At 46.4% G+C, this 57,671-nt stretch carries 55 protein-coding genes (1 of these 55 running past the window's edge); 47 read left to right on the forward strand and 8 right to left on the reverse strand.

Translation table 11 applies throughout. The features are described 5' to 3' along the window. Positions 1 to 495 precede the first annotated feature (495 nt). The gene (locus BMX84_RS03380; protein WP_091487356.1) at positions 496 to 2,064 is read left to right on the forward strand and encodes a Mur ligase family protein; all 1,569 of its coding nucleotides are present in this window, start codon (positions 496 to 498) and stop codon (positions 2,062 to 2,064) included. A 150-nt stretch (positions 2,065 to 2,214) separates the two neighbouring features. On the opposite strand, the gene BMX84_RS03385 is transcribed toward BMX84_RS03380, so the two are convergent. Beyond that, entirely contained in the window at positions 2,215 to 3,027 is an 813-nt protein-coding gene (locus BMX84_RS03385) for a pyruvate, water dikinase regulatory protein (protein WP_091487230.1), read from the reverse strand. Between the two features lie 143 nt (positions 3,028 to 3,170). Here BMX84_RS03385 and BMX84_RS03390 point away from each other — a divergent pair, with 143 nt between their 5' ends. From BMX84_RS03390 to addA, 24 genes are all read left to right on the forward strand, one after another. Beyond that, positions 3,171 to 3,599 (forward strand): Fur family transcriptional regulator, encoded by a 429-nt coding sequence (locus tag BMX84_RS03390; RefSeq protein ID WP_091487232.1) that lies wholly within the window; start codon positions 3,171 to 3,173, stop codon positions 3,597 to 3,599. Between the two features lie 209 nt (positions 3,600 to 3,808). Beyond that, entirely contained in the window at positions 3,809 to 3,979 is a 171-nt protein-coding gene (rpsU, locus tag BMX84_RS03395) for a 30S ribosomal protein S21 (protein WP_091487234.1), read from the forward strand. 45 nt (positions 3,980 to 4,024) lie between these two features. Next, positions 4,025 to 4,471: a GatB/YqeY domain-containing protein gene (locus BMX84_RS03400; RefSeq protein WP_091487236.1), complete on the forward strand. Its 447-nt coding sequence runs from the start codon at positions 4,025 to 4,027 to the stop codon at positions 4,469 to 4,471. Positions 4,472 to 4,677: 206 nt separating this feature from the next. Continuing rightward, a complete protein-coding gene (locus tag BMX84_RS03405; RefSeq protein WP_246119105.1) occupies positions 4,678 to 5,649 on the forward strand; it encodes a PhoH family protein in 972 nt (323 codons plus the stop codon). Then, positions 5,649 to 6,119 (forward strand): rRNA maturation RNase YbeY, encoded by a 471-nt coding sequence (gene ybeY / locus BMX84_RS03410; RefSeq protein ID WP_091487239.1) that lies wholly within the window; start codon positions 5,649 to 5,651, stop codon positions 6,117 to 6,119. Before BMX84_RS03405 ends, ybeY begins: the two co-directional genes overlap by 1 nt. Further along, on the forward strand, positions 6,103 to 6,498 hold the full coding sequence (locus BMX84_RS03415; protein ID WP_091487241.1) for a diacylglycerol kinase family protein: 396 nt from the start codon (positions 6,103 to 6,105) through the stop codon (positions 6,496 to 6,498). The genes ybeY and BMX84_RS03415 overlap by 17 nt, the downstream gene beginning before the upstream one ends. Before the next feature lie 28 nt (positions 6,499 to 6,526). Beyond that, a complete protein-coding gene (locus tag BMX84_RS12595; RefSeq protein ID WP_091487243.1) occupies positions 6,527 to 6,931 on the forward strand; it encodes a cytidine deaminase in 405 nt (134 codons plus the stop codon). After that, positions 6,928 to 7,839: a GTPase Era gene (gene era / locus BMX84_RS03425; protein WP_091487245.1), complete on the forward strand. Its 912-nt coding sequence runs from the start codon at positions 6,928 to 6,930 to the stop codon at positions 7,837 to 7,839. Before BMX84_RS12595 ends, era begins: the two co-directional genes overlap by 4 nt. A 29-nt stretch (positions 7,840 to 7,868) precedes the next feature. Next, complete coding sequence (recO, locus tag BMX84_RS03430) at positions 7,869 to 8,654, forward strand: DNA repair protein RecO (protein WP_091487246.1); 786 nt, start codon at positions 7,869 to 7,871, stop codon at positions 8,652 to 8,654. Between the two features lie 327 nt (positions 8,655 to 8,981). Further along, a complete protein-coding gene (gene glyQ, locus BMX84_RS03435) occupies positions 8,982 to 9,911 on the forward strand; it encodes a glycine--tRNA ligase subunit alpha (protein WP_091487248.1) in 930 nt (309 codons plus the stop codon). Beyond that, positions 9,911 to 11,995 (forward strand): glycine--tRNA ligase subunit beta, encoded by a 2,085-nt coding sequence (glyS, locus tag BMX84_RS03440; protein ID WP_091487250.1) that lies wholly within the window; start codon positions 9,911 to 9,913, stop codon positions 11,993 to 11,995. The genes glyQ and glyS overlap by 1 nt, the downstream gene beginning before the upstream one ends. A gap of 125 nt (positions 11,996 to 12,120) precedes the next feature. Continuing rightward, positions 12,121 to 13,833 carry an ABC transporter ATP-binding protein gene (locus tag BMX84_RS03445; RefSeq protein ID WP_091487251.1) on the forward strand — a complete coding sequence of 571 codons (1,713 nt, stop codon included), beginning with the start codon at positions 12,121 to 12,123 and terminating at the stop codon, positions 13,831 to 13,833. 24 nt (positions 13,834 to 13,857) lie between these two features. Continuing rightward, positions 13,858 to 14,370: a transcription repressor NadR gene (locus BMX84_RS03450; protein WP_091487253.1), complete on the forward strand. Its 513-nt coding sequence runs from the start codon at positions 13,858 to 13,860 to the stop codon at positions 14,368 to 14,370. Between the two features lie 73 nt (positions 14,371 to 14,443). After that, complete coding sequence (locus tag BMX84_RS03455; RefSeq protein ID WP_091487254.1) at positions 14,444 to 15,016, forward strand: hypothetical protein; 573 nt, start codon at positions 14,444 to 14,446, stop codon at positions 15,014 to 15,016. A 480-nt stretch (positions 15,017 to 15,496) separates the two neighbouring features. Further along, complete coding sequence (dnaG, locus tag BMX84_RS03460) at positions 15,497 to 17,374, forward strand: DNA primase (RefSeq protein ID WP_091487256.1); 1,878 nt, start codon at positions 15,497 to 15,499, stop codon at positions 17,372 to 17,374. Positions 17,375 to 17,399: 25 nt separating this feature from the next. Continuing rightward, complete coding sequence (gene rpoD, locus BMX84_RS03465) at positions 17,400 to 18,533, forward strand: RNA polymerase sigma factor RpoD (RefSeq protein WP_091487258.1); 1,134 nt, start codon at positions 17,400 to 17,402, stop codon at positions 18,531 to 18,533. A 168-nt stretch (positions 18,534 to 18,701) separates the two neighbouring features. Then, positions 18,702 to 19,322 (forward strand): 50S ribosomal protein L25, encoded by a 621-nt coding sequence (locus BMX84_RS03470; protein WP_091487259.1) that lies wholly within the window; start codon positions 18,702 to 18,704, stop codon positions 19,320 to 19,322. Between the two features lie 380 nt (positions 19,323 to 19,702). Beyond that, positions 19,703 to 20,281 carry a general stress protein gene (locus tag BMX84_RS03475; protein WP_091487261.1) on the forward strand — a complete coding sequence of 193 codons (579 nt, stop codon included), beginning with the start codon at positions 19,703 to 19,705 and terminating at the stop codon, positions 20,279 to 20,281. A 196-nt stretch (positions 20,282 to 20,477) separates the two neighbouring features. Then, positions 20,478 to 21,212, forward strand: coding sequence for a general stress protein (locus BMX84_RS03480; protein WP_177165448.1), 735 nt, complete (start codon positions 20,478 to 20,480; stop codon positions 21,210 to 21,212). A gap of 161 nt (positions 21,213 to 21,373) precedes the next feature. Next, positions 21,374 to 22,075: a tRNA (adenine(22)-N(1))-methyltransferase gene (locus tag BMX84_RS03485; RefSeq protein ID WP_091487264.1), complete on the forward strand. Its 702-nt coding sequence runs from the start codon at positions 21,374 to 21,376 to the stop codon at positions 22,073 to 22,075. Then, complete coding sequence (locus tag BMX84_RS03490; RefSeq protein WP_091487266.1) at positions 22,072 to 23,202, forward strand: Nif3-like dinuclear metal center hexameric protein; 1,131 nt, start codon at positions 22,072 to 22,074, stop codon at positions 23,200 to 23,202. Before BMX84_RS03485 ends, BMX84_RS03490 begins: the two co-directional genes overlap by 4 nt. Positions 23,203 to 23,214: 12 nt before the next feature. Further along, a complete protein-coding gene (pepT, locus tag BMX84_RS03495; protein ID WP_091487267.1) occupies positions 23,215 to 24,441 on the forward strand; it encodes a peptidase T in 1,227 nt (408 codons plus the stop codon). 124 nt (positions 24,442 to 24,565) lie between these two features. Further along, complete coding sequence (locus tag BMX84_RS03500; protein WP_091487269.1) at positions 24,566 to 28,210, forward strand: PD-(D/E)XK nuclease family protein; 3,645 nt, start codon at positions 24,566 to 24,568, stop codon at positions 28,208 to 28,210. Then, positions 28,207 to 31,989 carry a helicase-exonuclease AddAB subunit AddA gene (gene addA, locus BMX84_RS03505; RefSeq protein ID WP_091487270.1) on the forward strand — a complete coding sequence of 1,261 codons (3,783 nt, stop codon included), beginning with the start codon at positions 28,207 to 28,209 and terminating at the stop codon, positions 31,987 to 31,989. The genes BMX84_RS03500 and addA overlap by 4 nt, the downstream gene beginning before the upstream one ends. Before the next feature lie 564 nt (positions 31,990 to 32,553). Here the strand turns inward: addA and BMX84_RS03510 are convergent. Genes BMX84_RS03510 through BMX84_RS03520 form a run of 3 tightly spaced genes read right to left on the reverse strand, consistent with a single transcriptional unit; the run spans position 32,554 to position 35,335 of the window. Next, positions 32,554 to 33,786: a putative glycoside hydrolase gene (locus BMX84_RS03510; RefSeq protein ID WP_091487272.1), complete on the reverse strand. Its 1,233-nt coding sequence runs from the start codon at positions 33,784 to 33,786 to the stop codon at positions 32,554 to 32,556. Continuing rightward, positions 33,779 to 34,681 (reverse strand): polysaccharide deacetylase family protein, encoded by a 903-nt coding sequence (locus tag BMX84_RS03515; RefSeq protein WP_091487275.1) that lies wholly within the window; start codon positions 34,679 to 34,681, stop codon positions 33,779 to 33,781. The genes BMX84_RS03510 and BMX84_RS03515 overlap by 8 nt, the downstream gene beginning before the upstream one ends. 12 nt (positions 34,682 to 34,693) lie before the next feature. Then, complete coding sequence (locus BMX84_RS03520) at positions 34,694 to 35,335, reverse strand: YkyA family protein (protein WP_091487276.1); 642 nt, start codon at positions 35,333 to 35,335, stop codon at positions 34,694 to 34,696. 236 nt (positions 35,336 to 35,571) lie between these two features. Between BMX84_RS03520 and lspA the strand changes: the two genes are divergently transcribed. Genes lspA through pyrR form a run of 3 tightly spaced genes read left to right on the forward strand, consistent with a single transcriptional unit; the run spans position 35,572 to position 37,522 of the window. After that, positions 35,572 to 36,048 (forward strand): signal peptidase II, encoded by a 477-nt coding sequence (gene lspA, locus BMX84_RS03525; RefSeq protein WP_091487278.1) that lies wholly within the window; start codon positions 35,572 to 35,574, stop codon positions 36,046 to 36,048. Further along, a complete protein-coding gene (locus BMX84_RS03530; protein WP_091487280.1) occupies positions 36,049 to 36,954 on the forward strand; it encodes an RluA family pseudouridine synthase in 906 nt (301 codons plus the stop codon). It abuts the gene before it with no gap. 22 nt (positions 36,955 to 36,976) lie between these two features. Next, complete coding sequence (gene pyrR, locus BMX84_RS03535; RefSeq protein ID WP_091487281.1) at positions 36,977 to 37,522, forward strand: bifunctional pyr operon transcriptional regulator/uracil phosphoribosyltransferase PyrR; 546 nt, start codon at positions 36,977 to 36,979, stop codon at positions 37,520 to 37,522. Positions 37,523 to 37,581: 59 nt separating this feature from the next. Here pyrR and srtB read toward each other — a convergent pair whose 3' ends face one another. Beyond that, positions 37,582 to 38,349: a class B sortase gene (gene srtB, locus BMX84_RS03540; RefSeq protein WP_091487283.1), complete on the reverse strand. Its 768-nt coding sequence runs from the start codon at positions 38,347 to 38,349 to the stop codon at positions 37,582 to 37,584. A gap of 146 nt (positions 38,350 to 38,495) precedes the next feature. Between srtB and BMX84_RS03545 the strand changes: the two genes are divergently transcribed. Next, the gene (locus tag BMX84_RS03545) at positions 38,496 to 39,149 is read left to right on the forward strand and encodes a fasciclin domain-containing protein (protein ID WP_091487285.1); all 654 of its coding nucleotides are present in this window, start codon (positions 38,496 to 38,498) and stop codon (positions 39,147 to 39,149) included. A 630-nt stretch (positions 39,150 to 39,779) separates the two neighbouring features. Here the strand turns inward: BMX84_RS03545 and BMX84_RS03550 are convergent. Next, a complete protein-coding gene (locus BMX84_RS03550) occupies positions 39,780 to 41,486 on the reverse strand; it encodes an NFACT RNA binding domain-containing protein (protein WP_091487286.1) in 1,707 nt (568 codons plus the stop codon). Between the two features lie 147 nt (positions 41,487 to 41,633). Between BMX84_RS03550 and BMX84_RS03555 the strand changes: the two genes are divergently transcribed. The 14 genes from BMX84_RS03555 (at position 41,634) to BMX84_RS03620 (ending at position 53,345) form a co-directional block, all read left to right on the forward strand. After that, a complete protein-coding gene (locus BMX84_RS03555; RefSeq protein WP_091487288.1) occupies positions 41,634 to 42,068 on the forward strand; it encodes a MarR family winged helix-turn-helix transcriptional regulator in 435 nt (144 codons plus the stop codon). A 43-nt stretch (positions 42,069 to 42,111) separates the two neighbouring features. Then, positions 42,112 to 42,714 (forward strand): ECF transporter S component, encoded by a 603-nt coding sequence (locus tag BMX84_RS03560; RefSeq protein WP_091487289.1) that lies wholly within the window; start codon positions 42,112 to 42,114, stop codon positions 42,712 to 42,714. A 147-nt stretch (positions 42,715 to 42,861) separates the two neighbouring features. Continuing rightward, the gene (locus BMX84_RS03565; RefSeq protein WP_091487291.1) at positions 42,862 to 44,001 is read left to right on the forward strand and encodes a zinc-dependent alcohol dehydrogenase; all 1,140 of its coding nucleotides are present in this window, start codon (positions 42,862 to 42,864) and stop codon (positions 43,999 to 44,001) included. 193 nt (positions 44,002 to 44,194) lie between these two features. Continuing rightward, entirely contained in the window at positions 44,195 to 44,956 is a 762-nt protein-coding gene (locus BMX84_RS03570) for a DUF1510 family protein (protein ID WP_091487293.1), read from the forward strand. A 642-nt stretch (positions 44,957 to 45,598) separates the two neighbouring features. Beyond that, positions 45,599 to 46,882, forward strand: coding sequence for a YcjF family protein (locus BMX84_RS03575; protein ID WP_091487294.1), 1,284 nt, complete (start codon positions 45,599 to 45,601; stop codon positions 46,880 to 46,882). A gap of 162 nt (positions 46,883 to 47,044) precedes the next feature. Then, complete coding sequence (locus BMX84_RS03580) at positions 47,045 to 48,001, forward strand: RluA family pseudouridine synthase (protein ID WP_091487297.1); 957 nt, start codon at positions 47,045 to 47,047, stop codon at positions 47,999 to 48,001. 196 nt (positions 48,002 to 48,197) lie between these two features. Then, entirely contained in the window at positions 48,198 to 48,734 is a 537-nt protein-coding gene (locus tag BMX84_RS03585; RefSeq protein ID WP_091487299.1) for a Na+/H+ antiporter subunit E, read from the forward strand. 24 nt (positions 48,735 to 48,758) lie between these two features. Further along, a complete protein-coding gene (locus BMX84_RS03590) occupies positions 48,759 to 49,019 on the forward strand; it encodes an MrpF/PhaF family protein (RefSeq protein ID WP_091487300.1) in 261 nt (86 codons plus the stop codon). Next, on the forward strand, positions 49,019 to 49,324 hold the full coding sequence (gene mnhG / locus BMX84_RS03595) for a monovalent cation/H(+) antiporter subunit G (protein ID WP_091487358.1): 306 nt from the start codon (positions 49,019 to 49,021) through the stop codon (positions 49,322 to 49,324). Before BMX84_RS03590 ends, mnhG begins: the two co-directional genes overlap by 1 nt. A gap of 5 nt (positions 49,325 to 49,329) precedes the next feature. Then, on the forward strand, positions 49,330 to 49,893 hold the full coding sequence (locus tag BMX84_RS03600) for a Na(+)/H(+) antiporter subunit B (protein WP_091487302.1): 564 nt from the start codon (positions 49,330 to 49,332) through the stop codon (positions 49,891 to 49,893). Next, a complete protein-coding gene (locus BMX84_RS03605) occupies positions 49,877 to 50,575 on the forward strand; it encodes an MnhB domain-containing protein (protein ID WP_246119106.1) in 699 nt (232 codons plus the stop codon). Before BMX84_RS03600 ends, BMX84_RS03605 begins: the two co-directional genes overlap by 17 nt. Positions 50,576 to 50,659: 84 nt before the next feature. Next, entirely contained in the window at positions 50,660 to 51,016 is a 357-nt protein-coding gene (locus BMX84_RS03610) for a sodium:proton antiporter (RefSeq protein ID WP_091487304.1), read from the forward strand. Continuing rightward, positions 51,010 to 52,605 (forward strand): complex I subunit 5 family protein, encoded by a 1,596-nt coding sequence (locus BMX84_RS03615; RefSeq protein WP_091487305.1) that lies wholly within the window; start codon positions 51,010 to 51,012, stop codon positions 52,603 to 52,605. Before BMX84_RS03610 ends, BMX84_RS03615 begins: the two co-directional genes overlap by 7 nt. 146 nt (positions 52,606 to 52,751) lie before the next feature. Continuing rightward, the gene (locus BMX84_RS03620) at positions 52,752 to 53,345 is read left to right on the forward strand and encodes a DUF1349 domain-containing protein (RefSeq protein WP_091487307.1); all 594 of its coding nucleotides are present in this window, start codon (positions 52,752 to 52,754) and stop codon (positions 53,343 to 53,345) included. 582 nt (positions 53,346 to 53,927) lie between these two features. On the opposite strand, the gene ndk is transcribed toward BMX84_RS03620, so the two are convergent. After that, positions 53,928 to 54,344: a nucleoside-diphosphate kinase gene (gene ndk / locus BMX84_RS03625; RefSeq protein WP_091487309.1), complete on the reverse strand. Its 417-nt coding sequence runs from the start codon at positions 54,342 to 54,344 to the stop codon at positions 53,928 to 53,930. A 150-nt stretch (positions 54,345 to 54,494) separates the two neighbouring features. On the opposite strand from ndk, the gene BMX84_RS03630 reads away from it, so the two are divergent. The 4 genes from BMX84_RS03630 (at position 54,495) to BMX84_RS12475 (ending at position 56,997) form a co-directional block, all read left to right on the forward strand. Further along, on the forward strand, positions 54,495 to 54,917 hold the full coding sequence (locus BMX84_RS03630) for a hypothetical protein (RefSeq protein WP_091487310.1): 423 nt from the start codon (positions 54,495 to 54,497) through the stop codon (positions 54,915 to 54,917). Between the two features lie 88 nt (positions 54,918 to 55,005). After that, positions 55,006 to 55,716, forward strand: a complete 711-nt coding sequence (locus tag BMX84_RS03635; RefSeq protein ID WP_091487312.1) for an SDR family NAD(P)-dependent oxidoreductase — start codon at positions 55,006 to 55,008, stop codon at positions 55,714 to 55,716. Positions 55,717 to 55,841: 125 nt separating this feature from the next. Next, positions 55,842 to 56,816, forward strand: a complete 975-nt coding sequence (locus BMX84_RS03640; RefSeq protein WP_091487313.1) for an SWIM zinc finger family protein — start codon at positions 55,842 to 55,844, stop codon at positions 56,814 to 56,816. 16 nt (positions 56,817 to 56,832) lie between these two features. Continuing rightward, on the forward strand, positions 56,833 to 56,997 hold the full coding sequence (locus BMX84_RS12475) for a hypothetical protein (RefSeq protein WP_177165449.1): 165 nt from the start codon (positions 56,833 to 56,835) through the stop codon (positions 56,995 to 56,997). Between the two features lie 667 nt (positions 56,998 to 57,664). Here BMX84_RS12475 and BMX84_RS03645 read toward each other — a convergent pair. After that, positions 57,665 to 57,671, reverse strand: partial view of a hypothetical protein gene (locus tag BMX84_RS03645; protein ID WP_091487315.1) — the end only. The gene runs 557 nt beyond the window's last position; the window shows 7 of its 564 coding nt (coding positions 558-564); the start codon falls outside the window, past its right edge — the gene reads right to left on this strand; its stop codon occupies positions 57,665 to 57,667.

The following is a 57,671-nucleotide window of genomic DNA, read 5'->3' on the forward strand; positions in this document are numbered from 1 at the left end:
CGGAGATGAGTGAACAGTATGCCCGTGAAAGTGTTCACTGACGGGATGATGAGACGCTCAGTGAACATTTCTGTCTCCCGAATGTCGCGCTCGCCAGCCAGCTTGAATATGAGTGAACATCTACTTCTCTAAAATGTCGTACTGCAGACGAGTTTGACCCTGAGTGAACACTTTAGAGATAACAGATCTTATAAACCGATACATAATAAAATGAATGGCCGATTATAGATGCTCGGAGGGTTTAGCTGATAGTCTAATACCTGTGAAAAAAAACGTGCCGGTTACTGTTATCAAGCTAAATGATTTACTTCGATCAATGGTTTGCCATATACTAAAAAGGTACTTTAGAATGATAAGGATACAAAGGATGCTTTAACAGTGCGGATTAAAACATCTGCAGCTTCTTTTTACATCCCTGATAGCGCAGAAGTGATCAGTAGCGAAAACGTCTCACGTCTTAAAGCTATACACAATCAAAAATGGAGGACCTATACCATGAACTTATCAGTACTGCTTCAGTCGATCGATACTGTGTCTGAAAAGAACAGTAAGCACGATATAGAAATCAAAAATCTGGCCTATCATTCGAGTAAGGTCAAACCGGGGACACTGTTCGTGTGTATCCGCGGTTTCAAAACAGATGGCCATAACTATGCTGAAGCGGCAGTTAAAAATGGAGCGGCAGCTCTGATCGTCGAACGCTTCCTCCCTGATATCACGGTCCCGCAGTTTCTAGTCGCTGACGGGCGCAGAGCGCTGGCGTTGGTGTCGGACTGTTTTTATGGCCGACCTTCCCAAAACATGCGCATATTCGGCGTGACCGGAACGAACGGAAAAACGACGATTACATATATGACCGATGCTGTATTCAGAGCCAATGATCTGGCGACCGGACTCATCGGAACGATCCTGGTCAAGTTCAGTGACGTCACGGTGCCAGCCGTACTGACGACCCCGGAATCTCTGGATCTGCAGCGGTACTTGAAAAAGATGGAGGATAAAGGCGTCTCGCATGTCTCAATGGAAGTCTCTTCGTCTGCTTTAGATCTGAAGCGCACGGAGAATTTGGCCTTCGATGTAGCCGCCTTTACAAATATCCACCGTGATCATATCGAACTGCATGGGTCTTTTGAGGCTTATTACAATGCCAAAGCCTCGTTTATTCGTCAGGCGCCAAAATCGAGTGCGGCATTACTGAATATCGACGAATCGCTTTTAGAAAAGCTGAAAGATGAAACGGAAGCACAGGTGATCTCTTTCGGCATAAAGAATGACTCGGGACACTTCCACGTTTCTGATATCGATATGTCAGACGGGATCCCTTCGTTTACTGTCACGCAGAAAAAGCCTGTAAAAAGTTTGACCGGCAGACCGATAAATTTAGAGCCTTTTCGGATCGATCTAGCGGTGCCGGGACTTTATTCTATCTATAATGCGCTGACCGCCATCATCACAGGACTGGTGAATGATATCCCGTTAAACATAGTCAAATCGGGGATAGAAGGCTTTATAGGGGTCGAACGGCGCTTTCAGATCCTTTACGATAAAGAATTTACCGTCATTGACGATCTGCTCCTGAACGAAGACAACATCGAGGCGAGTTTAAAAGCGCTGAAAAACTTGAATTACAAGGCAATCCATTTTGTGCATGCGGTCCGCGGGAGTAGAGGGACTGAAGTCAATCGGGAAAATGCAGCTAAAATGGCCGACTGGTTTCCTTCTTTGAATATCAAAAACGTGACCCTGACAGCCAGTCGCTCACTTGTCGGGGAACTGGACACGGTTAAAAAAGAAGAAACAGCGGCGTTCACGGATGTCATGGAATCCAGAGGCATCGCAGTAGATTTTCATGAAGAACTGCATGATGCGCTCGCAGCCAGCCTCACACAGGTCGAACCGGGCGATATCCTGCTGATCACAGGAGCTCACGGAATGGATCACGGCGCACGGATCATCATGGAGCTGCTGAAAAAGAGACCTGGAACAGACAGGGTAGCAGTCGATGCGATCATGACTAAAAAAATGATCGGCATGGAGACGACTCAAAAATCAGATGTATCCTGACTGATCTCTGGTTCATTTGCTTTTAGAAAGGATATTAAACGCGTTTGATCAAACATGTTCAATAAGCTGAAATGCGCCCAGATCTCGCTCTCTGTTCAGGTCAGAACAGGAGCAGGACCTGGGCGCATCTATTCGTATAAGAAAAGCCGTTTAATGATTATTCAATGAATCAATAATAATGGCAGATGTTTCTTCGATGGACTTGCTGGATACGTTGATGATCTGGCAGTTCAGCTTTTTATACAGTTCTTCAGCGTATTTGATCTCCTTGCGGATACGTTCTTTACTGGAATAAGGTGTTTCAGGATCCATACCGTAAGATATCATGCGTTCGCGCCTGATATTCGACAGCATTTCTTCCTCGTTCGTCAAGCCGACCATTCGATTTGGGTCCACTGACCAGATTTCATCAGGCAGGCGTGATTCAGGCATCAGCGGTAGGTTTGCGACTTTATACCCCTGATTGGCCATATAGATGCTTAAAGGAGTCTTGGATGTGCGGGAAATGCCTAAAATAACGATGTCTGCTTCCAGGAAGCCACGCGGATCTTTCCCGTCATCATACTGGACGGCAAACTCCAGGGCACTGATCCGGTTGAAATATTTATCGTCCAGTTTATGCTTGGCCCCCGGTTTATGCTGGGGCATCGTATTCGTCCGGGCGGTGACTTCACTCAGTAGTGGATTGAGGACGTCGATGCATTTGATGTCATGTTCGGTACAGAAGGTCTCGATCGTCTCGACAAGGATCGGATCGACAAAGGTATGAAGGACGACAGCATTGAATCGTTTCGCTTTCTCAAGGACAACGGTCAGCTGATCTTCTTCCCGGATAAAGGGGAAATTCTTCAATTCATAGTCGACATCCGGAAACTGAGCCAGAGCGGCATGCACGACATTGCTTGCTGTCCCTCCGACCGAATCCGACAGGACCATGATGGTTAAAGATGAATGTTGAGACATAATGAAATCTCCTTTCTCAAATTAAGTGATACCTTTAGTATATAGGAAGTCGTTTAGAATGAGAACAAATTTGAAACTTGAATTTTTCAACTTTTGCGATATACTAGTTTAAGAATAACAAACTATATAAGGGAAGCGATAGTGTGTCTGCTTTTGAACAAGCTGTTAAAACGCTGAAGCGCAATGGGTACAAGACGACTGGTAAAAGACAGCGGATCCTCGAATTACTCTATAACTCTAATAAATATATGTCCGCCAAAGAAGTCCAGGACAAGCTGAAAAAAATGTTTCCGGGTATCAGTCCTGATACGATTTACAGAAATCTGCATACATTTGTCGAATTGAAGGTAGTGGAAGAAACCGAATTGAATGGAGAAAAACTTTTCCGGGCCACCTGTGATGTGCATGGGCATCATCATCACTTTATCTGTACAGTCTGCGGCAAGACGAAAGAGCTGGACTGTCCGCTTGATCTGTTTCAGGATCAGCTGCCCGGGTATGAAGTCGATTCACATCGGTTTGAACTTTTTGGAAAATGCAGTAATTGCCTGCAGCTGCAGTCGACTAATTAAAAAAAGAGAGAGTGTTTATAATTTTGTCAGGATTTATTTGATGATGAGGTTGACGCTCTCTCTTTTATTGTATATAATAAACAGTGAATTGTATTATACTTTACGTATACCCTGCAATTACATCATTTAGTGATAGGGAAGACCAATTGTGACTATTTTATTTCTTGCAAAATGGAACTCCCTGAATGTACGAGGGGAGGGGAAGAACGTTGACTAAAACAGAACTCAAAAAAGGTGAAGATCTTGAGGATGCTCTACGTCGTTTTAAACGTTCCGTTTCTAAATCCGGCACTATGAAAGAAGCCCGTAAACGCGAGTACTACGATAAACCAAGTGTTAAACGTAAAAAGAAATCTATCGAAGCACGTAAACGCAAGTAATTTCTCGCTTTACGATGTGCTTCGACATGATAGAAGGTGGACGAGATGAGTAAACTTGATCAACTGAATCAGGATATGAAAACGGCTATGAAACAGAAAGATAAAGAAACATTATCAACTGTTCGTATGCTGAAATCTGCGCTTCAAACTGAACAAATCAACAAAGGCGAGGAACTTTCCGAGGAAGAAGAATTAACGATCCTTGCTCGTGAGAAGAAACAGCGTCTGGAGTCTTTGAATGAATTTAAGGCCGCCGGTCGTGATGATCTGGTCCTTAAACTGGAAAAAGAGCTCTCCGTTGTCGATAATTATCTTCCGGAACAACTCAGTGAAGATGAGGTTCGTACCATTGTTCAGGAAACGATCGCTCAAACGCAGGCGTCATCCATGCAGGACATGGGTAAAGTGATGGGTGCGTTGATGCCGAAAGTAAAAGGCAAAGCTGATGGATCATTAGTAAGCTCGATCGTAAAAGAAGAACTTAATAAATAAACCTTTGATCATAAAAGAACGCTGTTTAGAACTTTCTAAACAGCGTTCTTTTTATGGACTGGTGAGTCCGAAGAAGGTAAACATGTGATTTTCTGCAACTTTATAGAGTTTTTTAGCTATTTATGCTATTATTTATATACTTAAACGACTATCGAATGAGTGCTGATGATAGCGTCAGTCTTATCAAAGAAGGAGATGTTAACTGCTTGACTGAATCAAATGAGAAGCGACAGATTCACTTAGAAGATTCGCAGCGCGTTTTTGCGCTATTTGGTCCTCAAAACAGTTATTTAAACTTGATCGAAGAAGAAATGGACGTGGTCATCAACAGCCGCGGGACCAATCTTGAGATCGAAGGTGACAGTGAAACTATCGATCTGATCGACTCTCTTTTCCAGCAGCTGTTAGTCCTGGAAGAGAAAGGCATAACAATAAAAAAAGCGGATATCGTGTCTGCTATCCGTATGGCAAAACAGGGCAAGCTCGGAAAATTCGTCCGCATGTACGAAGAAGAGATCACCCGCGATAAAGACGGCAAGATCCTGCGCGCCAGGAACGTGGGCCAGCGCAACTATATCGAGGCGATCAAGAATCACGACATCGTTTTCGGTATCGGTCCTGCGGGTACAGGAAAGACCTTTGTCGCTGTCGCTATGGCAGTTGCAGCGATGCGCAGAGGCGATGTCAAGCGCATCATCTTGACACGTCCTGCCGTTGAAGCCGGCGAGAACCTGGGCTTCTTGCCCGGCGACTTAAAAGAAAAGGTGGATCCGTATCTTCGTCCCTTATATGATGCTTTGTACACGATTTTCGGCACCGAACATACCAATCGGCTGATCGAGCGTGAGACCATCGAGATCGCGCCGCTGGCTTACATGCGCGGACGGACGCTCGATGATGCCTTCATCATTTTAGACGAAGCACAGAATACGACGACCCAGCAGATGAAGATGTTTTTGACGCGTCTCGGCTTCGGCTCAAAGATGGTCATCAACGGGGACATCACCCAGATCGACTTGCCTAAACGCGTGAGCAGCGGACTGATCCATGCCGAACGCGTCTTGAGCAACGTCAATGGTATCGCTCATGTGCACTTCGAGGCGGAGGACGTCGTCAGACATCCGCTCGTGGCCAAAGTGATCGATGCCTATGTCAATGAAACGGGCGGGGATGACTAATGGATATCGCGATATACGATGAAACAAAACAGCTCACACCGGAAAAAACAGCCTGGATGGAAGATTTGCTGCAGTTCGCTGCCGCGAAACTGTCTATCCCGGAAAACGCTGAGATCTCGGTCACTGTGGTCGACGATCAGAAAATCAGAGAGATCAACCGGGAATACCGGAACAAAGATGCCGTCACGGACGTCATCAGTTTCGCCCTGGAAGACGATGAAGACATCTTCATGACGCTGGATATGGAAGAAGGAGAGATCCCGAGAGACCTTGGGGACATTTTTCTCTCCTATGACAAGGCTGTCGAGCAGGCCGAGGAGTATGGTCATTCAGTCGACCGCGAGCTGGGCTTTCTGCTCGTTCACGGCTTCCTGCATTTGAACGGCTACGATCATATGACCGAGACCGATGAGAAGGAAATGTTTTCACTACAAGAGGAGATTTTAAGAGAGTATGGACTCAAAAGATAGGCACGACCTTCCAGGTAAAAACAGAAAATACAGAGAATCCTTCCGCTATGCTTTCTGGGGCGTCAAGACGGCCTTTCAGGAAGAACGAAACATGCGGACCCACGTCATCACAGGGCTCCTTGTTCTGGTCGTGTCGCTGTTCCTTGACCTGACACGCTATGAGTGGCTCTGGCTGATCCTTGTCAGCTACCTGGTGTTCGTTATGGAACTCATCAATACAGTGGTGGAGAACGTCGTTGACCTGGTCACGGAAGAGTTTCATCCGATCGCCAAGAAAGTCAAGGACATGGCAGCGGCTGTTGTTCTCGTTACGGCAGGCTTCGCCGCACTGGTCGGCATCATCATTCTATTACCTAAGTTACTGCAAATTTTTATATAAAAAATACTACTAAAAAGAGGCGATATAAATGGATGAACAAAAGAAAAAAGATTTAGTGCAACAAGCTGACGGCATGCTGAAACGAGCCTATGTCCCTTATTCACATTTTCCAGTTGGAGCTGCTCTGCTGACAAAGGAAGGCAAGACCTATACCGGCTGTAATATTGAAAACGCATCATACAGCCTATCGAACTGTGCAGAGCGTACAGCGATTTTCAAAGCTGTTTCAGAAGGTGAAAAGGACTTTGATTATTTCGTCATCACAGGTGGAACGGACGAACCGATCTCTCCATGTGGCGCCTGCCGCCAGGTCATGGTCGAATTCTTCGAACCGGATATGAAAGTTTTACTGACCAACGAAGATGGCAAAATCAAAGAAACGACCGTAGCAGAATTGCTGCCGGGCGCCTTCCAGGCGGAGGATATGGTTTGAGTAGAGAAACAACAGCTTATAAGTCAGGATTCGTCTCCATCGTCGGCCGGCCCAATGTAGGAAAATCGACCTTGCTCAACCGACTTGTCGGACAGAAGATCGCCATCATGAGCGACAAGGCACAGACGACCCGCAACAAGATCCAGGGTATTTACACGACAGATGATGAACAGATCGTCTTTATCGATACTCCCGGGATCCATAAACCGAAACATCGTCTGGGTGACTTCATGGTCGAAACAGCGCTCAGCACATTCAACGAAGTGGATGTTGTTCTGTTTCTGGTCAATGTGGCCGAAAAACGCGGCGCCGGTGATAACTACATCATTGATAAACTGAAGTATGTGGAGAGCCCGGTGTTTCTCGTCCTGAATAAAATCGATCAGGTCCACCCGGATGAACTGCTTCCGATCATCGAGGACTACAACAAGCAGATGGAATTTGCAGAAATCGTGCCGATCTCAGCCATGGAAGGCAACAATGTCGACCATTTAGTGGATACGATCCGCAATTATCTTCCTGAAGGCCCGCAGTTCTATCCAGAAGACCAGGTGACAGATCACCCCGAGTATTTTATCGTGTCTGAACTGATCCGTGAGAAAGTACTGGAGCGTACCCGTGAAGAAGTGCCCCATTCGATCGCTGTGGTCATCGAGAGCATGCAGCGCAATGCCGATGATAAAGTGGAAGTCAGAGCCGTGATCAATGTGGAGCGTAAATCGCAAAAAGGGATCATTATCGGTAAGCAAGGCAAAACGATCAAAGATATCGGCATCAATGCCCGCCGGGATATCGAAAAACTTTTAGGCGACAAGATCTATCTGGAACTGTTCGTCAAAGTGCAGAGCGACTGGCGCGACAAGCAGACCAATCTGAAGGATTTCGGCTACAATAAAGAAGAATATTAAGGTTAACGGGAAAGTGAGAAGGTGACTGAGTGTCTCAGCTAGAAGAAGTGCATGGCATCGTTTTATCAGTCAGAAAGCACCGCGAGCGGGACTTTCTGGTCAAGCTGTTTACACGGGAATACGGAAAGCTGATGTTTTTTGTCCGCGGAACGAAAAACCCGAACAATAAACTGAAGCCGGCCATCCAGCCGTTTACTCAGGCGACATATATCGCTGATATCCGAGACACGGGTTTGAGTTTCCTCCGGGATTCCAAACTCGTGTCACCTTTTTCTGCCATCCAGCAGGACATCTTCAAGAACGCCTACGGTACCTATGTTCTGCAGCTGGCTGATGCGGCTCTGGAAGACAGACAGATGGATCCGGGATTATTCGCACAGCTCGTTTTGGGGCTGGAAGCGATAGATGAAGGTCTGGATGCTGAAGTGATCATGAATATCTTTGAAATGCGTTTTCTGAGATACTTCGGGGTCATGCCTGAACTGCGCGGCTGTGTGATCTGCGGCGTGACAGAAGGGGCTTTCGACTATTCAAGCCTGCATCATGGGCTGCTGTGCCCGAAACATTACTACGAAGACGAACGGCGTTATCATGCCAGTCCCAAGGCGATCCACTTTATCCGGCTGTTTTCAGTGATCTCCTTTGACAAGATCAATTCGATCTCGGTCAAAGACGAGACGAAGAAAGAGATCCGGGCTGTGATCGATCAGCTTTATGACGAACTGGTCGGCATTCGGCTCAAGAGCCGGAAGTTCATCGACAGCATGAAAGAATGGGAAAATCTGATGAAGCCGCAGGAAGATGCAACGGACTGATAAGGCGACTCAGCTGGTATGAAAGTTTAAGATTGACAAATCATGTCATTCAGTTAAGATAGACTATAGAAGAAAAAGTAAATAAAACAGAAGACACAATGAAGGAAAGAGTAGGAACAGCGGATCGTTTAAGCGACTGTGGGCGAGTGGGAGCCACGGACATCACTGTTTTGAAAGGCATCCGGAGTGTCCATTTAAAAGTGCTGGCTTCATAATCTTAAGCTAGAAGTAGGGTGGAACCGCGAGAAGACTCGTCCCTATACTGAACACGCGTATCAGTATAGAGACGAGTCTTTTTTTGTTGTTTTATTAAAAGGAGAGAGAAAAATGGAAGAAAAGAAAACGTTTCAAGATATCATTTTAACGCTGCAGCAATTCTGGTCCAAACAGGGGTGCATGCTGATGCAGGCCTACGACACAGAAAAAGGGGCCGGAACGATGAGCCCTTATACGTTTTTGCGTGCCATCGGACCTGAGCCATGGAACGCTGCCTACGTTGAACCGAGCCGCCGACCAGCTGACGGACGTTACGGTGAGAACCCGAACCGTCTTTATCAGCACCATCAGTTCCAGGTCGTGATGAAACCTTCACCAAAAAATATCCAGGAGCTGTACATCGAAAGTCTGAAAGCACTGGGAATCGATCCTCTGAAACACGATATCCGCTTTGTTGAAGATAACTGGGAGAATCCGTCTTTAGGCTGTGCCGGTCTGGGCTGGGAAGTTTGGCTGGACGGCATGGAAGTCACCCAGTTCACTTACTTCCAGCAGGTCGGTGGTCTTGAAGTGGATTCCGTGACGAGCGAACTGACATACGGACTGGAACGTCTGGCTTCTTATATCCAGGACGTCAACAGTGTCTATGATATCGAATGGGCACCGGGCGTGAAATACGGTGAGATCTTCAAGCACCCTGAATATGAACACTCAGCGTATTCTTTCGACCACAGCGACACGGCCTTTTTGTTCAGCCAGTTTTCATCTTTTGAAAAGGAAGCGTTGAAGCAGATCGACAACAACCTGGTCCATCCGGCTTATGACTATGTATTGAAATGCAGCCATGCCTTCAATCTGCTGGATGCCAGAGGAGCTGTTTCTGCGACAGATCGTCCGGATTATCTGAAACGCATCCGTCATATGGCGCGTCTAATCGCCAAAGCCTTTTTAGAAGAACGCGCAAAACTTTCCTTCCCGCTGATCAAAGACAGTGAGACAGCCAAATGGGTCGAAAAGTACGGCGTTAAGGAGGAAAAATAATGACACACACATTTTTACTTGAAATCGGACTGGAAGAGATGCCGGCGAAAGTCGTCTCAAGATCTGCCAGTCAGTTAAAAACGATGGTAAGCACACACTTGAAAGAAAATGGCCTGAATTATTCAACGATCGATGTCTACAGTACACCCAGACGTCTGGCCGTCAGTGTCAGTGAACTGGAAGAAAAACAGGAAGACCGCACGGAGACAGTCAAAGGACCGGCCAAGCGTATCGCCGTGGACGATGAAGGCAACTGGTCAAAAGCGGCCATCGGCTTTTCAAAAGGTCAGAAAGCGTCGGTCGACGATATTGTCTTCAAAGAAGTAAAAGGCGAAGAGTATGTCTTTATCGAGAAAGAAATCAAAGGCCAGTCGGCAGAAGAGGTTCTGAAAACCCTCGCCGACCGACTGCCATCCATGACTTTCCCGGTATCGATGAAGTGGGGAAATTCGTCTCACCGTTTCATCCGTCCGGTCCATTGGCTCGTTGCTCTTTTAGACGCAGACGTCGTCGACATGAAGCTCTTTGATGTTGCTTCAGGCAGAGAAACTAGAGGCCACCGATTCTTAGGCAGTTCAGTGACACTGGACCATGCAAAAGACTATGAAGAAGCATTGAAACAGGAATCCGTCCTGGTCGACCGGGATGAACGCAGAAAGGCTATCGTCACGCAGATCAGAGACTTGTGTCAGGAAAACAACTGGCAGGACCCGACTGATAACGTGTCCTTAGTCGATGAAGTGACTGACTTAGTGGAATATCCGACCGTCTTTTCCGGTTCCTTTGACGAAGACTACCTGAAAGTCCCTGAGATTGTACTGGAAACGGCTATGGCCGATCACCAGCGTTACTTCCCTGTCCGTGAGGCAGGCGAAGAAGGTTCGTTCCTTCCGTACTTTATCGCTGTGAGAAACGGGAATGATCAAGGGCTCGACTTTGTACGTAAAGGGAATGAAAAAGTTTTGAGTGCCCGACTGGCTGATGCGGCTTTCTTCTATGAAGAAGACAACAAGCATACCATCGACTATTTCGTTGAAAAACTGAAACATGTTTCTTTCCACGAAAAAATCGGTTCACTATACGAAAAACAGGAACGCATCGAACGGATCGCTGAAAGTCTTGTTCCCTATTTCGATTTGAAAGTGGAAAAAGAAACAGACGTGAAACGCGCCGCACGCATCTGTAAATTTGATCTGGTCACGCAGACCGTTACAGAATTTACATCACTTCAAGGACAGATCGCCGGAATCTTTGCCCGCGAACGCAAGGAATCAGACGCTGTTTCTCAAGCGCTGGCTGAACAGTACCTGCCGGACAGCATGGAAGGCAAACTACCGGAAAGTAAGGTCGGGGCTATCATCTCACTGGCGGACAAGATGGATTCACTGATGTCCTTCTTCGCCATCGGATTGATCCCGACCGGTTCCAATGACCCGTTCGCCTTAAGAAGACAGGCCATGGGGATCGTTCGCATGATCGAAGCCTTCGACCTGCCGCTGTCTATCAGCGAGTGGATCGATGGGATCATTCACGATGTTCAGAACATTGAAACCAAAGCTCTCTATGAACAGAACAAAGGAAATGTCAGCCAGTTCATTCAGGACCGTCTGGATGTGTGGCTCACAAAATATGCCGGTCTGGATAAGGACTATGATGTGAGAGAAGCTGTTCTGAACGCGTCACACGATAACATCGTGGCTTTGATCGATCAGGCTAAAGTCCTGAAAGCAGAGAAGCAGACCGACCAGTTCAAACCGGTGGTCGAGTCGCTGACCCGTGTCGCAAATCTGGCTGAAAAAGCAGATCCGAATGTAGCTGTGGATGCTGAACGGTTTGAATCAGACTCCGAGCGCGCACTTTATGATGCGGTGACGGGTATACAGATGCTGAATGAAAAAGATATCAGTGCCGGTGAGACGTGGAAGCAGTTCGTTCTGCTTCACCCACTGATCGATGCTTTCTTCGAAGAAAACATGGTCATGGCAGACGACGAAGCAGTCAAAGCCAATCGTCTGGCTCTACTGGACCGTATCGATAGACTGGCAAGACCCTTTGCCCAGTTCAGCACACTCGTTATCAAATAAGCAGACAAAGAAGGCAGTTTTTCTGTCTTCTTTCGTTTATAATACAGCCGAGAACCCTCGTGACATAAGTCAAGAGAGGTTCATAATAAAGGTTAAATGGAAATAAAATGAAGGAGCCTCATCTCATGCTAAAAAAATTCTTTTCCTATTACCAGCCTTACAGGAAACTGTTCACACTGGACTTTTCCGCCGCGACCATCGTGGCTGTGCTGGAACTTGCCTTTCCGATCATGGTCCAGCAGGTCGTGGACCGTATCCTGCCGAGTGGTGACTGGCCTCTGATCATTTGGGTATCCATAGGACTGCTCTTGGTGTATATGGTCAATACGACCCTCCATTATGTGGTTACATATTACGGGCATAAGCTGGGGACGAACATCGAAACAGACATGCGTCAGGACTTATACGATCATCTCCAGAAGCAGTCGTTTTCTTATTTTGATGACCGGGAAACAGGGACACTCATTACCCGGCTGACATCCGACTTGTTCGAGATCGCCGAAGTGGCACATCACGGACCGGAAGATGTGTTCATTACGATCTTTACACTACTGGGGGCGTTTGGCCTGATGCTGAATGTGCATGTCCAGCTGGCTTTAATGACCTTCTTCCTGGTGCCTTTTATAGCGGTAGCTTTAGGATTTTTCAACAAGCGCATGACCCAGGTCAATACGCAGATCTATGATGATCTGGCAAACTTCTCGGCCGGCATCGAAGCCTCTGTCGGTGGGATCCGCGTCGTTCAGGCTTTTTCCAATGAAGCATTCGAACAGGGACGTTTCGATCGTTTGAACCAGGCTTACAAGAAGTCGAAATATCTGTTTTATAAAACGATGGCGGTCAGTCATTCCTACAACTACTTTTTCATCCGACTGATCAGTCTGTTCACCCTGTTCTTCGGCGCTTACTTTACTATACAAGGCGAAATCGGCTACGGGGATCTTGTGGCCTTTATCCTCTTTGCGAATGTATTCGTGCGACCGATCGAAAAAGTGAATCACATGATCGAAAGTTATCCGAAAGGGATCGCCGGTTTCCGTCGTCTCCTGGAAGAGATGGGGCGCAGTCCTGAAGTCAAGGATACAGAATACGCTTATGAGGTCAATAAGCTTGACGGGGATATCGAATACAAAGACGTCCAGTTCAGCTATGAAGAAAATCAGGTCGTACTGGAAGATATTAATTTATCTATAAAAGCCGGTGAAACGGTCGCCTTCGTGGGTCCAAGCGGGGCCGGAAAGACGACCATCTGTAACCTGCTGCCGCGTTTCTATGACATCGACAGCGGCAAGATCACTATTGACGGCTATTCGATCAAAGAGATCAAACTGCAGTCCTTAAGAGAACAGATCGGCGTGGTCCAGCAGGATGTCTTCCTGTTCCCGGGAACGATCCGAGAAAATATCCTTTATGGTAAACTGGATGCAACGCAAGCAGAAGTCGCCGAAGCCGTTAAAATGGCTAATTTAGAAGACGTCGTAAACCAGCTGCCGAGAGGACTGGATACGATCATCGGGGAACGGGGAGTGAAGTTGTCAGGTGGTCAGAAGCAGCGCCTGTCGATCGCCCGTATCTTTTTGAAAAACCCGCCGATACTGATTTTAGATGAAGCGACCTCAGCTTTGGATACAGAAACGGAGCAGGCGATCCAGGAAGCCTTAGACAGCTTGTCCAGAGGTAGAACGACACTGATCATTGCCCATAGACTGGCGACGATCAAAAATGCCGACCGCATCGTCGTCGTTGCTGACAAAGGCATCGTAGAACAGGGAAGTCACGATGAACTGATCGCCCATGACGGTGCCTATAAAGCCTTGTACGATGCTCAGTTTTCTTAAGATATTTTGATTAGGAGGATCACTATGGAAGCAGAACAAAGACGCGAAGAGATTCTTGTCCTTTTAAAAAACAGTGCCGATCCGATCGTCGCGCGTGCACTGGCAGAACAGTTCGATGTCAGCCGTCAGGTCATCGTCGGAGATATCGCTCTCATCCGTGCGGCCGGGCAGGACATTTATTCTACACCTAAAGGGTATATGATGAGAAAGGCAGCGGCTCCCGGGGTAACGACGCAGCTGGTCTGCATGCATACCCGTGAAGAAACGAAAGAAGAACTCTATACGATCGTGGATACCGGCTGTGAGGTCCTGGATGTGATCGTGGAGCATCCGCTTTATGGGATGATCCGGGGCGACCTGAATATCTCCAGCCGACTGGAAGCCGATGAGTTCCTCGATAAGCTGGATGAAACGGATACGTCCCTGCTTTCGAAACTGACGCACGGTATCCATACGCATACGATCCGGGCCAAAGACGAAGCGACACGCGATAAACTGATCGGCAAAATGAAAGAAAAAGGCTTTCTCTACGAATAAACTATTGACATCTCCTTGAACCTCCGTATACTAAATAGGTGTAAAGACACCTATATATACATAAAACAAGGAGATGTTTTTTATCAAAAGGACCAATACGTTAAAACTGACGATCACAGCTTTGCTTACGGCCATCGCGATCATGATTCCGATGGTCATGCCGGTAAGGGTCGTCATTCCACCCATGTCATTCACTTTGGCGAGTCATGTCGCGATCTTTTTCGCCATGTTCCTTTCGCCAAAAATCGCTGTGCTGGTCTCGCTGGGATCAGCTGCGGGCTTCTTACTTGCCGGTCTGCCGATCGTCATTACCCTCCGTGCGCTGAGCCACGTGGTTTTTGCGCTCATCGGTGCGTTTTATCTGCAGAACAGAAAGGAAGACGTGCTGTCGTCACCACTGAAGAGTCAAATTTTTTCCTTCTGGATAGGACTGGTCCATGCTCTGGCTGAAGTTTTTGTCGTTTCACTGTTTTTCCTCGGTATCCTTTCAGGCGGCGACTATGACCAAGGCTTTTTCTATGTCGTCTTTCTGCTGGTCGGGGTAGGGACACTCGTTCACAGCATGGTCGATTTCTTTATCGCCCAGATCATCTGGAAGAGTTTAGGTAAGCGCATGAATCAGATCGCAAGGAAAGTCACCGCTTGATAAAATATTTTTGATCGGAAAGGCTGGAAAATTTTCCAGCCTTTTTCCTTTGTTGAGTTTTTGATCGAATGGGGGGACAGGAACACGTTCTTTTATTGTTTGTTCAAGAAGTGGTGCCAAAAAGGAATTAGTGACTAGTTCTATATAAATGTTTTTTGGAAGTAGTCTCAATAAGTGTTTAGTGTCCAGTTCGGTGCCCATTTGTCTAGGAAGTGGTCGCAAAGAATGTTTAGTGACCAGTTCGTCACACATTTTCTGAGGAAGTAGTCTCAAAGACGATTTATCTGATTTCTCAACTGAACTAACTCAGCAATCACGTGTTAAATCAGTTTGATATGGCGCACTCCGATCACCTGCAACCTTCGAGTCGAATGATTTACATAACAAAGATATTTTGGTATACTAAAGATTGATTATTATAGGGTCAGTATGCTATTCTTTGATCCCTATAATGCAACAGGCCACGAAGGGGGATGAAGAATGAGTAGAATACCTGATGAAACAATTAATTCTATTCGAGAACAGACAGACATTGTTCAAGTCATTTCTCAATATCTTCAGTTAAGAAAGTCAGGACAGAATCACTTTGCATCCTGTCCTTTCCATGATGATAAGACACCATCCTTTTCAGTCAGTGAAAAGAAACAGATCTACCATTGCTTCAGCTGCGGCAGAGGCGGGAACGTCTTCAGTTTCCTTCAGGAAATCGAAGGGATTTCCTTTGTCGAAGCGGTCGGAAAAACTGCCGACCTGGCGGATATTCCTGTCGACCAGACACTGTTCGATCAGGCCGCACAGAACCGGCCGAATGCGGATTCGACCAGAGGGAAACTGCTTTCGGTCTATGAAAAAGCGGAACACTTCTATCATCATGTTCTTGTGAATACAAAAGCCGGAGAAGCGGCTTACCAGTATCTGCTGGACCGAGGCATGACTGAAGAAAGTATTGACACGTTCAAGATCGGATTTTCTCCCCCTCAGAGAGAATCTTTAAAGATGTATCTGGAAAACGAAGACTTAAGTGAAACAGAGATCCTGAAGAAATCAGGCCTGTTTTCAGATAGAGACGATGATAAATTTTATGATCGTTTCACTAACCGTATCCTTTTCCCGATCAAAGATGCCAAAGGACATACCGTTGCCTTTTCGGGACGTGCCTTTATGGATAATGAAGACGGACAGATGCGGACGGCCAAGTATATGAACAGTCCGGAAACGGAATTGTTCAACAAGCGCCGCGTCCTGTTCAACTATGACAAAGCTCGGCCGGTCATCCGTCGTGAAGGGGAAGTCCTCCTTTTTGAAGGATTTATGGATGTCATTTCAGCCTGGCAGGCAGGTGTGAGGAACGGTCTGGCAACGATGGGGACGAGCCTGACAGAAGAACAGGTCCGCACGCTCGATAAAGTAACGGATCATGTCGTGATCGCCTATGACGGTGATTCGGCAGGGCTTGAAGCAATCAAACGAGCGACTGATTTCATCGCCAATGAAACGCATTTCTCTATCGAGATCGCAGCTTTCCCGGAAAAAATGGATCCTGATGATTTTATCCAGAAAAGAGGAGCAGAAGCCTTCAAGGATTTCCTGGCACATGGCCGGGATACACTGATGAGCTTTCTGATGAAATACCACAAAAAAGAAGTCAACTTAAATAATGAAAGTGACCGGTTGAAATATATCGATACGGTTTTAAATGAACTGACTCGGGTCACATCGGCTGTTGAACGGGAAATGTATCTCAATCAGCTGGCCGAAACCTTCGAATTGTCCACTGACTCTTTGAAAGAGCAGATGCACGGACATATCGTCGAAAACCAGAAAGAGCGGCGCAAACAGCAGAAAAAACGCAGTGAGAGGCAACAGACAAAGACACCTGTTCCTGAGCATCCGACTGTTGTGCTCCGTCAGAACAAACCGAAGCAGACAGCAGTCATGAAAGCTGAGAACGCCTTGCTGCATCGCTTGTTCACCAATAATGACGTCTGGCCGAAACTGAATGCTCTGGATAAAGAACTCGCATTCTCGATCGAATCAAATCAGCTCTTATTTATTCTCTACGAGGAATTTTATCATTCGCATGACCATCCGAATGTGCAGTCTTTTATCGACTTTCTGCCGGATGAAAAACTGAAGAGCAGGGCGTCTGAAATCATGTGGCTGTCTTTATCTGAAGACATCGCGCCGGGTGAGATCGAAGATTACCTGAATCTGATCTGTAACCGTCAGCCACTTGAAGACCGCATCAAAAACAAGCGGGAAGAACTGGTCGATGCCCAGCGTAGTGGAGACAAGCAAAGACAGCAATCCTTAAGTATCGAGATCATCAACTTATACCGTCAATTAAAAAATAAATAGACTAAATCAGGAGGCATGTCATTTTATGGCAAAAACAACGAAGAACAACAAGAAAAAGCCTGAAGAGAAATACGAACTTGCGGTCGTCCGTTTCATCAAAGACCTGAAGAAGAAGAAAGAGCAGACCGTTTCCTACGTCAAGATCACAGATGAACTAGCAGAACCTTTTGGACTGGAAAAAGAAAAGATGGATGATTTGGTTCAGAAACTGGAAGATGAAGGTATCGGTGTTGTGGACGAAGAGGGAAATCCGTTAACCAAACAACTCGAGAAACAAGCAAAAGAAGCTGAAAAGGCGAAAAAAGAAGAAATGATCGCTCCTCCTGGTGTGAAAATCAATGACCCTGTCCGCATGTATTTGAAAGAAATCGGGCGCGTCGATCTGTTGTCAGCGGACGAAGAAGTCTCTCTGGCTAAGCGTATCGAAGCAGGCGACACCTTGGCGAAACAGGAACTGGCAGAAGCCAACTTGCGTCTGGTCGTATCTATTGCCAAACGTTATGTCGGTCGTGGAATGAGCTTTCTGGACCTGATCCAGGAAGGTAACATGGGACTGATGAAGGCCGTTGAGAAATTCGACTATGAGAAAGGTTTCAAGTTCTCCACTTATGCGACATGGTGGATCAGACAGGCCATTACCCGTGCGATCGCCGACCAGGCCCGTACGATCCGTATCCCTGTGCATATGGTCGAAACGATCAACAAGCTTGTCCGTATCCAGCGACAACTGCTTCAGGACTTGGGCCGTGAACCAACACCTGAAGAAATCGGTGCAGAAATGGACCTGCCGACTGAAAAAGTCAGAGATATCCTGAAGATCTCTCAGGAACCTGTCTCACTTGAAACGCCGATCGGTGAAGAAGATGATTCGCACTTGGGCGACTTCATTGAAGACGATGGCGCCACAAGTCCGGCAGACAATGCGGCCTACGAACTCTTGAAGAATGAACTGGAAGACGTTCTGGACACCTTGACTGACCGTGAAGAAAATGTCCTGCGCCTGAGATTCGGTCTGGACGACGGCCGTCAGCGTACACTGGAAGATGTGGGCAAGGTCTTTGGCGTTACTCGTGAGCGTATCCGTCAGATCGAAGCGAAAGCTCTGAGAAAACTGCGTCACCCAAGTCGTTCTAAACAATTGAAAGACTTTTTAGAGTAGAAATATGTCGACAGAGAAGCAGGAAAAGCGGGAAATCGACTGTAAAGTAAAAGTTCTTGTCGCTTTTCTTTGCAATCTGTTCACAATTTTGGTATACTAATTTCTGGCTTGTTCAGTTAATGAAATATGCTATTTACTTAAAATAAAATCGTGGAAGGTGAAAATTTTATGAAATTAACAGCGACAAAACGTACTGAAACAGGAACATCTGCTTCAAGAAGAGCAAGAGAAGAAGGTAAGATCCCAGCAGCGATCTACGGAAGAGAAGTAGACACTGTATCTGTTTTATTAGACAGAAAAGACTTTGAAATGACTCTACGTGAAGTAGGATCAAACGGTGTATTCGACGTTGAAGTAGACGGAGACACATACCACGTGTTCGTTAAAGAAAAAACCAACGCTGCGTTGAAACCTGAAATCTATCACGTTGACTTATTAGCCTTTACTAAAGGTCAGAAAGTCAACATGACGATCCCAGTTTATATTACTGGTGAAGAAGCCATTTCCGAAGGTATCGTATCACAATCTATCTCTGAATTAGAAGTAAGCGTTGCTCCTGCTGAAGCTCCTTCAGAATTTACTGTTGACGTTTCAGAAATGGAAATCGGCGACACGAAACACGTTTCTGATATCGAAATCGACGACAGCATCGAATTGCTTTCAGACACAGACTCAACAGTGGTATCTGTTTCAGCTCCTCAAATCGAAGAAGAGCCTGAACCAACTGCTGACGACGAAATGCCTGAACCAGAAGTTATCGGTGAAGACGAAGACGATTCAGAAGAATAAGATTCTTTCGATCAGTATTTAATTAAATACGTTAAAAGAGACCGAGTGATTTATGTATCCTACATAGATCATTCGGTCTTTTTATTATGTTGAAACGGGACGTCCGGCCCGTTTCGTCAGCCTTGTAGAGACCAGATATGACCATACGCGCCTAAAAGCGCGTATGTCCCTCCGTAAAGCTTGAAGCGAAGATGCATGATCAGGCGGAGCGCCTGATCACCTCCTAAGACAACTTCAAACAGAAAGGACGGACCTCAGCGACTTATTATGACTAAATTTCCGGCAGGGTAAAGGCGTATAACTGTTAATTTATGTATAAACTTCCTATAATGAGTATAGAGACATAAGTCACAATCTAAATTTCACAGGAGGTCATATTGATGGTAAACTCGAACAAAACAGTGGTAGGCACCTATCCTACTCAGGATGAAGCGCTGGAAGTTGTCAGTAAACTGAAAAATGAAGGCTATCCGAAAAACGATATCATCCTGTATTCGAATGAAGAACAGTCTAATGCCCTGGCGCATTATGAAGCCCACGATGTCGTGGTCGATCCGGATAACACTGCAAAAACGAAGAAGTATAAAGATACAAAAGACCAGTCAACATGGGACAAAATCAAAGATGCGTTTGTGACAGATACCTACGACCATGAAACTGAGAAAAAACGCGACGCCTATAACCAGGATAACGATTTTCTTTATCCGTACAGAAATGACATCGCCAATGGACATTTTGTTGTGGCGGTCGAAAACTATCGTGGTCAACCGACGGAAAGGGCTGCTGATGCTGGTAACACAGCTGCCATGCCGTCTGACACAGGCGTTATCGATGATCCAGGCAATACGTCAGCCATGCCTTCCGACACAGGGCGGTCAACCGATCTGAACAAAGATATGACAACAGAGAACAGAGAATTCAATCGCGCTGATGAAACCAGAGACCGCTACAAAAGATAAATATTAGATCCCCCTTGTCTATTACCTGCTGTTTAGATCAGCAGGTAATAGACTTTTTTTGCTCTATATTAACGGGTCAGCCTTTTTAAACGTTGTTATGAGTGCTATTTCTAGAATTATAATTAGTCGTGATTTATAATGAAGTCAAGTGGGAAAAGAGATGGCCTCACTTAAATTCACAATAGGAGGAATCGTTATGCAAGAGAAAAATAAAACAGTTGTCGGAACATATGATACACGTGACGAGGCTTTGGATGTTGTCTACAAGCTGAAAGATGCAGGTTATCAGAAAGAAAATATTATTCTTTATGCAAATGAAGACGTGACCCAAACCCAGAGTGATTATGAGGCAGTTAACATCGAAGCAGATACGACCCCAACAAGGGAAACCAGAGAAACGAATAAAGATGATCAGTCCTTATGGGAACAGATCAAAGATGCGTTTTCATCAGACACTTATGATCACGATGTACGGAAAAGAAATGAAGCCTATAATCAGGAAGACGATCTGCTTTATCCATACAGAGATGATATCAAGAATGGCAAAGTCGTCATTGTGCTGGATGGCTACAACGGTGAGGACTTGAACAGATACAACGCTGCCAGAAATGTCGGAGACAGCGATAAAGAGTTTGACCCTGGAACACCTGAAACCACACCTGTGACGACTACTGAAGATTCAGTGAGAGACAATGATCTTGATAACGAGACCACTAATATGAACACGAGTGACACGACTAAAAAGAAAAATAATCTGGATAATTACAAAGGTGTCAGAGACTCAGAGCCTGACACGAAAGTCAATCCAAGTGGCGGTAAACGTGATGTGACTAAAACAGATCACAATACGAGTGGAGACATCAATGATCCGCTGACCGATGGACGTGACTTCTCACGAGAAGATGACGATATGGATGCCTACAAAAAATAATAGCCGTTAACTAGTCTAGTGTTTGGAGTCTATTGCCTGATGAGAGAAACAGGCAATAGACTTTTTTACTTAAACAACTTTACTGTAAAAAGATACGTCTCTCTTTTCAATTCTATAGAAAAACTGGTAAAATAAAGAGAGTAGAATATAAGAGGTGACCTATGAATTCAGTAAATTTATCCAAACGGCTCCAAATCGTAGCCGACTACGTTGAAAAAGGGGCAAGACTTGCCGATATCGGTTCCGATCACGCCTACTTGCCGTGTTATCTGGCACAGAACAAACAGATCGACTGTGCTGTTGCAGGTGAAGTCGTCGAAGGACCTTTTTTGAATGCCGTAAATGAAGTGTCCAGTTTGAACCTGGAAGAAACCGTGAGTGTACGTTTAGGCGATGGGCTCCAAGTCTTAAATGACTTTGACAATATCACCACCATCACGATCGCAGGTGTCGGTGGACCATTGATCGTGCGTATCCTTGAAGAAGGCAAGCAGCTGCGCAAACGAACGGGACAGGAAACGCTGATCCTTCAGCCGAATGTGAACGAACAAACAGTCCGCGAGTATCTGATGAGAGAGTCTTATGCCATCACAGCTGAAACGATTTTAGAAGAAAACGGTAAGCGCTATGAGATCATTAAAGCGAAACCGGCAGATGAAAAAACGGCTTATAACGAGAAAGACTTGTTGTTCGGACCATTCCTTCGTCAGGAAAAATCGTCCGTCTTTATAGCTAAATGGGAAAGTGAAGCTGAAAAAACGGCTTATGTCATTGGGCAGATGGAAAAAGCTGAACAAAAAGATGAAGAAAAACTAAAAGAACTGAATAAAAAGCTGAATTTAATCGAGGTGATGATCAAGTGAGTAACGTGAGTGTTTCAGATGTCATCGCGGAAATCGATCGCTTAGCACCACCTGACTTGGCTGAAAGCTGGGACCCCATCGGTTTATCCTTTGGGAGCACAAAGCAGAGCGTCAAACGTGTGCTCATCGCTCTGGACGTGGATAATGATACGATCAAAGAGGCGAAGCAGAAACAGGCTGATCTGATCGTGACCCATCATCCGGCTATTTTCACTTCCCAGAAAACTCTGAATCAGGAAGATGAACGAAGAAAACAATACATCGACTTGATCAAATCCGATATTGCCGTCTATTCTGCCCATACGAATCTGGATGCGGCAGCCGGTGGGATGAACGACTGGCTGGCGGACAGCTTAGGAATCAGAGAATCGGGCCGTCACGTCATGTCGGTGAGTGTGCAGCGCGGTTTCAAGAAGCTGGCCGTGTATGTTCCGGATTACGCTGCAGATAAGGTCCGCAAAGCTCTCCATGCAGTTGGAGCCGGCGAAATCGGCGCGTACACGGACGTTTCCTATACGCTGAGTGGTTATGGCCGGTTTACGCCGCAGGAAGGCGCAGACCCGACAGAAGGCGAGATCGGGAAAGAAGAACGTATCCATGAAGAGCGCATCGAAATGATGGTCAGGGATGCTGATGTGATGAACAGTATCGCGGCATTGAAAGCCGCTCATCCATACGAAGAACCGGTGTACGATATATTTACGCTCGAGTATCAGTCGGAGCCCTTTGGCTTTGGACGGGTGGGTGATCTGAATGAACCTCTTTCCGCATCGGACCTTGCTGAGAAAGTGAACGAGCAGTTTGACGTTGACGGCGTGAGATACGGATCGGTGGATGCAGACAGAAAACACACCCAAATAGCGGTCCTTGGAGGATCCGGTGAAAAATACTATAAAGAAGCGCTCAACAAAGGGGCGACACTTTATGTAACGGGAGATATTTCCTATCATGGTGCACAGGATATGCTGCGGGACGGTCTGGACTTTATCGATGCCGGCCATTACATGGAAGCCATCGCTGTACCGAAACTGTTTGAGTACCTGAATCAGTGCAAAAAGGAAAACCAGTGGGACATAGAAATACTGAAAGCAGAAACACAGAAAGACGTATTTACTTATATCAAATAGAGGCGGGATAATATGTACAAGAACTTAGTCGATCGTTTTTTAGAATATGTCAAAATCGAAACACAGTCAGACAGCTCATCAACAACGGTTCCCTCAACTCAGTCACAGGTCGAATTTGCCAAGAAACTGATGAAAGATTTACAAGAGATCGGTATGGAAGAAGTCGAGTACAATGATAAAAACGGGTTTGTAACAGCCACACTGCCGTCAAACACGGACAATGATGTCCCGGTCATCGGCTACATCGCCCATATGGATACGGCCGACTTCAATGCTGAGAACGTGAATCCTCAGATCCATGAGAACTACGACGGCGGAGAGGTCGTCCTGAATAAGAAAATGGGCGTGAAACTGTCACCGAAGGACTTTCCGAATATGAACAACTATATTGGTCAGACACTAATCACCACGGATGGAACGACGCTGCTTGGATCCGACGACAAGTCAGGTATCGTCGAGATCTTTGCCGCCATGGAACATCTGATCAATAACCCGGACATCAAGCACGGCAAGATCCGTATCGCCTTTGGGCCGGACGAAGAGATCGGTGTCGGCGCAGACAAATTTGACGTGGATCACTTTGCCGCAGATTTTGCTTATACGATCGACGGCGGACCGGTCGGCGAGCTGGAGTACGAAAGCTTCAATGCCGCTGGTGCCAATGTCCTGATCCAAGGGAAGAACGTTCACCCCGGTACAGCTAAAGGAAAAATGGTCAACGCACTGAAACTGGCTATTGCTTTCGACGAAGCATTGCCTAGTCAGGATGTCCCTGAAGAAACAGAAGACAGAGAAGGCTTTTTCCATCTCCTGGGAATGACAGGAACAGTGGAAGGAGCATCAATGAACTATATCATCCGTGATCACGACAGAGAATTGTTTATCAAACGCAAACAGCTGATGCGTGATATCGCGATCCGCTTGAATGCACCGTTTGAAGAAGAACGTGTCAAAGTGATCATGAAAGATTCTTACTACAATATGCGCGAAGTCATCGAAAAAGACATGCGACCCGTAGAACTGGCTGATAAAGCCATGAGGAATTTGGATATCGAACCGGACGTCAAACCGATCAGAGGCGGGACGGACGGCTCGAAGATCTCATTTATGGGTCTGCCGACACCGAACATATTTGCCGGTGGAGAAAACTTCCATGGCCGTTACGAATTTGTGGCTGTTGAAAGTATGGAAAGAGCGACAGATGTCCTTGTTGAAATCGCACGTCTGGCAGCTGAATAAGCTTAATAACGGATCGAAAGGATCGAAAGCCGAGATGCTTTCTTTCCTTTCTTCTTTTATGCTTTTATGAATCGGACGATCTGCCATTAAAAAGACCCATCAGGATAGAGAAAGGCGTGTTGATATGAGTTTGCAGTTTATTTTGGGACGGTTACATACAAACAAGAAAGCACACATTTACAGTCAGCTTGTGGAATGGTCCCGTGAAGACAGTGATAACCAGGTCTTTTATCTCGTCCCGGATCACATCAAATTTGAGTCTGAGATGAATATCCTGGAATACATCAAAACCACTCAGTCAGACAAGGAGAGGAATGAACAGTATGCCGGGATGATCAATCTGCAGGTATTCAGTTTCAGTCGACTGGCCTGGTATTATCTTCAGGACACGGCCATATTCAGCCATTCGCAGTTAACAGAGACTGGACTGTCCATGCTTATACGCAAGATACTGAAAGAAAATGAAGAAGACCTGACCATATTCAGAGGTGAAAGCCATCAGCAGGGATTCGTGGATAAAACCACGACCTTATTTATGGAAATGAGAAATGGACGTGTCCATCCTGAAGACCTGGAAGAGCTCTTCATACATGAATGGTCAAATGAAGCAGGGAACAGCGACCTGAGATTGAAACTGACAGATATAAAGAGATTATACGAAGCGTTCATGGATCAGCTCATCGGGAAATATATCGAGAAAGAAGATGTCCTTGAGGCATTGATCCAGGAAGTGAAACAGAGAGATATGTCTCAAACGCGTATCATCATCGAACATTTCAACAGTTTCTCCGCACAGGAACAGGCCCTGATCCTTGAACTCGTCGAGCAGGCACAGGATGTCAAAGTGTCACTGATCCTGGATAAAAAACATGCGGTCGAACCGCCTGAACTGACTGACTTCTTTTATGAAACGGGGATGACCTATTATCGTTTGTACCAGCAGGCACGTGAACGGCGTCTTCAGATCCAGCATGATGTCGTACTGAACGAAGCCAGCGGTGAGCACTGCAGTGAACTGAATGTACTGGAAGAGTATTGGGTCGACAGTTTTGACCTGTCGCCTGATAAGACGTTACTTAAAGATGTCCTCATGGATGGGTGCATTGAAATAAGGGCGGCAGAGAACAAACAAGCCGAAGTGTTGCATGCGGCAACTACGATAAAACAACTGGTTGCTAAAGACAACTACCGATACAAAGACATCCTGGTGGTGTCCCGTGTGCTGGACGATTACAAGCGGATGCTGGAAGCGACCTTTGCTGAAAATGAGATCGAATTGTTCGTGGATCAAGCCGATCATATGGCAGGCCATGCCCTAGTCGAGGGGATACAAAGTCTGTTCCTGATTCACAAACGCTACTGGCGCTATGATGATATCATGCGGTTCTTAAAAACTGAGCTCTTTATCCCTTTGAACGAAAACGAACAGCTGCCGAAAGACAATGTGGAAAAACTGGCTTTCTGGAACAGTAAAGCAGAAGACTGGCGGACGCGACTGGATATTTTAGAGAACGTCATGCTGGCCTATGGCTATGAAGGACGCGAATGGATGGAAGACAAAGAGTGGATCTATGCTCGTTTCCATCTGGAAGAAATGGATGAACAATTGGATGCGGACAAACAGATGCAGCGTCAGGCCAACGAAGCTAAAGATCAGGTCCGTGATATCCTGCTGCCATTTTATCAACGGCTGTCTAAGGTAGAAACAAACCGCGAGGCAGCCCGCCTATTGTATCAGTTTCTTGATGAGCAGGGATTCAATGATCAGCTGCTGTACTGGCGTGATCAGGCGATCGAGCAGGGGGAACTGGAGAATGCCAGAAAACACGAACAAGTCTGGCAGACATTTATCCAGCTCCTCGACGAGTTCGTCGATGTATTAGGCGATGAACCATGGGATATGGATTCTTTCCTGTCTATTCTGGAAACTGGCTTCGAACAGGCGACTTACAGCATCGTGCCACCGAGCATCGACCAGGTCATGTTCACTAACTTTGATAAATCAAGGATCAACACGAAAAAAGTCGTGCTCATTCTTGGCATGACCGATACCCAGCTGCCGATGAGTCAGGAAAATGACTCGATCTTGACCGATGAAGACAGAGAAGCCTTGTCCGTCTACTTGCCGGACGACAAGTATTTGGCTCCGACAACGAGCGGGCGCCTGGCGAGTGAACCTTTTGCGGCATACACAGCTTTCATGAATGCCTCCGAGCGACTGATTTTCAGTTACCCAGTCAAGAATGACGGGTCCGGAGACAATCAGCTGAGTCCATACATCGAACGGATCAGCCGTCATCTTAATGTTCCAGTAAAACAGATAAAAGCAGAACCCGGGAGCCTGACACAAGAATCTTACGAGACCCTCCTTTCCTTTGTCGGTTCACGCAGGGAGACGATGGGACATCTGGTGAATGTCCTTAGGGAAGGGATAGATAAAGAAGACCAGCCGTCACTTTTCTGGATAAAACTTTATCAGTCACTCTTTAAAGATGCCGATCCGATCGAACGGAAAATATTGAGCAGTCTGGAGTATTCTAATGTTCCTAAACGACTCGACCGCGAACTGGCGGAGGAACTATACGGAAAGGATCTGTACCTTTCTGTGTCACAGCTTGAGAGTTTTTACCTTGATCCTTACAGTCATTTCCTGCGTTATGGACTGAAACTGAAAGAACGGACCGTTCAGGAACTGACTCCGGCAGAAACTGGGACCTTTTTCCATGATGCTCTGGACAGTATATTCAAAACCATCGTGAACCGAAACGTGAACATGAGCGACCTTAATGACAAGACACTCAATGAGCTGACCGACGAAGTACTCCAGGAGCTGTATGAGAAAAATAAATTCCGACTGCTTTCCATGTCGAACCGGATGAAGTTTATCCGCAGGCAGTTGAGTGACACCATCAGACAGATGATGTGGGCGATCGCCAATCAGTCACGCCGGTCACGCATGGCGCCGCAGCAATCGGAAGTGCTTTTCGGACGTATCGCAACCAAACAGGGTGTCCCAGGACTGACTTTTCCTTTAAATAACGGAGGAAAACTCCATGTCCGTGGAAAAATCGACCGTCTGGATGCGATGGAGATCGATGATCAGCTCTATATCAGTGTGGTCGATTATAAATCCGGCGACAAAAAGCTCGAATTTGATGAGATCTATCATGGTCTGATGATGCAGCTGCTGACTTATCTGGATACAGCAGTCGAACATTCTGAAGAATTATTCGGCAGAAAAGCCAAACCGGCGGGAGCCTTTTACGCCCAAGTTAAAAACCCGCTGCTTGACGGACGTTCAGTGAAAAATAAGGACTGGCTTGAAGAAATGCTGAAGCAGTTCAAAATGAAAGGCATTCTTCTTAATGAGGATGATCTGCTTTCAAGTATAGATAAGACACTGGATAACGGGGTATCATCGCTGGTCTATCCGTTGAAGAAACTGGTGAAAGGTCAGCTTCGAGGCTCGTTTATTACTCTGGATGACCTAGAGCTGCTCTTGAAGCACCACCGGACCAAAATAAGAGAAGCTGGTAACCTGATCCTGTCCGGTGAAAATCAGCTGGCACCTTTTTACGAGAAGAAAGGACGCACACCTACGACTGTCGGAGGGGAATATCATCCGATATCCCAGTTTGATGTGCTGCTTCCGGGCAACCAGAACTACTACCGTAATCTGCCTAAGATCAAAGACCAGAGTGAGCTGATCGATAAGCTCAAATTGAAGTACCAGATTATCGAACCAGCAAAGGGGGTTGATGAAGGATGAAAACCATACCTGAAAAACCGGAAAACACGCAATTTACTGATCACCAGTGGCAGGCGATCCATGATGAAGGTAAGAACCTTTTAGTCTCTGCTTCGGCCGGATCGGGAAAAACGACCGTCCTCGTCCAGCGGGTGATCGAAAAGATAAAAAGTAGGACAGATATCAATGAGTTACTGGTCGTCACGTATACTAATGCAGCGGCGAGAGAGATGAAGCAGCGTATCCAGTCAGCGATCCAGAAAGAAATAAACGAGTCTAGGGATGCCGACCAGAAGCATCATCTGATCCGTCAGATCCCCATGCTGGGACATGCAGACATTTCTACCCTCCATTCATTCTGTCTGAAAGTGATCCGGCGCTATTATTACCTGATCGACTTTGACCCCGTCTTCCGTCTATTGACGGACGATACGGAGATCGCTTTGATGAAAGAAGACGTCTGGGACGAACTGCGTGAAGAGTTATATGGCCATGATAATGAGTTGTTCGAAGAACTTGCAGCGGCTTATTCCAGTGATAAAAACGATGACGGCATGACTGATCTAATTCTGTCACTGTATGAATTCTCACGGGCCAATCCTGATCCGCTGGAATGGCTCTCGGGACTGAGTCAGATGTATGCCGTTGAAGGCAATGATTTGGGTCAGAGTTTCGTTTTTCAGAAACTCATCAAAGCTCAGATTTTAAGCACGTTATTCAACATCAAGGAACTGTTGGATGATGCAATCATGATGGCTAACGGCGAAGAGGAACTCGGTAAAACGCTCGGTATATTGGAAGATGATCTCACTCATATCAACGCTTTGGAGTCACTTGTAACTGACAACAAACTACAGGAAGCTTATGCTCTGAGTGAAACTTTCAGTCACAGCAGATGGTATGCGCCAAATAAAAAAGACACCCCAGAAGCGGTGAAAGAAGCCGGTAGAGAGATGAAACCTTTCAGAGACAAGGCGAAAGATATGTATACAGACATGGTCAACGATGTGTTCTCGTTTTCTCCGGAAGAACAGCTGGAGAACATGTCGAAAGTCGGCAAGTTAGTGGAAGAAATGGCTCGTGTCGCGACTCTTTTTTATGAACGCTATCAGGCTCACAAAGCTGACCGGAAAGTGCTGGACTTCAACGACCTCGAACATCTGACGCTCCGGATATTGTCAGAGCAGACAGCGGAAGGTAAAGTCGCTTCTGAAGCAGCCAAGCATTACCGCCATCAGTTCAAAGAAGTCATGATCGACGAATACCAGGATATCAATCAGATCCAGGAAGAAATACTGAAATGGGTCACAAAACCGGATCCTAAAAACGGGAATCAATTCATGGTCGGGGACGTCAAGCAGTCCATTTATTCTTTTCGTCTGGCAGACCCGAGCCTCTTTATCGATAAGTATGAACGCTATGCCACGAAAGAGGCAGGAGAACGGATCATCCTCGCTGAGAATTTCCGTTCGCGCAAAGATGTCCTGTCCTTTACCAACTTCGTCTTCGACCAGCTGATGGATAAAGAAGTCGGGGATCTGACTTACGATGACTCGGCAAAACTGATCAATGGCTTTACCGCCTTTCCAGATTCTGATGATTTTCAGACGGAGATCCTGATATATGAATCGAAAGAAGAAGAGTTTGAGGAAGAGGACGAACCGGAAGCCTTGTCGACGTCTTTCAATATCGATACGAAAACCAAGGGTGAACTCTTTATGGTCGCCAGCAAGATACTCGAAATGCTGGCTGAAGGGTATGAAGTATACGATAAGAAAGCCCAGATCATGCGGCCTTTGGAGCTGAAAGACATCGTACTGTTGACACCTACAAAGAAAAACAATCTGGACATCCAGGATATCTTCAAGCAGTTGGGCATACCAACAGCGGTGAAAGATACCCAGAATTACTTCCAGACCACTGAAATAACGATCATGATGTCGATACTCAAGATCATCGATAACCCACAGCAGGATATTCCGCTTGTGGCGGTCCTGCGATCACCGATCGTTGGCTTGGATGAAGTGGAGCTGACCCGTATCCGGATCATCAACAAACAGTCGTCTTATTTCGACGCGCTGACACAGTTTGCCGACAAAGACGACTGGCAGGACATCAAAAACATAGAACTGCAGGCTAAAGTACAGAAGTTCTTAGCCATGCTTGAGAACTGGCGCAAACAATCACGCCGGCAGTCGCTGATCGACTTGATCTGGATGATCTTTGAAGACACCGGCTTCCTGCATTATGTCGGCGGCATGAGTTCCGGCAGACAGCGCAAAGCCAATCTGCATGCTTTGTATGAACGGGCAGCTGCTTATGAGAAAACTTCTTTCAAAGGTTTGTTTCAGTTTATCCGCTTCATTGAAAAAATGCAGAAGAAAGATAAGGACTTGGCCGAACCTCAAGCGATCTCCGACAGCGAGAATGCTGTCCGCGTCATGACGATCCATGCCAGTAAAGGGCTGGAATTCCCGATCGTGTTCGTGCTGGATATGACGAAACAGTTCAATGTCAGAGATGCGCAGGGGGCGACGGTTTTTGACGAAGAATACGGCGTAGGGGCAGAGTACCGTGATCTGAAAAAACGGGAGAAGAAAACGACACTGCCTGAAAAAGCGCTGAAATACAAAAAGAAAACCAAGCTGCTGTCTGAACAGATGCGTGTGCTTTATGTTGCACTGACACGTGCGGAACAGAAACTCCTGCTGGTTGGCTCATACAAGAATGAAGAGGCGGCTCTTGAACGGTGGGGACTGGTCGGCGGTCATCCCAAACGCGTCCTGCCTTCTGATATGCGTCTGGGTGCCCGCGGTTTCATGGACTGGATCGGTTTCAGTATCATCCGGCATGAACAGATGGATGAATCACGTTCGATCGCCGCACAAAATAATGAGATCCATCATTACGATACGTCCTTTGATGTGCATTTTTATTCGCAGGAAGAGCTGGAAGAAGCCTTGCTGTCCCATCAGAAATCAGAAACGTCTGACTGGTATCCGAAGCTGAAAGAAGGCACGATCAAAGCGCAGGCCGATGAAGAAATCAAGCAGGCAGTGGAAGAAGCGGTCATGCTGATGAACAAGCCTTATGCTTATCAGATTGCCACCCAGACGACTAGCTATCAGTCGGTTTCAGAAATCAAGCGGCTGTTTGAAGAACCGGACGATGGACAGATGGTCAAGATCGATGTCACAAAACCGAGACAAGTCAATCGGTATGTCGAAGATCAGCTGAGCCGACCGTCCTTCATCCATGAAGACCTGAAGCCGACACCGGCCGAAGTGGGGCAGGCCACTCACCTGGTGCTGCAGACGCTAGACTTGAGTGAGAAACCGGCAAGTGCTTCTGTTTATGCTGTCATCAATCGTTTAGTAAAGGAAAATGTGTTCACACCTGAACTGGCGAAACTGATACGTACAGAAGAGATCCTCAGTTTCTTTAAAACAGCGTTTGGAGAGTACATCATTGAACACTATGAAGACATGAAGCGAGAAGTGCCCTTCTCGCTGCTCATGGAAGCACAGGATATCTTCCACGATATGGAAGCGCTGGATGATCATGTGCTTATCCACGGGATCATCGACGGCTATATCGAAAAGGAAGACGGCATCATTCTGTTCGACTACAAAACGGACCGGGTCGCGCATTTAGGTCAGATGGCAGGGGACGAAATGCTCAAAAAGTATCGCGGCCAGCTGACACTCTATAAGCGGGCATTGGAATCGATCCTTAAAAAGCCTGTCCTGGAGTCCCATCTTGTGATGCTTGACATCAGTGAGACGGTACGGGTGAATTAATTAGTATCTAAAAAGCGAGCCGATTCTTAATTTCACAGAATCGGCTCGCTTTTTGCCTGTCTAGAAAAAGACAGGCAGGCATATATCTAGAACTCGGCAAAGAGATGAGTTTTGGGCTGCCATTATGACGAATGATAATCCTGATTCAGTGACAGTTCTTCCTATGAGTTCCTATTATACCGGCTGTTAGCCCAAACCCAGCGATATCTTTTCTTTTGAGATGCCATTATAACGACAGATAACCTGAATTCAGTGTCATTTTTCATTTTGAGTTACTACTATAACGTCTGATAACCTTAATTCAGTAATAAGGACCATCACGAGTTCCTATTATAAGGATTGATAACCCAATCTCAGTGATCAGACTCGCCCCGAGTTGCTGTGAGAGTTATCAAATCCGCCCAATCTATAATGAATGATTAGGCTTTAGCCTAATCAGGACCGCATGGAATATCATGGCAGTGTGTTTGCGCCATTTCAAAGTGAGGAAAGAAGGAACCTGAAGTTTTTAATATAAGAAAAAAAGCTGAGACCGAGGTCTCAGCTTTCCTTATAGCATTACATTTAGTCGAAACTGTATTGTGCACCTTCAGAATACGTGTTGGCGGCATCCCATAAAAGGAATTCATTGACGCCGTAATCGTTCAGGGCGCGGATCTGTTCGCTCACTTCCTGAGCACCATAGTTCTTATACCAGCCGGAGCCTAAATAAGAAGCAGTAAAGTCCTGGATCCATGGACGGGAGACCGGCGCTTTTTCGCCAAGGTTACCTAAAACTTCATTCTCATGTTCCATATAGTTGGCAACAACATTGTAAGGTTCCAGGTCGGGTTTAGCTATGCCGAGTGAACCGGGTCCCCAGTGACTCGGATAGATCATCGAAGAGATGACATCGACATTCTCGGAAATACGGGAGAAGTTCTGACCGATGCCGGGAGCTTCCGGTACGGTTGCTGAGTAGCCGAAGATATCGACAGAGACGTCTACATCAAAAGCTTCCAGTTCTTTTCTGGCATACGCAACAAAGTCCGTAACAGCTTCCACACGCTGCTGGACATTATCCATATCATTATCTGCGTAGTCGCCGCGGGAATAATCGAGTTCTTCATCACGCAGTTCGAACCCCTCAGGGAAACGGACGTAGTCGAACTGAATATCTTTGAAGCCCATCATCGCTGCCTGTTTAGCAATTTCAACGTTGTAGTCCCAGACTTCTTTCTGGAAGGGGTTGACGAAACTGTGGCCGGCACGGTTTGACCAGACAGAGCCGTCAGGATTTCTGAAGGACAAATCAGGACGTTCCTTAGCCAGGCGCGAATCTTTGAAGACGACGATACGAGCGATCGGGTAGATCTCGTTTTCTTCTAAATGAGACATCAAGCCTTCCGGATCGATCCAGTTAGTGGAAAACTTATTGACCAGTTCATGGTCAGATTCGAGCGGCATCGTAATATCGCCATTGTCTTCTTTTATATCAATGACCATCGCGTTCAGGTCAGTTGAATTAAGCAAATTGGTCAACGGCTCCATGCGCGCACCACCGGCAGAGTGAGCCGTAACGAATACACCTTTGACCCCATCTTCGGGATAGGCGATATCAACGCCACTGTCATACTTGAACTGACTCGGGAATGTTTCAGGTACCCTAAGTAAAGGTTCCGTGTTGACCGTTAAGTAGGTCGTTTCCATAGCTTCGGTTTCCGAAGCTTCATCCGCATGGACAATTGTATTGGCGATCCCACTTAAGGCTAAGACAGCCGCAGAACCCATGAACGTTTTTTTCAGTAATTTAGTCATGACTCATTTCCTCGCTTTCGCTTTCTCCAGACTGGATCAGTTCTGGATCCAGCAGTTCGTAATCTTTTTCTCTCAAGCCGTCGATAATAGCAGGGGTGGCTTCTTTGGTCCACTCCCGGTCATGCATGAGCAGGTTGGACCCTGATACGAGAAGGTTCGTATTGGTCATGATGTCAGCTAAAGCCTCGGCATTCTGATAATCGGCTTCCCAGTCATAACCGTATGTCCAGTTCATCAGCGCCATACCGTCTTCTTTGACCACTTCTTTAGAGTAATCGGTGTTCTGGCCAAAAGGAGCTCTGAAGAAACGGGGGCGTACGCCGATGATTTCTTCGACCAGGTCACTGGTTTTAAGTATTTCTTCTTTCTGCTTTTCTTCAGATAAAGAAGGCAGGCTTGGATGCGTGTGGGAATGGTTCCCGATCGTAAAGCCCATTTCATGGATTTCCTTCAGCATATCTTTGCCTTCATCGCTTTCAAGATACATCCCATTGACAAAGAAGATCGCCGGGGCATCTTTTTCAGCTAAAACGTGGGCGATTTCTACCGCATGCTTGTCCGGGGCATCATCATAGGTCAAGAGGGCGACCTTCTTGTTGGCCTCTTTGCCATCCAGCACATTGATGTAGGCAAAATTGTCACTTACTTCATATAAGTATTCGGGCGCTTCCACCACTTCACTATCTTCATCTGATTCTTCATCAGTATTTTCTTCCAGTTCTTCTGTTTCTTCGTCAGACATTTCGTCGTCTGTCTCCGTTGAGACTTCTTCGCCGGAAACATCTTCTTGTGTCGCTTCTTCGTCAGTTTCTGGGGTTACTTCGCTTTCTGCCGCTTCACAGGCCGTCAAAACAAGGGTGGAAGCAAGCAGGGTAGAGAGTATCAGTTTTTTCATCAGTCAGTCTCCTTATTCTTCGCTGAGTTCAGTTTCAATAGACGATTGCAGTTCAGACAAGCGTTCGTCCAGATCGACAAGGATTTCATCCAGGTTCATTAATGGTTCTCTCAAGCTTTCACGTTCTTCATTGAGTGTTTCGATGCCATTGACAAAGTCGTCGTATGTGGCTTCTTCATCTGAGATCTCCGCAAAGAATTCTCTTTCACCTTCTAAAGTCTGATAGTATGTATCGACATAAGTGGAAAGACTTTCTTCAAAATCGTACACGACCGTATCGACTCCTTGGATCTGTTCCTGTTCCAGGCTTTCGCCGTCATAAGTTGCCAGGATCTCCTGCTGAGTTTCCAGATCATTTTCCACGGCTTCCAGATCGGCTAAGATTTCTTCTCTTGCAGTGATATTTTCAAAGACAGGGGACGATTCATCCTGCAGTGTCGCTAATTCCTCATCTGTTTCAAGGGTTTCACTGAACAGTTCCTGCAGCTCGGTCTCTGTTTGTGCCAGTTGATTGATATCTGCCACCGCTTCATCTGTGATGCGTTCGATTTCAGTTGTCGCTTCCTGCACTTCGCCCAGGTTTTCTGAATCACAGCCGGCCAGTACGATCGGCACCGCTGAGAGTGAGAGAAGGACCCACTTTTTAGTTGTCATTTAATAATCTCCTTTAGCAGTTTAGTCTCATAATTATAATTTAAAGCATCTTGTAGAGTATAGCAAATATTTACCGTAAATAAAACGCTTTTATACAGATTTTGTTCTAATCTAATAATATTGTAAAAGAAATAGCTCTTTATCCTGAGATTTATATGGATAAAAGTAAATCAAGGTAGGTTTTGACTCGAAAATATTGTACAATAATAGAAGGTTCACTAATAAAGGAGTTCACTATGCTGATATATTATATAATTTCACTTATTATTGTCGGGATCGATCAGTTTACGAAATACCTGACTGTTCAGAACATCCCCTTACATGAAACACTGGAAGTCATTCCTTCTTTTTTATCCTTCACCTATCACCAGAATACGGGTGCGGCCTGGAGTATGCTGGAAGGGCAGATGATTTTCTTCTATATCGTCACCTTGATCGTTATCGGCGTCATCGTGTATTACATGCAGACTTACGGTAGACAAGACAAGGTTTTTGCCTTTTCGCTGAGTCTGATCCTGGGTGGGGCTGTCGGGAACTTCATCGACCGGCTGTTCCTTCAATATGTGGTCGATATGATCCGCGTCGAGTTCATTGATTTTCCGATCTTCAATGTGGCGGATATGTCTTTGACCATAGGTGTGACATTGATGGTGATTTACCTGTTCTTTGACGAATGGAAAGAATACAGACAGAAGAAAGTTGGAAAGAATTAAATGGATAAGACAAAAACATTTCACATATCAAATGAAACCGGACGCCTGGATAAATTCTTGAGTGACGAATTAAACGAACATTCACGCAGTCAGGTCCAGTCCTGGATCAAAGAGGGTCTGGTCACTGTCAACGATGAAGAAGCAAAGGCAAACTACAAGATCCAAAACGGAGACATCATCCATGTCACGATGAAAGAGCCGGAAGAGATCGATGCACAGCCGGAAGATATCGCCATCGATATCGTTTATGAAGATGCCGATGTCGTTGTTGTCAATAAAGCATCCGGCATGGTCGTCCATCCGTCTATCGGTCACGCAAGCGGGACCCTGGTCAATGCGCTGTTGTATCATGTGAAAGATCTGTCAGGGATCAACGGGAAAATCCGTCCCGGCATCGTTCACCGTATCGATAAAGACACCTCAGGTCTTTTGATGGTGGCTAAAAACGATCTGGCTCACGAAAAGCTGGCTGAACAGCTGCAGGAGAAGACAGCCAAACGGGAATACATCGCTTTAGTCCATGGCGTCATCGAAAACGACAAAGGGACCATAGATGCCCCGATCGGCAGAGACCCGAAAAATCGTAAAAAATTCACCGTCATTCAAGGCGGCAAAGAGTCCGTGACTCATTTTGAAGTGATCGAGCGTTTCAGCGAATATACGTTGCTGCGTTTGAATCTGGAAACTGGACGCACACATCAGATCCGCGTGCATCTGGAATATATCGGTCACCGTATGGCCGGCGACCCATTGTATGGGCCTCGAAAAACACTGGAAGGGGAAGGGCAGTTCCTTCATGCCGCATCCTTGTCATTCGTCCATCCCAGAACTGGGGAACAATTGACATTCACAGCACCCCTGCCGGATGACTTTAATGAAACACTTGACTGGGTAAGACGACGTTAAAAAAGTGAAAGGAGACTGACTGATGTCAAAAATCGTATCTATTCTCGATGCCGTGGCACTGAACCGTGCATTGACTCGTATCTCATATGAAATCATCGAACGGAACAAAGGGACCGACAACCTTATCCTCGCGGGGATCAAAACACGAGGGGTGTTCATCGCCAGACGGATCGCCGAGAAGATCGAAGAGATCGAAGGCAAGGCCGTGCCTGTAGGAGAACTGGACATCACGCTGTACCGCGATGACCGACATTTTCCCGAAGAAGTGGAAGATCCGGAAGTCAAAGGTCAGGCGTTCCCTGTTGACGTGAAAGGTAAAGTTGTGATTTTAGTGGACGACGTCATCTACACTGGACGAACGATCCGTGCCGCCATGGATGCTGTTATCGATCTGGGACGTCCGGAAAAAATCATGGTCGCTTCACTTACGGATCGAGGTCATAGAGAGATCCCGATCAAAGCTGACTTTATCGGGAAAAACATCCCGACATCCAAGCATGAGCAAGTCAAAGTCTCCATGAAAGAATATGACGGCAAAGATGCAGTAGAAATCATCAAGCCGGATTAATCAGTACACATAAAAAGATGCCCGTGAGGATTCGAAACTCACGGGCATCTTTTTATTACTTAATCTGTGACTTCATATGCATGGACATAGACGCGACCGTCATCGACCGAATAGTTACAGGATATCAGGGTCAGCAGTTTCTGATCCTCTTTGAATTCCGATTCGATAGGGTAGGCTGAGTCAGCTTTTAACTTTTCATAGTACGTTTTCAGTTCGCTATCTTCGAAAGAGGTCCTTATATAGTCGGAACCGGCGGACGCGATGTGAACGGAGAAGATTTTATACGTACGATCCGTGTACGGATCCTGAAAACTGATCGTCGGATTCTTTTTGGTAAAGTCTTCTGTCATGAACTTGTCCAGGTCTGCAAACATCAGTCCGGGCTGGGTGTAGTGACCATATAAAATAGTGTGGTCGTCCAGGCCCATCCCGACATTGCGGTAGTCCATGAAAATCGAGCCCAGGATATGTTCTTCTTTATAAAAGTCGTGTTCCAGGTAGAATTCATTATCCTGCCCTCTGACGACAGGATAGTCGATGACGGTCCCACCGATTTTGAGCCAGCCCACGTAATCTGAATTCAGTTCATAATAGTCGGCTGACGGGTTGGCCAGGAAGGAGAATGCATTGGATCCTGGAACAGGCTTATCTGGTTCAGACGTATCCACCGGAAAAATCGAGGCTTCCGTTGGTCGCGTTTCATTGATATCAGTAGTTGGAGGAGGGACGTCGGCCGTAGAGGATTGTTCCAAATGTGAACGGATACTTAGGTTGAGAAGCAGCAGAAACACTGTCGCCAAGGCAAGCAGAAGTGTTTTTCTTTTCATCGCGATCCCTCCTTTGAAAAAGATTAACAAATTATCATTAATTCGAGGTGTTTAGAATTGACTCTGTTATTTTATATCTTTATTTTAGGGTTGTAAATTTGTTGAGTCAATTTTACCATCTTATACCAGAGAAGGAGAGTGTCACCATGTCAAAATTTGTCAAAGGATTTTCGTCTTTTGTAACCGCTTTCTCAATCACGTTTGCTCTCGCCCCAACCGCATTTGCTGACAATCATGTAGATGGAGAACAGGACATCGTCGAGATCGCTTTAGGAAACGATGATTTCAGTATTTTGGTCTCTGCTTTACAGAAAGCTGAACTTGTTGAAACCCTTCAGGGTGAAGGACCGTTCACAGTCTTCGCACCAACCAATGCAGCTTTTGAAGACTTACTGGCCGCATTAGACATTACAGCTGAAGAACTGCTGGCTCAACCAGATCTGGCAAACGTCTTGACTTACCACGTTGTACCTGGCAAAGTTTTGGCCGGTGACTTAACTGACGGTATGGAAGCTGAAACAGTCAATGGAGAAATGCTGACATTCGACTTAAGCGGTGACCCTATGGTAAATGACTCAATGATCGTGGACACAGACATCGAAGCAACAAATGGTGTGATTCACGTGATCGACACAGTCCTCGTTCCTGAAAACTTTGAACTGCAGGAAGTAGATATGGAAGAAGAGGACGTGCCTGAAACGGGTATCGAATCCAACTCGATCTTACTGTTTGGTATGATCGCAGCTGCAGCAGCCTTTGCATTCGTCTTAGTCTACAAACCACTTAAAGAGGAAAAATAATCACTCAGTAACTAATTGAATAAAGACGAGCAGCAGTCCAGAGATACATTACTGGGCTGCTGCTTTTTTTCGTTTTTATATAAGAATGAGGTGAGATCAGGAAATGCTGTTGGTACTTCTTATAACTCCCTTGATGAAATCGTTCGAGTTCAGGCAGTGGAAGATTCTTTTCGTAACTCCTTGTTTTTTACCAGGTGACTTACGAGAAGAAGGCTCATGTTTTAGCATCCCAAAATTTTTTACCACTCCAGTTACTATAAGAAGGCCTTTCTTCTGGCATCTCCAGAGACTAAAAAGGTGGAGTTAGTAAAAGGATGGGCTTCTTTTATTAACTCAGACCATTATAAAAAAGGGGTTATCAAAAGAACGGCCCTTTTTTAGTAACTCAACCATTTTTGATCAGATCAGTTAATAGAAGAAGAGCGATCTTTTGGCAACTCCTCCACAGGATTATAACGAGTTTATAAAAGAAAAAACCCCTTCTAGTAACTCCACAGGTCCGTGGTAATGAGCTGGCATAAAAGGTTTGATCGGTTCCGCCAGCTCACGGTCAGGACAGGTATTCAGTTAATAGAAGAAGATAAAAAAGCCGTATTCAGGTTCATTTCACCTGAATACGGCTTTCCTTATTTAGCTTTTCGGTTTGAGTTCGCGGACTTTCTCATCACTCGGCGTCACGTAATAGGTCGACTGACCTTCATAAATGACATAGCCGGGTTTGGCTCCGTTAGGCTTTCTGATGTGCTTGACCTGGACGACATCCACCGGAACGGAAGAGGACAGGCGATACTTGCTGTAATAAGCTGCCAGTACGCAGGCTTCCTCGATCGTTTCTTCGGACGGATCTTCATCCTCGATGATCACGTGGGATCCTGGAATATCCTTGGCGTGAGCCCACCAGTGTTTTTTGTGCGCCTTTTTCAGCGTCAGTTCGTCGTTCTGGGTATTGTTCTTGCCGACCAGGATACTGACGCCATCTGAAGAAACAAAGGCTTCCGGCTTGGACTTCTTGTTTTTCTTTCTGCGGTCTTTCTTGCTTTTTTTCTTCTTCAGATAATCGCCTTCCCGCAGTTCGTCGCGAATGTCTTCGATGTCCGAGGTGGAGGCGATGGACAGCTGCGTGAGCAGGGTATCAAAGTAATTCAGTTCGTGGCGGGTCGATTTCAACTGTTTCGTCACGTGCGTCTTGGCACTCTTCAGCTTCTGATAGCGCGAGAAATAGTACTGGGCATTTTCCGCCGGTGCTTTCTGCGGGTCCAAATCGATGTCAAGCGGGGCTTCTTCCTCGTAGAAGTTGGGAAGGGTGATTTTATCGTCGCCCTGATCCACTTCATGGAGATACGCCGTCAGGACTTCGCCTTTGACTTTATATTCATCGGCTTTTTCAGTCTGCTGCAGCTCTTTCTTCAGTTTCTGGATCTTTTTCTTGTCCTTCTGATACAGGTTTTTAACGAGGTGACTCAGGTCATTGGACTGCTGGTGGACACGATCACGTTCCGCCTTGTTCTGATAATAGCGGTCCATCAGCTCGCTCAAAGAACCGAATGGGATTTTTTCACCATCAAGATGCAGATAAGGCAGGGGAGAAAAGTATTCCTTCTGTCCGTCTCGCGTCAGGGTCGGTTCCAGTTTATTGGATTTAAAGGGCGCCATGAAATGCTGGAAGACAGCACTCGGAGCATCATCAGTATGCGTGTCCATCCGATACGCCAGTTCATTAGCTGAATCTTTACCGAAGCCCTGAAATGTCTGCTGGATCCACTTCACTTTATCTTTGTAATTCAGGTCCGCCACTGGAAAAGGTCCGTCATAGTCAAACGGATTTTTCCTGTCCTGACTAGGGGCTTCTTTATATTCGGCTCCGGGAAGCAGGGTGCGGTAAGTATTCTGACTCGAAGGGACATGACGGATCGCGTCCACCAGTCTATTGTCTTCTGTATTGACGAGCAGGACATTACTGTGCCGGCCCATGATCTCAACGATCAGGTTAAGATATTCCGTGTCGCCCAATTCATTGCGTCGCTTGAAGGTGAAGGTCAGGATACGGTCATTCTCTTTCTGTTCGATCGCTTCGATGATTGCGCCATCCAAGTACTTCCTGAGGACCATGCAGTAGTTAGGTGGCTGAGCAGGATTCTCAAAAGGGATATCTGTCAGCTGGACCCTTGCATACTGGGGATGTGCGGACAGCAGCAGGGATTTATTTTTTCGGTTGGCACGGATACGCAGGATCACTTCGTTGTCATAAGGCTGCTGGATTTTTGTGATGCGTCCGCCACTCAGTTCTTCTTCTAATTCATTTCTTAAACCATGGACAAATAAGCCGTCAAAAGACATATATCGTCACTCCTATCTATAAAAAACTCTTTTTCAGTATAGCATTAAATAATAGGCCATACCAACTTTCATCTTTTCATTGCTCATTCACTGACATCGTGCTATAGTTGACGTATACAAATAAACTACGTCAGGAAGAGGGGTATCATGGAAAGCACAGAGAAATCACTTCAGTTACTGGAAAAAGTTACCGAATTCAATCATCATTACAAATATTTGACGGATCATTTACTGCATGAACTGGGATTGTCCCATTCAACCATCAATCTGATCGAACTGATCGGTGACGATGAAATGACTTTGAAAGAAATCACAAAGAAAAGCCGTCTGGATAAATCGACCGTCAGTCGCCAGATGAACGCGTTAGTTCGGAAAGAACTGGTCACCAAAACGGCAGGCACCGATAAACGCTATGTTTATTTCAAACTGAACGACAAAGCCAGTGAGGTCTTCAAAAACTATCACACCCAGTTGGAGGAGAAATTTCAGAATATCCTTTCCGGTTGGACCGAAGAGGAAGCGCATATGCTGACCGTGTTACTCGGACGACTGAACCGAAGCATGACTAACCGTATGAACTGATCTCTGCATTTTGAAACTGATCCAGACAGAAAGAGGTAACGTTATGACATTGAACCGTAAAAAATCTAAACCCCGTCGTATTGCTTTGCTTGGTATACTAACGGCTATTATTCTTATTCAGAACTTTGTACCATTCTTAGGGAACATCCCGATCCCTCCCTTGAATCCGACCATTATTCATATCACTGTCATCGTCGCCACCTTGACGATGAGCACGACAGACGGCATGATCATCGGCGGTATCTGGGGCGTGACCCGAATGATCCGTGCCTATACGATGCCGGCCTCACCGCTGGATCTATTACTGTGGACGAATCCCATGATCGCGGTGATTCCGCGCATACTGATCGGTCTCTTTACCGGCTGGGCGTATGCCTTCTTTAAACGTCTCTTCTCGGAAAAAGACAAACTGGCCCTGGCGAGTGCGTCTGTCGTCGGCTCCTTTACGAACACCGTTTTCGTCCTGCTGTTCATTTATCTCTTTTACGGAGAGACTTATGCACAGGCTATCGATGTCGACATGAGTAATCTGATTGGCGCGCTGGGTGTGATCGTCGGAACGAACGGTGTCGCAGAAGCGATCGCCGCTGCCATTATCGCTCCACTGGTCACGATCCCGTTAAGAAAAATCACCTATCAAAAATAATTTCTATATAAAGCTCCGCCGTCTTCCTTTCGCGATCAGAGAGATAGACGGCGGGGTTTTTTCTGTCTTCAGGGGCTATCAGTTTAAATCATCTTAATATAGTGCTAAATTCTTAGTGTAAACAAAATTTAAAGGAGGAAAAATGTTATGCGCGCAGTTACGTTTCAAGGCAAACAGAAAATGGAAGTTACGTCTGTTCCCGACCCGACGATAAAAGACCCGACCGATGTGATCATCCGGGTCACCTCTACAGCGATTTGCGGCTCTGACCTACACCTTTATCACCACGGAAAGATGCTCCTCGATAAAGATTATGTCGTGGGTCATGAACCGATGGGGATCGTGGAAGAAGTAGGACCCGAAGTGAAGACCCTCAAAAAAGGCGATCGGATCGTCGTGCCGTTCAATGTCAGCTGCGGACACTGTCACTACTGTACCCATGATATGGAAAGCCAGTGTGACAATTCCAACAAGAATCCGGAGTCAGACTTTGGTGGCCTGTTCGGCTTCGGCAAGTTGAACGGTGATTACCCCGGCGGACAAGCGGAATTCATGCGTATCCCTTATGCAGACCAGACCTCATTCAAGATCCCTGATGACTCTGTGCCCGACGAGAAAGTCCTCTTCCTGTCTGATATCGTTCCGACGGCTTTCTGGAGTGTGGAACATGCCGGCGTAAAGAAAGGGGACACCGTTATCGTCCTGGGGTGCGGACCGGTCGGCCTTCTGGCTCAGAAATTTGCAAAATTGGCAGGAGCTAAACGCGTCATTGCCGTGGATCATGTGACCCACCGCTTGAATTATGCGGCCAGTAAACTAGGCGTTGAGACCCTGAACTTTGACGAAGTGGACTTTCCCAGCTTTGCCCTGAAAAATATGACCGACGGCGGTGCCGATGTCGTTATCGACTGTGTCGGTATGGACGGTAAGCAGCGAAAGATAGAAAAAGTGACCAATCTGATTTCTGCCCAGTCAGGAACCACGAGCCCGATCGAAATGGCAAGTATTGCGGTCAAGAAATTCGGTACGATCATGATCACAGGTGTTTATCTGACACCGGCAGCGAACTTCCCGCTCAACCTGATTTTCTCACGTAACATCACGGTCAAGTCCGGTCAGTGTCCTGTTCCGCATCTGATGCCTAAGTTGTATGACATGATCATGAAGGAAGAACTCGATCCGATGGACATCATCACGCATATCATGCCGCTGGAACAGGCTTCTGTGGCGTATGATATTTTCGATAAAAAAGAAGACAACAACATTAAGATCGTTTTGAAACCGTAATCGGATGCTTTTACAGAAATCTTTCCCGATAGATTAGTTTTTCGGGAAAGATTTTCTTTACGCCGGAAGGGAAGACGGAAACACTCCCGCAAAGAATGTCGTCGCTTTGTTATCTTAATTACTCACTAAAATCGTTATAATATGGTACACTTTTAAAAGAGTTTCTTACATAAGATTAGAAAGGAAGAACGTCATGAGAAAAACACGCGCGAATAAAAACAATCCGAATGATCCGAAAAATAACAGTAAGATCGAAAAAATCTATTATGTGGTCATTGGACTGCTGGTCGTTATTTTAGGCGGTCTGGTCATCTTTATTTTCGCCAACCAGGATGATGTCGTCACGGACGAGGACCAAAACGGTACGCAGGATTCTGAACTGGTTTCTGAAACTGATGAAAATGCGTCATCTGAAGGAACAGAAACAGACGAAAATACAGATGAAGAACCGGCGGCTGAAGAGGAAGCAGCTGAGGAAGGCACCGTAGATCAGGAGGTCGATACGGAAGCCGAGGAAGCAGTTGAAGAAGCCGAAACCGAAGAAGAACCCGAAGAAAATACAGATGAAGAAACCACTGAGGAACCGGCGGATACAGAAGAGACAACAGAAGAAGCACCTGAAGAAGAAACAGCAGACGAAACTGAGACAGAAGAAGAGACAACCGATGCAGACATCAATGCCGATGCACCGCTGAACGAAGGCTACAACATCAACTTCAGCGACGGATCCAGTGACCGTAACGCCATTGAGCAAAATGCCAGTGCAGTCAGCGGCATCAGCCAGAGCGACATGATCACCTGGTGGGTAGGAAACAATGGTCCTGGCCGTGCCTTTACAGTCGTTTCAGACAGTGGAAGAAACACTGTTTACCGCGTTTATCTCCAGTATGGTGAAGATGCTTGGCACGTTACAGCTGCCGAAGAACTTGACAGCGTCCCCTCAGAATACCGCTAAACTCTAACTGAATATTTCGTGAGCTTCTAAAGGACCCAGTGATGCTGGTGATTTCTTTAGAAGCTTTTTTTAGTGATTTAAAAGGAACAAAATGAGCCCGCTCATTTTGATATCCTTATTTTGTTTCGGTTTGGTCGTTAGGTCAGGCTGAGGTGATCCTAATGACAGAAGTTCAGCATGTTCAACAGGTTCATATGGATAGTTCAAACGTAAGTACCGAAGCAGGGCCTCCTTCGGCTGATAGGACATGTTTGTTCAAAGCTAAGTGTCGAAGTCGGGCTTCTTCGGTAAGTACTAGCCGTTTTCTCAACTGTAAGTGTCGAACCAGGACCAGCTTCGATGCTTAGGAACCGCTGCTCCAAACGTAAGTGTCGAAGTTCGGCAACTTCGGTCGATTCGAACTGTTTATCCAAACGTAAGTGCCGAACCGGAAAAACCTTTCGGCTTATCCGTCTCCTGATCCTCTTGGAACAAGCCGAACTTTACGCTTTTCGGCTTGTTCCTTCCTCTCAGTGTCCAGAACAGGTCGAACAGCCAAAATACAACAGAAAACCGACCTCAAACCCCTGCAAGAGACTGTTCTCTTTCGTCAAATCAGGCGCTTCATGGTAAACTAGTGTTAAACACGCTAGGAGGGTGACGATGAAGAAACCAAACAGTAAATACAATATGATCCAGGAAATCTTAGAAAAAACAGAAGCGGAAGTCGAAAAAATGCCGCCGGTCAATATCCTGATCGCGGGGAAGACGGGGGTCGGGAAGAGTACGCTGATCAACAATGTGTTCCGGGAAAAGCTGGCGGATACGGGTATCGGCAAACCCGTCACGAAGCACTTGCGGCGGATCACAAAAGAAGGCATACCGATCGTTCTGTACGATACACGCGGTCTGGAACTGCAGGAAAAGATCCAGAAACAGGTCATGAGGGAGATCTTCGACCTGGTCGAGCAGAATAAGAATTCCAGAGAGGCGATCCATGCGGTCTACTACTGTATCCAGGCGAATTCGTCACGCATCGAAGACACGGAGATCGAACTGATCAAGGAAATTTCAGAGATCCTGCCTGTGATCCTCGTTCTGACGCAGTCCATCGGGAAGCCGGCTGATGAGTTCAGCCGATACCTTGAAAACATGAACCTGCCTGTGGCGGCCGTGCAGAATGTGATGTCGGAACCGTATGAGATCTCAGATGATTATGTAATCCCGCGTTTTGGACTCAAGCAGCTGATCGAGAAGACGCTCCAGCTCATCCCAAAGGAGAGCAGGGAGGCTTTTAACAATGCCCAGCAGGCCGATATCGAACGCAAGGCCAAAGCCGCCAGACGCTGGGCTTCCCGCTACGTGGCGACCACATTCGGTGTCGGCTTCGCACCCATCCCTTTCTCAGATGCTTCCTTGTTAGTCCCGATGCAGGTGACCTTGCTGGCCCATATCACCGCCATCTTCGGGATCTCGCTGGACAAGTCGACCATCGTCAGCATCATTGCGGCAGTCGGCGGGACCGGCTCAGCGACGATGATCGGGAAAACGGTCGTGGCCAATGCCTTCAAGTTCATTCCGGGAGCAGGGACCATCATCGGCGGGATCATCAGCGGAACGACGGCGTCCATCGTGACGAGTGCGCTGGCACTCAGCTACATCGAAGTCTTGAGTATCATTGCGACCAAGGAAAAAGAGGGCGAGAGCATCGACTTGGGCCTTTTAGAACGTCTGATGCGCAGCCAGTTCAAGAAGAACCTGAAACTCGACCGCAGCGAATTGAATACCAAAGAACTCGAATTCGATAACGATGAGGCATTAAATGATGCTTACAGCACTTATTCGGATCTGGAAGATGAAACGCGTAACGCCGTGCCGCTGCCAAAAAAAGTATCCCGTGCGGTCAATAAGTTTGTCAAAGATCATCTGCCTTTTAAAAGAGAATAGATAGACAGGGAATTAGAAAACCGAGCGGACTCAGTCACTCGGTTTTTTGCTGCTTCGGAAAAAATTTAGAGGATAGGTCAACTTTCTCATCGTTTATTCGCTTATTTCAACGCGTTTTTCTGTTATACTACTAAAGAGTCAACAACTATAGGAGTGAATATTATGAGTAAAAAGCGCAACAATCGTCCTAAAAATAAAAACAAGAAAACGGACAAGCTACGTAAAGGTACGACCCAGATCGACAAACGCGGGGTCACCAACTACACCATAGAAGAAGAGACGACTTTACTGCCGTTTCTTTTAGAAACCATCACCAACAAGAGCCGTAACTCAGTGAAATCCATCCTGACACGCGGGCAGGTGTCGGTCGACGGCGAAGAAGTCACACAGCACAACCATCCGCTGAAACCCGGCCAGGTCGTCGGCATTTTAAGCAACAGAGAAAATAAAAAACGGTCAGAACTTTCCGGTTTGGACATCCTGCATGAAGACCGGGATATCATCGTTATCAATAAAGAAGCAGGACTATTATCCGTGGCGGCAGACGATCCATTGGAACCGACCGCGTACAATCAGTTGAGCGACTATGTCAAAAAAGAGGATCCTGAGAACAAGATCTTCGTGGTCCACCGTCTGGACAGAGACACATCCGGCGTCATGCTGTATGCCAAATCAGAAGAGATCCAGCAGGCTCTCCAGAACGACTGGAAGAACACCGTGAAAGAGCGTATCTATACGGCGCTGGCTGAAGGCAGTGTCAAAGAAGAGCAGGGCGAGATCTCATCCTGGCTGAAAGAAAGCAAAGGCATCAAAATGTATTCCAATCAGGAAGACAACGGCGGCAAACATGCTGTGACCCATTACCGTAAAGTGTTGGGCAATGAAAATTATTCCCTTTTAGAAGTGGAACTGGAAACCGGACGCAAACATCAGATCCGTGTGCATTTGAAAGACATCGGGCATCCGATCGCTGGAGACAAACTCTACGATGCGGAAACGAACCCGATCAAACGTCTCGGTCTGCATGCGACCACACTCGTTCTGGTCCATCCGGGCACGAACAAACTGGTCCGCTATACCTCAGAAGTTCCGGGTTCTTTCCTGAAGCGAGTCAAATAGCAGAAAACAGTTTTTTCTGTCTGACCGGGAATATCTTATAGTTTGAGAGCTGTCCGTTATTTGTTAGACTATAAAAAAGCAGAACAATCAGTTTAAAAAGTAAACGATGCTTGGATATGGGACACATCTAAAGAACACCCTTGTTTATTCGCTTTCAGCTATCGAGAATCGAAACAACCAGGAAAGAGGTATTTTTGTGAAGGCATATATGCGGACGATCTGGGATGACCTTGTAAAAAACAAGGTCATCATCATTTTATTATCTCTTGTGTGGATCCTGCTGTTTGAAGAGTTCACCCTCTTCATTTCCCTGACCGGTCTGTTCATGGCTATAGTGGTGGTTTTATTTACCAACCGTTTCATGTTGAAAGGGGACTACCAGCATACCTATATGATCGGACTCCTGACCTTAGCGGAGTATGGGGCCCGGCTGCTCACAGGCATCTGGCTGGCCGGCTTTGAAGTGATCCCTTATATCCTTTCCGGGAAAACGGACGTCCAGATCATTTCGTGTGAGACCAAACTGTCGGACGAACTGCTGATCAATATTTTGGCCAATTCCATCACGTTGACACCGGGAACGGTCACTGTTGAAAAAAAAGGAAACCAGCTTCGTGTCCTAGCTCTGAATCCACCGGCAGAAGATGGCGATCCGCGGGATGTGATCCCTTATAAACTGGAGAATGTGCTGTTACGTTATGAAAACAAGCTGAAAAAGGGATCCAGACCATGATGACGAAAGAGAGAAGGGGATAAGATGGACTTCAATGAATTTGTGTTGATCACCGTAGCCGGGCTTTCTGTGTTTGGGTTAGGCCGTGTACTGATCGGGCCAACCATTTGGGACCGCATGCTTGGCTTTTCAGTTTTTTCTTCCAAGGTCATCGTGGCGACTGTGATGATCGGTGTCCTGTATAAACGCACGTTCTTACTCGATGTCGCCCTCATTTACGGGGTTCTCGGGTTCCTCAGTACGATCATGATCTCCCGTTTTGTCGAGAAGAGAGGCGATATATGATGGATCAGTGGATAGACTTGGCTGCTAACCTCATCATTATCGTCGGACTTGTCTTCATGGCCCTGGGCGTCCTTGGGATCTACCGGTTCTCGGATTACTTTTCGCGGATCCTGGTCACTTCCAAAGTCGATACAGTCGGTTTCATCACAATTATGACCGGTCTGATCATCAAGCATGGTTTTGAATTTTTCAGCGGGAAGATCCTGCTTATACTGACACTTTATATGGTCACTAACCCGATCGCCACTCATGCGATCACCCGCTCGGCTCATATCAGCGGATACCGGATCAAGAAGGAGAGATAAGGGATATGTTTCAAACCTTTCTGCTTATTGCTTTGCTTGTCTTTGCCAGTTTTGCTGTCTTTTCAGACAACATAAAGCGGTCAGTCATCTATTTAGGTGTTTTTTCACTCGTCACGGCAGTCACCTACCTGCATTATAATGCCCCGGACGTTGCCCTAGCGGAAGCGGCCATCGGTGTGGGGCTGTCGACCGTCATGTATTTAGTGGCGACGAAAAAGCTGTCTATTTATGACATCTGTTACGTGAACGAGGACGTCGAAACGTTCAACGACCAGAGTATCGGTGAGATCATGGATACAGTCGTCCGTCCACTTGAACGATTTCTGGAGCGGACAGAAGATTTTGAACCGCAGCTGGCCTATACGAATCATCCGATCGAACAAATCATGCAAGAAGACGATCATGATATTTACATCCACCGAAAAGGCGATCTGACTTATTTATACGGAAATAAAAGTGACCAGGTCTTTCAGGATATCGTGGCAAATATGCACGAGGTAATCAGAGATAACCAGGATATCAGGGTCATTTACATAGATGAGGTGACTGACAGTGAAAGAGACGAATAAAGCGGTCAAAGTCATTCGGGTAGTCTTTGCCGCAGCAAGTGCCTGTCTTGTTCTGTTCCTTTTTCTCAATCATTCTGAAAAACTGGACATGCCACTCAGGGAGTACATTACAGCCAACTTTTTTGAAGAAACAGGCGCTCAGAATGCCGTGTCTGCCATCTACCTGAACTATCGGGTATTTGATACACTGCTGGAAACGCTGATGCTGCTGGTTTCCGTTATGGAAGTGATCAACGTCTCCTGGGCAGGCAAACAAGCCAGACAGCGCACGTTTGAAACTAAACCGTTCGATCCTAAAGACCATTCTGAAATCGTGCTTCGCATGGTGGGGGTCATTTACCCGTTCGTGCTGCTGATCGGATTGTATATTATTTTCAACGGTCATGTCTCTCCCGGCGGCGGGTTCCAAGGCGGGGCCATTCTGGCGACAGCATTGATTTCACGTTATCTCGTTTATCCAAACTTTGATCTGGATCTGGACAGGCTGGAAAAATTTGAAAAACTGCTTTTCCTGGCCATCGCGGCAACGCCGATCCTTTATATCTTCATGCAGATCCAACCTGTCGATACGCTTTTTTCACATAAGGTCTACATGGTCTTCATGAATAGCCTGATCGGTCTGAAGGTCTTTGCCGGTTTGAGTGTCATTTTTTATCGCTTTGTCTTTTATGAAGGCCGGTAAGCAAACCTGATCGAAAGGCAGCCGCCCGACAAGTCAACTGATCGAACCGACCGCACCATACTTCAGGAAAAGAAGGTGAAACCAGTGAATTTTATTTTTGGAGAAGTTGCCGGGATACTGATATTTTTTATTGGTCTCTGCGGCTTAATGATCAAAAAATCGATCGTCAAGACGATCATGGCTCTGACAGTCATGGAATCCGGCATTATTTTATTCTACATTACTATCAATTATACACCTGACACCATCCCTCCGATCGGACAGGCCCAGGAAGCGGCTTTTGCTGATCCTGTCCCGGCGGCGTTGATGATCACGGCGATCGTGATCGGTATTGGCATCACAGCGATCGGGTTGACCATGTTTATGCATTATAAACAGGAACATGGCATCACCCATTGGACGAGAGACAGAAATCAGCAGGGAAGTGAACGCAAGTGTTAGGGATCTTTGTGTTAGCACCGATACTCATTGGAACGATCGCGTATATCATCCGGGACACATGGGCAAAACCCTTGCTGTTCCTTTTTCAGTTCTCCTATGTGGCCTTTGCTTTCAGCCAGTTCCTGTCTGTCAAAGCCAACGGACCGATCATCTGGAATACCGGGGGATACACGGACGGTCTTGCTTTAAGTTTATTCGCCGATTCTCTTTCGATTTTTATGGTTCTGATGACGTCGTTCATCTACCTGGCGTTTCTGATTTTTGCCGTCAACGCTGACTACTTTCATTCAAAGTTCTATTTCATGTTCCTGGTCCTGGAAGGTCTGATCATGGGGCTGTTTCTGTCGAGCGACTTGTTCAACATCTTTGTCTTTTCAGAAGTGTCGACGGTCGTGGTATCGATCCTGATCATGCTCAACAAAGAGAAGCAGGCCATTTATGACGGCATGATCTACTTTTTCGTTAACGTCATCGGGTCATCTTTTCTGCTGTTCGGGGCAGGCATGATCTACCGCACATTCGGCCTGCTCGATATCCGGGCTGTGAGTGCCGCCATGCCGATGCTTGAAGAGCCCCAAGCCATGATCCTGCCTTATGCGATGATGATCGTCACTGTGTCGAACAAAACAGCCGTCATGCCGCTCTTCAGCTGGCTTCCCAAAGCACACGGGACACCGAGTGCACCCCCGGTCATTTCCGCGGTGTTAAGCGGGTTGTATATCAAGAGCGGGGTATACCTGTTTATCCGGTTCAATCAAATGTTCGCACCGGTCATCGATATGCAGTCATTCTTTTTCTGGGTCGGCTTTTTCACGTCGGTTATGGGTGTCATCATGGCCTTGGGACAGCGGGATATCAAACTTTTCCTGGCTTATTCCACAGTGTCTCAGGTCGGACTCATCGTGGTCGGATTAAGTATGGGGTCAAATGTGGCATATTGGGGGGCGGTCTATCATATCTTCAATCATGCGCTCTTTAAATCCACTCTTTTCCTGACTTCCGGTCTGATCGAAAAAGAGTATAAAACAAGAAATATCCATGAGATCAGAGGCCTCTTCAGGCGCATGCCCTGGGTGGGCGCTGCCACTGCTTTTGCTGTACTCGGCATTACCGGCGCTCCTTTTTTCAATGGCAGTATTTCAAAATACATGATCGCGAACGGGACAAAAGATGCGGGGATCACTCTCTTACTCAACATCATCAATTTAGGAACGATCCTGTCTTACGTCAAGTATTCGGCCATGCTGTTTGGAAAAAGCAGGGAAGAGCAGCCGGGCAAACCGGAGCGCATCGCTGCTGCCACTGCTTTCGTATTGGGAGTCATCTCACTGTTTACCGGCTTATTCGGCGAATTTTTGACCGAATTCTTCTTCGGCATCGAACTGCAGGTCGATACGGCGGAGTATATCAAGAAAAGCCTAGTCTATGTATTCATGCTCGTTGCCGGTGTGGCGTTTTATAAAGGCCTGCTCAAACGGGACCGGATCCTTGAGCGCATCGGGACGACTGAACTGACCTTTAACGGCATCATTACAGTGATGACTGGCTACTTCATCACTATCCTGGTCTTTTTGTCCAGTGTCCTATAGGCACCAAAATGAGGAAAGAGAGCGATCGCTCTCTTTTTTTTTTACTAAAGATGAAAAATATAAAGCCTGATCCTTTTATTTTTGCACCAAGTCAAGCTACAATTAACTTATCATCACTTCGAGACAAACTAAGGGGGGAACGGAACATGACAGAACCTTTCTTGAATAAAGAACTTACTACACTCAATGCACCAAAAAAGATGGAACAGACCGACGAAAGCCTAGTGATCCATACCGAACCGGGGACGGATCTCTGGCAGCGGACGTATTACGGCTTTCAGAACGACAATGCGCCGATGGTTCAGACCCAGACAGATGAACCGTCCTTTTCATTCGTCACAAAAGTCGAGAATGAAAGCAGTCACCGTTTTGACCAGGCAGGGATCGTGGTATATCTGGATTCAGATAACTGGATCAAGGCGTCGTCAGAATACGAGAACGAAGACTACCAGCGTCTGGGAAGCGTCGTGACGAACGGCGGATACTCAGACTGGGCCAGTCAGGATATCGACGCGGCGATCACGACTGTCTGGTATCGGCTCAGCCGCAGAGGACCGGACTTCCGTGTGGAGTATAGCCTGGACGGCACAAATTTCAAGCAGATCCGTATCTGCCATATGGATAAAGGCGACGCACCAGTTTCCTTTGGTGTGTATGCCTGCAGTCCAGAAAATGGCTCCTTTAAAGCGACCTTCAGCGAGATGACGATCGGACCCGGCGTATGGGAAGCGCATGAATAGGAGAGAGTCTATACAAAAGCTGCAGAGGTTAGTGTAGACCAGCAAAAGGGATAATTTATTTTAAGCTTTTACAGTTTTTTGACTGGGTTCAGTAAGTACGATCAGTCTTTTGTAACGTAACTGTCGAAGTCGGTCAAGTTCGGTAACTAGCCGGCGTAATCCTTGATCTACTTACCGAAGTAAGCGCCGGTTCGACACTTTGAAAAGTAATCGGTCGTTCTACTTGCCGAAGAAGGCTCCATTCGGTAAGTAGGATGATTTGATGCATAGCTATCGACCGAATAGGCCGTACTTTCGACACTTACAGCTAAGCCTAGCTAACCTACTTGTCGAAGTTCACCCGGTTCGGCATTTAGCCGAGAGTCTCCTTTAGCTAACTGTCGAACCAGGGAGTATTAAGACCCGCCGGACTGAATAACCTCTAACTCTTGCAGCTCGCTTGCCTTGAAAGTGAATCAGATCGGTAAACGATTTATATTTCTGCAATTTAAACAAAGCAGACAACGGGGCTTATATTTATCGCAGAAATTATTTGATAAAAAAAAGAGCTGGAAGCTTCCAGCTCGACCTTATTTCACTTCATTACTTCTCGTACAGTTCACCAAACCACAGCATCATTTCCCGCTCGGCACTTTCGACTGAATCCGACGCATGAATCGTGTTTTCCGTCTTGTCTTTTCCGTAAAGGGTACGGATGGTATTGGGGCGGGCGACCTTCGGATCGGTGTCACCGACCAGCTCACGTACGCGGTGGACCGCTTCTTCACCATCGATCACACAGACGACCAGGGGGCCACGTGTGATATAGTCCAGCAGTTTATTGAAAAATGGCTTATCAGCCAGTTCAGCATAGTGCTTGCGTGCCAGTTCCATATCGGCCTGCATCATCTTAAGGCGGCTGATGCGTAGATCATTACGTTCAAATTCTTTCAACAGATGGCCCGTCAGATTTCGTTCGACCCCATCCGGTTTGATAATGACCAGTGTGCGTTCTTCCATTCAAACATCCTCCTCTAAATTATTTCTAATTTCAGCTTATCACATTAATACGAAACTTTGAAAAAAAGACTCTCGAAACTGTAAGCCATTTCAAGTAGAATAAATATAGATAAGTGTTACATAAAATATTTTTATAGAAAGGATGACAAGATGACACACCATCTAAGATACTTAGCGCTAACTGGAGCACTACTCACTTTAGCGGGATGCGGCACGGATGAAGACGTTTCAAAAATCCAGACCGAGCCTATCTCACTGCTGCGTATAAAAGACGGAAGCGACGAGACCGAAGCACCACGACATATCCAGATCAGACCTGAACAGAAGGAGGTCAGTATCTTCGACGGCTTTGATGACACTGATGAGGACGTTGATGGTTTTGAAGACTTTGAGAATGATGAAGGGTATGAGAACCATGAGCTTGTCACCTATGACGTCTCAGACAAAACGATCGACATCAGTTATGACGACAGAAGTATTTCTTTGACTGACATCGACAACCGTCAGTATGAAGACGAAGAAGGCAATATCTATCAGATGGAGTTTTACACCGAAAATTACGAAGACGACTAACATTTCAATTTTATTCAAAGTAATTTATGCATGAAGAAAATAGGCCTAACTTTCAGATCAACTAAACTTAATAAGGGAGGAAATATTAATGATAGACATCAAAAACAAATGGACACTTGTAACGGGAGCGAGTCGGGGGATCGGACGGGAGATCGCTTTAGCCATGGCAAAAAGGGGCGCCAACGTCATCGTCCACAGCCGCGAACTCGCACACACGGAATCGCTCGTGGAAGAGATCAGACAGCTTGGCGTGAATGTCTTTCCTGTAGCAGCGGAACTGTCGAATGAAGAAGCGGCCAGAGACATGGCCGACACGGTTTTAGAAAAAGCACCGGTTTCTATCCTCTTCAATAATGCGGGCGTCCAGCCAATGAGTCAGGACCCGTACTGGAAAGTGGACGCGAATGACTACTTATGGACCTATAAAATAAACGTGATCGCTCCGATGCTACTCATTGAAAAATTCCTTCCGGGCATGGTGGAACAGAACTTCGGACGGATCATCAACACCACTAGCGGCATCAAGAATCAGCCCGCTCAAGGCGCTTATGCAGCGTCAAAAGGGGCGCTGGACAAGCTGACCAGAGACTACGCCGGCGAACTGAAAGGCAAAAACGTGACGATCAATGCCGTCGACCCCGGCTGGATCAAAACAGATATGGGCGGATCACAGGCATCTCACTCGGTGGAAACCGTCATCCCTGGCATGATCCTTGGCGCCTTTGTTAAAGAAGACGTCAGCTGCCAGTGGCTTCAGGCCCAGGGCTTTAGAGGACAAAGCCTGGAAGAAGCCTTATAAAAAGCTTGAAAAAGACCTGAACTAAAAAGGAGACCAGTCGTGTGGTCCCGAAACATCCGGTTATTAGGGGCCGCAGACTACTTATTAATGACTGAATCATATTATCCAGAAAAGAGGTGAGCGAGATGAAACTGACTGCATTCGAAACCGAGATCGATTCAAAAATCCTTGACCGCGGGCTGGACTACTTCAAGCGGGACAAAATACTGGACGTCAAAAAAAACGACGACCGGCACTATACTTTTACTGTCGAAGGGACGAAACCGTACACGGTCACCGTGACGTTCGCCGAGGACCTGAACACCATCACGCATGCGTTATGTGACTGTCCTTATGACAAGGGACCCTTCTGCAAGCACCAGGCGGCGGCCTTTTACCATTTATCTGTGAGCCTGGGTCTGAAAGGGATGGGAATCAACGACACAAACCTGCGCCTCAGTCTCTCACGGCTCTATAAAAACGAACTGATCGAGCTGCTCGTTGAGATGGCTATGAAATACCCGTCCGAACAGGAATACTTTTTGATGAAACACGCCAAGTACCGGCTGTACCCGGATCTGCGCTACCTGAAAATGACCTTTGTCAAAAAAATCGAATTCTACCTCAACGGCAGAGATGATCTGACTTCTTATACCTTGATGGACGTCACCGATGACCTGGCTCAAGTGGTCGACATCGCCCGAGAGATCGACGAACTCGTCCTCTTCTTCAACACACAGCTTTTCTTCTATACCGAAGTCCTGATGATCAAAGAATACACGCAGGACCAGTTCGGCAGCATCGATGCCTTACTTACATACATCCTATTTGAGATGCAACAGCGGCTGGATCAGCATTCATTCATCACATCAGCTAAAAAATCCAATATCGTCGTCACTCTGGAAATGACCCTGGACCACAAACTCTACGACACGCACATGCAAAAATCCGTCCAGCTCATCGATGCCTTCAAAGACTACCTGGAAGAAGACCTCCCCAGAAAAAAATACATCGCACTCATAAACAAGAAGATAGACATCTGTAATCAGATGGGGGACGGAACGAACTATAAAGAGCTCGAACAGTTGAAACAGTATGTCGAACAGTGGTATGGGGGATAAAAGGAGACGGTCGATAATGGGAAGATTTGACAGCTTGACACAGTACCTGCCGATGATCGCGTCAGACAGCATCGGTAAGTGGGTCATTGATGAAGAGAATGACGGAACACCGGCGCATCCGATCCAGATGCCCTATGTTGAGCACTTATTTCGGACATCTTTTTTCTTTTTCTTCACCTAGACACATTCAGAAGCCATTCACACGAAAAAGGTCAGGCGCTGTAATAAGTTCACGTTTATTGAAGGCTATTTCGGGAGCTCATCCTTTTTCCGGCACCCACTTACTGGAATAGTTGCTTATTTCAGGTACTCGACCTCATGGCAAGCGCTCAGTTCCTGGAATACATACTTATTGCAGGCACTCGACCTCATGGCTAGTCTTCAGTCCCGGGAATAGTCGCTTATTTCATGAACTCGACCTTATGGCGAGCGCTCAGTTCCTTGAATACATACTTATTGCAGGAACTCGCACGTGTTAAAGTCTTCGAGTTACGGCTATTGCCGCTTATATCGGTAACCCAAGTCGTACATAGATGTCGAGTTCCCACTATAGCGGATATTAGCAGTATCTCAAGCTACTTTTAGTCTTTCAGTTCCTATTATAGGCACCAATAATAGGAACTCATCCGCATTTTTCTGCCACAGTTATGCTTATACGTCCTTATAACAGCAACTCACTCTCGTTCCTTCCAATCAGTTACAGCTATAAGTGCTCATAACAGGAACTCAATTAATCTTTCTCATTTCAGTTCCGGTTATCACCTAGGAAGGCTTCTGATCAATAAAAAAGCACAAGCTTCTCTGTTAGTATCAACTTTCAGAGAAGGCTGTGCTTTCATATGGAGGAGCTAGTGG

This window comes from Alkalibacterium putridalgicola (assembly GCF_900109825.1).
Lineage (GTDB): Bacteria > Bacillota > Bacilli > Lactobacillales > Carnobacteriaceae_A > Alkalibacterium > Alkalibacterium putridalgicola.

Coding starts and splice junctions, on each gene's coding strand:
- BMX84_RS03380 (WP_091487356.1), top strand. CDS start 496: ATGAACTTATCAGTACTGCTTCAGTCGATCGATACTGTGTCTGAAAAG.
- BMX84_RS03385 (WP_091487230.1), bottom strand. CDS start 3,027: ATGTCTCAACATTCATCTTTAACCATCATGGTCCTGTCGGATTCGGTC.
- BMX84_RS03400 (WP_091487236.1), top strand. CDS start 4,025: ATGAGTAAACTTGATCAACTGAATCAGGATATGAAAACGGCTATGAAA.
- ybeY (WP_091487239.1), top strand. CDS start 5,649: ATGGATATCGCGATATACGATGAAACAAAACAGCTCACACCGGAAAAA.
- BMX84_RS03415 (WP_091487241.1), top strand. CDS start 6,103: ATGGACTCAAAAGATAGGCACGACCTTCCAGGTAAAAACAGAAAATAC.
- BMX84_RS12595 (WP_091487243.1), top strand. CDS start 6,527: ATGGATGAACAAAAGAAAAAAGATTTAGTGCAACAAGCTGACGGCATG.
- glyQ (WP_091487248.1), top strand. CDS start 8,982: ATGGAAGAAAAGAAAACGTTTCAAGATATCATTTTAACGCTGCAGCAA.
- glyS (WP_091487250.1), top strand. CDS start 9,911: ATGACACACACATTTTTACTTGAAATCGGACTGGAAGAGATGCCGGCG.
- BMX84_RS03445 (WP_091487251.1), top strand. CDS start 12,121: ATGCTAAAAAAATTCTTTTCCTATTACCAGCCTTACAGGAAACTGTTC.
- BMX84_RS03450 (WP_091487253.1), top strand. CDS start 13,858: ATGGAAGCAGAACAAAGACGCGAAGAGATTCTTGTCCTTTTAAAAAAC.
- BMX84_RS03455 (WP_091487254.1), top strand. CDS start 14,444: ATGTTTTTTATCAAAAGGACCAATACGTTAAAACTGACGATCACAGCT.
- dnaG (WP_091487256.1), top strand. CDS start 15,497: ATGAGTAGAATACCTGATGAAACAATTAATTCTATTCGAGAACAGACA.
- rpoD (WP_091487258.1), top strand. CDS start 17,400: ATGGCAAAAACAACGAAGAACAACAAGAAAAAGCCTGAAGAGAAATAC.
- BMX84_RS03470 (WP_091487259.1), top strand. CDS start 18,702: ATGAAATTAACAGCGACAAAACGTACTGAAACAGGAACATCTGCTTCA.
- BMX84_RS03475 (WP_091487261.1), top strand. CDS start 19,703: ATGGTAAACTCGAACAAAACAGTGGTAGGCACCTATCCTACTCAGGAT.
- BMX84_RS03480 (WP_177165448.1), top strand. CDS start 20,478: ATGCAAGAGAAAAATAAAACAGTTGTCGGAACATATGATACACGTGAC.
- BMX84_RS03485 (WP_091487264.1), top strand. CDS start 21,374: ATGAATTCAGTAAATTTATCCAAACGGCTCCAAATCGTAGCCGACTAC.
- pepT (WP_091487267.1), top strand. CDS start 23,215: ATGTACAAGAACTTAGTCGATCGTTTTTTAGAATATGTCAAAATCGAA.
- BMX84_RS03500 (WP_091487269.1), top strand. CDS start 24,566: ATGAGTTTGCAGTTTATTTTGGGACGGTTACATACAAACAAGAAAGCA.
- addA (WP_091487270.1), top strand. CDS start 28,207: ATGAAAACCATACCTGAAAAACCGGAAAACACGCAATTTACTGATCAC.
- BMX84_RS03510 (WP_091487272.1), bottom strand. CDS start 33,786: ATGACTAAATTACTGAAAAAAACGTTCATGGGTTCTGCGGCTGTCTTA.
- BMX84_RS03515 (WP_091487275.1), bottom strand. CDS start 34,681: ATGAAAAAACTGATACTCTCTACCCTGCTTGCTTCCACCCTTGTTTTG.
- BMX84_RS03520 (WP_091487276.1), bottom strand. CDS start 35,335: ATGACAACTAAAAAGTGGGTCCTTCTCTCACTCTCAGCGGTGCCGATC.
- lspA (WP_091487278.1), top strand. CDS start 35,572: ATGCTGATATATTATATAATTTCACTTATTATTGTCGGGATCGATCAG.
- BMX84_RS03530 (WP_091487280.1), top strand. CDS start 36,049: ATGGATAAGACAAAAACATTTCACATATCAAATGAAACCGGACGCCTG.
- pyrR (WP_091487281.1), top strand. CDS start 36,977: ATGTCAAAAATCGTATCTATTCTCGATGCCGTGGCACTGAACCGTGCA.
- srtB (WP_091487283.1), bottom strand. CDS start 38,349: ATGAAAAGAAAAACACTTCTGCTTGCCTTGGCGACAGTGTTTCTGCTG.
- BMX84_RS03545 (WP_091487285.1), top strand. CDS start 38,496: ATGTCAAAATTTGTCAAAGGATTTTCGTCTTTTGTAACCGCTTTCTCA.
- BMX84_RS03550 (WP_091487286.1), bottom strand. CDS start 41,486: ATGTCTTTTGACGGCTTATTTGTCCATGGTTTAAGAAATGAATTAGAA.
- BMX84_RS03555 (WP_091487288.1), top strand. CDS start 41,634: ATGGAAAGCACAGAGAAATCACTTCAGTTACTGGAAAAAGTTACCGAA.
- BMX84_RS03560 (WP_091487289.1), top strand. CDS start 42,112: ATGACATTGAACCGTAAAAAATCTAAACCCCGTCGTATTGCTTTGCTT.
- BMX84_RS03565 (WP_091487291.1), top strand. CDS start 42,862: ATGCGCGCAGTTACGTTTCAAGGCAAACAGAAAATGGAAGTTACGTCT.
- BMX84_RS03570 (WP_091487293.1), top strand. CDS start 44,195: ATGAGAAAAACACGCGCGAATAAAAACAATCCGAATGATCCGAAAAAT.
- BMX84_RS03575 (WP_091487294.1), top strand. CDS start 45,599: ATGAAGAAACCAAACAGTAAATACAATATGATCCAGGAAATCTTAGAA.
- BMX84_RS03580 (WP_091487297.1), top strand. CDS start 47,045: ATGAGTAAAAAGCGCAACAATCGTCCTAAAAATAAAAACAAGAAAACG.
- BMX84_RS03590 (WP_091487300.1), top strand. CDS start 48,759: ATGGACTTCAATGAATTTGTGTTGATCACCGTAGCCGGGCTTTCTGTG.
- mnhG (WP_091487358.1), top strand. CDS start 49,019: ATGGATCAGTGGATAGACTTGGCTGCTAACCTCATCATTATCGTCGGA.
- BMX84_RS03600 (WP_091487302.1), top strand. CDS start 49,330: ATGTTTCAAACCTTTCTGCTTATTGCTTTGCTTGTCTTTGCCAGTTTT.
- BMX84_RS03620 (WP_091487307.1), top strand. CDS start 52,752: ATGACAGAACCTTTCTTGAATAAAGAACTTACTACACTCAATGCACCA.
- ndk (WP_091487309.1), bottom strand. CDS start 54,344: ATGGAAGAACGCACACTGGTCATTATCAAACCGGATGGGGTCGAACGA.
- BMX84_RS03630 (WP_091487310.1), top strand. CDS start 54,495: ATGACACACCATCTAAGATACTTAGCGCTAACTGGAGCACTACTCACT.
- BMX84_RS03635 (WP_091487312.1), top strand. CDS start 55,006: ATGATAGACATCAAAAACAAATGGACACTTGTAACGGGAGCGAGTCGG.
- BMX84_RS03640 (WP_091487313.1), top strand. CDS start 55,842: ATGAAACTGACTGCATTCGAAACCGAGATCGATTCAAAAATCCTTGAC.
- BMX84_RS12475 (WP_177165449.1), top strand. CDS start 56,833: ATGGGAAGATTTGACAGCTTGACACAGTACCTGCCGATGATCGCGTCA.